Here is a 56,711-nt window from a genome sequence, read left to right as displayed (position 1 = left end):
CGGAAGGTGGCCGTCATCTCGGGCGGGGGTTCCGGGCACGAGCCGTTGCACGGCGGGTTCGTCGGGCGGGGGATGCTCGACGCGGCCTGTCCCGGCGCGGTGTTCACCTCGCCCACACCCGATCAGGTGGCGGCGGCCGTGGCGCGGACCGATGGTGGCGCGGGTGCGTTGTTGATCGTGAAGAACTACACGGGTGACGTGCTCAACTTCGAGACCGCCGGCGAGCTGGCGGCGGCTGACGGTGTGGACGTTCGCACGGTTGTCATCGACGACGACGTCGCGGTGAAGGACTCGCTGTACACGGCCGGGCGGCGTGGTGTCGGTGGGACGGTCCTGCTGGAGAAGATCGTCGGGGCCGCGGCGGAACGAGGGGTCGACCTGGACGGCTGCGAGGCGTTGGCGCGGCGGGTCGTCGGGCAGGTGCGGTCGATGGGGTTGGCGTTGACGGCCTGCACGGTGCCGCACGCGGGCGAGCCGTCGTTCACGCTGGCCGACGACGAGATGGAGCTGGGGATCGGGATCCACGGTGAGCCGGGGCGTCGTCGGGTGGCGGTGGGGTCGGCGGACGAGATGGTGCGGGCCCTGCTCGACCCGGTGCTGGAGGACCTGCCGTTCGAAGAGGGCGACCGGGTGCTGCTGTTCACGAACTCGATGGGCGGGACGCCGCTGATCGAGTTGTACTTGGCGCACGGGATCGCGGAGCGGTTGTTGGCGGAACGGGGGATCGTCGTGGCACGGCGGTTGGTCGGGCCGTACGTCACCAGTCTGGAGATGCAGGGGATGAGCTTGACGGTGTTGAAGCTGGACGACGAGATGGTCGAGTTGTGGGACGCGCCCGTGCACACCCCGGCGCTGCGGTGGGGCGTCTGATGGACTGCACGGCGGAGTCGGTCGCGGAGGCGATGCGGGCGGTGGCGGCGGTCGTGGTCGAGCACCGCGAGGAGTTGATCCGGTTGGACCGCGAGATCGGCGACGGCGACCACGGCGAGAACATGGCCCGGGGGTTCAGGGCGTTGGAGTCCAAACTGGACGACGTGCCGTCGTCGCCCGGCGGGGTGCTGAGGTTGGCGGCCACGACGTTGATCTCGACGGTGGGCGGTGCCGCGGGGCCGTTGTACGGGACGGCGTTCCTGCGCGCGGCGACGTCGGTGGGCGATGTCGCTTCGGTGGACGGTGCGGCGGTGGCGGCGGCGTTGCGGGCGGCGTTGGAGGGGGTGGTGGCGCGGGGGAAGGCGGAGTTGGGCGACAAGACGATGGTGGACGCGCTGACGCCCGCGGTGGCCGCCGCGGAGTCGGTGGCGGCGACCGGCGGCGGGGTGGCGGAGGTGTTGGAGGCGGCGGCCGGCGCGGCCGAGCTGGGCGCCGACTCCACGGTGCCGATGGTGGCGCGGAAGGGCCGTGCGTCGTACCTGGGTGAGCGCAGTGCCGGGCACCTGGACCCCGGCGCGCGGTCGACGGCGTTGTTGTTGCGGACGTTGGCGGGGAGGGCGCGGTGATCGGGCTCGTCGTGGTGTCGCACAGCCGGCAGTTGGCCGCGGGCGTGGCCGAGTTGGCCGGGCAGATGGCCCCGAGGGTGGCGATCGTGCCGTCCGGTGGTGACGGTGCGGGCGGCCTGGGCACGGATTACGTGGCCGTGGGGGAGGCCATCGCGCAGGCCGATTCCGGGTCTGGAGTGGTGGTCCTGTTCGATCTCGGCAGCGCGAAGATGGTGGCCGACATGGCCGCTGAGGAGGCGGAAGGGTCGGTCGTCGTGGTGGACGCGCCGTTGGTCGAGGGTGCGGTGGCGGCGGCGGTCCGGGCGCAGGGCGGGGCCGGGTTGGCGGAGGTGGCCGCGGCGGCGTCGAGTGCCGGGACCGTCTCGTCGGTGTCGGCGTCGGCGGCGTCGATGGCGTCGGTCGCGGACGGGGAGGTCGTGCGGGCGGACGTGGAGTTGACGAACTCGGTGGGGTTGCACGCGCGGCCGGCGGCGTTGGTGGTGCGGGCGTTGGACTCGTTGGACGCGTCGGTGGCGGTGCGGTTCGGGGCGGACTCGGCCGACGCCAAGAGCGTGCTGGCGTTGATGGGGTTGGGCGCGCCGGGCGGTGCGCGGGTGGAGGTGGTGGCTTCGGGCGTCGACGCGGCGGAAGCCGTGCGGAGGGTGGAGGAACTGGCCGCGCGGCGGTTCGACGAATGAGCTGTTGAGACGCGCCTGGACCGATTACTTGCTCGATACGGATGGTGAAGCTCACGCGAACGATGCGTGACGGCCGTGGGATAGTCGCGGTCAAGTTACCGTCCGGTAGCCACTCCGGTGAGTGGGAGGTCAACAGTGACGCGCCAGTTCAACACGGTCGGTGTCGTCGGTCTCGGCACGATGGGCGCCGGTATCGCCGAAGTCCTCGCCCGGACCGGCATCACCGTGGTGGCGGTCGACGTGGACGAGGCGGGTCTGGCTCGCGGTCGCGGCCACCTGGACCACTCGACGGACCGCGCGGTGGCGGGCGGCAAGTTGTCGTCGGACGAGCGTGACGCAACGTTGGCCCGCATCTCCTACGCCACGTCGTTGGACGCGCTGGCCGGTGTCGACCTGGTGATCGAAGCGGTGCCGGAGCGGATGGAGCTCAAGGCCGCCGTGTTCGAGGAGCTGGACCGGATCTGCGGTCCGGACGTGGTGTTCGCGTCGAACACCTCGTCGCTGTCGATCACCGAGATCGGTGTCCACACCGGACGGCCGGGCAAGGTCGTCGGCCTGCACTTCTTCAACCCCGCGCCGGTGTTGAAGCTGGTCGAGGTGATCCGCACGGTCGTCACCGAGCCGGACGTGGTGACCGACGTGGTCGCGTTCGCCGAAGGGCTGGGCAAGTCGCCTGTCGTCATCGGGGACCGGGCGGGGTTCATCGCCAACGCGCTGCTGTTCGGGTACCTCAACCACGCGGTGCGGATGTACGAATCCCGTTACGCGACAAGGGAAGACCTCGACGCGGCCATGCGGTACGGGTGCGGCTACCCCATGGGTCCCCTGGCCGTGCTCGACCTGATCGGGCTGGACACGGCGTACGAGATCCTGGACACGATGTACCACCAGTCGCGCAACCGGCTGCACGCGCCGGCGCCGTTGCTGAAGCAGATGATCACGGCGGGGTTGCTGGGGCGCAAGAGCGGGCGCGGCTTCTACACCTACGACGGGCCGGACTCACCGGTCGTCGTGCCGGACGTGCTCACGCCGGTCGCTTCGGCGGAGGGTGAGGCGACGCGTGAGGTGCAGCGGGTCGGTGTGATCGGCACCGGGACCATGGCCACGGGGATCGTCGAGGTGTTCGCCAAGCGCGGGTACGACGTGGTGCTGCGGGCGCGTTCGGAGGAGAAGGCCGACGCGGCGGTGGGCAAGGTGCGCAAGTCGTTGGAGAAGGCGGTCTCGCGGGGCAGGTTGTCGGCGGAGGACCGGGACGCCGCGCTGGGCAGGGTGACGCCGGTCGTCGACTTCGCGGGCTTGGCCGACTGCGACCTGGTGGTCGAAGCGGTGGCCGAGGAGTTGGCGATCAAGAAGGCGGTGTTCGAGGCGCTGGACGAGGTGTGCAAGCCGGGTGCGGTGCTGGCGACCACGACGTCCTCGCTGCCGGTGATCGAGTGCGCCGCGGCGACCGCCCGTCCCGGTGACGTCGTCGGGTTGCACTTCTTCAACCCGGCGCAGGTGATGAAGCTGGTGGAGGTCGTGGAGACGATCTCGACGTCGGCCGATGTCGTGGCCACGGCGCGCCGGGTGTGCCTCGACCTGGGCAAGGTGCCGGTGCACTGCGGCGACCGCGCCGGGTTCATCGTGAACGCGCTGCTGTTCCCGTACCTGAACGACGCGGTGAAGATGCTGGAGGCGCACTACGCGGTCGCCGACGACATCGACAACGCGATGAAGGTCGGCTGCTCGTTGCCGATGGGGCCGTTCGAGCTGCTGGACGTGGTCGGGCTGGACGTGTCGCTGGCCATCGAGCGGAGCCTGTACCTGGAGTTCCGCGAGGCCGGTTTCGCTCCCGCGCCGCTGTTGGAGCACCTGGTGAAGGCCGGGCGGCTGGGGCGCAAGACGGGCAAGGGTTTCCGCGACTACGTGTCCTGAGGGGCACGTTGTGCGGGCTGATGGCGTGTCGGGTTTCGGCGTTTGGCATCGTGGTCACCATGCGGCGTGTGGTGATCTCGCTCCTGGTGGCGGCGTTCGGTCTGACGAGCGCCTGCGCGTACACGGTCAACGGCACCCCGGTGGCGGAGCAGTTGCTCGACGTCGACCCGCCGTTCACGTCGGCCCCGCGCACGCCGACGGGGTCCGCGGACCCGTCCGGTGAGCCGAGCGGGGACGTCGGTGACATCTGCGCGTTGATCGGGTGGAAGGACCTGCCCTACGAGGTGCCGGACAAGGACGCCGAGCCGACGGAGACCGGTTACGACTCGGAGTTCGACCAGTCGTGCAAGTGGCAGACGTCGGTCGGCTCGCTGGACGTGGGCGTGACCTTGCGGTTCCGCGAGGGGCGGTCGATCACGTTGGAGCAGAACAACGGCGAGTTCGACCTGGGTGACCGGAAGGTGACCTACTTCGACCGGACGACGGACACGTCCGTGCAGCCGTCGTGCGTGCTGGTGATGGACTACGCTGGTGGTGGGCTCGGGATCATCGTGATCGACGGGTCGGCGCGGTTCGGTGCGATCTGCGACCAGGGCAAGAAGGTGGCCGAGGTGCTGCTGGAGAAGGAACCGACCCTCTGAGTCGCGTTCGGCGTGCTGCAGCGCGTGCTGCTTGCTCCGGTGACCGCTGGTTCGCTTGGTGCGGGTGCGGGCCCTTGCTCGGCTCGGCTCGGACCAGGACCTGGCTCGGCTCAGGACCTGGGCTTGAGCCCGCACCCGCGCCCGACCCGCACCTGGACTGGAGCCGGGCCTGGGCAACTGGCCGTGGGGCCGACCGGGTCAGCTGCAGCAGCCGCCGCCGCAGCACCCGCCCCCACCGCCACCGGCGGGCGCGTTGGCTTTGCCGCCCAGACCGGCCATGGAGAGCAGCTTCACGGTGTCGTCGTGGCCGTTCGGGCACGGCGCGGGCGCGGAGGCCTCGTCCATCGAGCGCTTCACGTCGAAGGTCGAGCCGCACGCCTTGCAACGGAATTCGTAGGTTGGCACGTCGCTCATTCTCCCTGGCGCGGCGGGGCGAGCACCAGCAAGGGCACCCCAACTGCTGACACCGCGGCGAGCAGGGTCAACAGCGGCAGGCCGTGCACCCAACCCAGGCCGACGGCGGCCAAGTGGGTGCCGGCGAACGTCGCCACCCACATCCGTGAACTGGACCGCAACCACACCGGTGCCAACGCCGACAGTGCCGTGACCAGCATCAACATCGTCGTGCCCAGCAGGACGCCCTGTCGGAGCCCGCGCGGCTGGCCGACCGGCACGTCCCCCTCCTGGAGGACCGGCCGGCCCCCGTCACCGGCGACGATGTCCGGCAAGGAGGGTTCGAAGAGCAGCCCGCGCACCACCGGCACGAGGGTCACGGCCACTTCGGTCATCAGGAGAAGGGTTAATACGACCCGTTGCCACTTGCTCACCCAGTGGACCGTAGGCGATCACCCAGGGCGAGCCCGGATACCCTCGCTTCTCGTGCCACGTCGTAACCGCCCGCAACGCCCTGACGAGCCCTCACCCATCGGTGGGCACGGTTGGGCACGCGCGGAAAGCGCCTCGGACGGCGAGTGGCTGGTGCGCACCGTCTCCGGCAACGCCACGACCAAGACCTACCGCTGCCCAGGTTGCGACTACGAGATCCGCCCGGGCACCCCGCACATCGTCGCCTGGCCCGCCGGCGACTACGGCTCGGTAGAAGACCGCCGCCACTGGCACCAGGGCTGCTGGACCTCCCGCCGCCGCCGAGGCCCCACCACCCGCCGCTGGTAACGCTCTGTGCTGACGGGCGGGCTGCGCTGATAGACGGCAGGACCGCCGGACGGACGGCGAACGGCCGGATGGACGGGGATGGGGGATGAGCGGCGACGGCGGGATGGACGGCGACGGCGGGATGGCCGGACGGCTGGGTGGGCCCGGCTGGCCGGCTGACTCGCGCCACAAGCCTGGCGACACAATCACCGCACCGCACCGCACCGCACCGCCGAGCCCAGCCGCGCGGGCTTAACCTCGCCGCGCGGGTCCCGCCGGCGCCGAGCCCTGCCCGGCCAGCTTCGCCCAGGCCAGCTGCGCTCAGCCGCGCGGGCTCAACCCAGCCGCGCCGGCCCTGTCCCGCCGAGCCCTGTCCCGCCGAGCCGCGCCCAGCGAGCCGGTCCCAGATCCGGCCGGTCCCAGATCCGGCCGGTCCCAGTCCCGCCGTGCCCAGCCCAGCCGTGCCCAGCCCAGCCGTGCCCAGCCCAGCCGAGGCGGGCGCGCGGGCTCAGCCCAGTCAGCGATGCCGCGTCTTGCCCCGCGGAGCCGCAGCCAGCCCCAGCGCGGCTGAACCCGGCCCGGCCCAGTGCAGCGCAGCGCAGCGCAGGCCGGCCGAGCCCGGCCAGACCGGACTGGCCCGGTCGCTGCCGGCCAAGCGATGGGTGAGGAGGCGGCGGGTGGGCGGGTTGGTGGCACGATGTCGCCGTGGGTGGTGACGTTCCCATCAGGGCCAACACCGTGCTCCCGGCACGCCGGGAAGCGGTGAGGTTGCGGACGGCGGATGGGCTCGCGTTGGTTGGCGAGTTGGCGTTGCCGGTCGACCGGGAGCCGTCGGCCACCGTGGTGTTGTTGCACCCGTTGCCGACGCACGGCGGGATGATGGACTCCCACCTCTACCGCAAGGCGGCGTGGCGGTTGCCCGCGCTGGCCGGCCTCGCGGTGCTGAGGTTCAACACGCGGGGCACGGCCAGTGCGGCCGGGTGCAGTGAGGGCGCGTTCGACCACGCCGTGGGCGAGCGGCTGGATGTGGCTGCTGCCCTGGCGTTCGCGGTCGGGCGCGGGTTGCCCTCGGTGTGGCTCGTCGGCTGGTCGTTCGGCACCGACCTCGCACTCATGCACGGGTGCGAGCCGGTGGTCGAGGGCGCCGTGTTGATCTCACCTCCTCTGCGGTGGAGCAAGGCCGAGCACTTGCGGACGTGGACGCGTGCGGGCAAGCCGGTGGTGTGCCTGGTGCCCGAGTTCGACACCTACCTGCCGCCGGCCGAGGCCAGGCGGCGGTTCGGCGCGGAGCTCCCGACCGCGGACGTCATCGACTTCCCCGGCGCCAAGCACCTCATGGTCGGGTACACCGAAGAGGTGCTGGACGCGATCGTGTCCGCGGCCGTACCCGAGGTGCCCACGCCGTTGCCGCGCACCTGGTCCGGCCCTCACGAGCAGCATCAGACGGCCATCGCGACCTCCTGACGCCGCCAGACCAGCACCGGACCCTCGGCGGTCCGGCTGTCGCCCACGTGCGCGAAGCCCAGCTTCTCCGCGACGCGCTGGGAGGGCGCGTTGCCGGGGTCGGTGATGATCGTGATCGGACGGTCCGGCCGCGCCCGGCCCGCCCAGTCGATGGCCGCGCGCGCCATCTCCGGTGCGTAGCCGCGCCCCCAGTGCCGGGGGCGGAACCGGTAGAACAGGTTCAACGTCCGCTCGCCGTCCAGCTCGTGGTGCCGCAGGCCGCCGAAGCCGATGACCTCGCCGGTCTCCGGCAGCTCCACGGCCCAGTACCCGATGCCGTCGTGCGCCCAGTGGAGCTGCCACTCGGCCAGCATCTTCGCCGCCCGCTCCGCCGACGGTGGCCCCGACGGGTTGAAGCGGTTCGTCGCCGGATCCGACAGCACCGCGATCGCCGCGCGCACGTCAGCGGGGCCGACGCGTCTGAGCACGAGGCGGTCGGTGCGCAGCTCGTCCGGTTCGGGCGTGGAGGTCATGCGACGAAGCTAGTTCGGGGGTCCGACAATTCCGGGTATGGAATCTGCTCCGCTCGTCCTCCTGCACGCCTTCCCGTTCGACTCACGGATGTGGGACGGGGTGCGTGACCTGCTGAAACCGATCACGCCGGACCAGCGGGGCGGCGATCGTTCACCCGATCTGGTGGCTGTTGCGGACGACGTGCTGCGGTTGCTCGACGACCGCGGGATCGAGCGGGCGGTGCTCGGAGGGTGCTCCATGGGCGGGTACGTGGCGATGGCCGTGCTGCGGCGCGACCCGTCCCGGGTGGCCGGGCTCGTGCTGGCCGACACGCGCGCCGGCGCCGACACGGAGGAGGCGCGGGCGAACCGGCTGACGATGGCCGCACGGGTCGAGGCGGAGGGCCTCGGCTGGGTGCCGGACACGGTCGTGAGCGGGCTGCTCGGTCCGGCGCCGGACGAGGCCGTGGTCGGGCGGGTGCGTGAGTTGATCCTCGACCAGGACCCGGCGGAGGTGGTGTGGGCGCAGCGGGCGATGGCGGTGCGGCCCGATTCGGGCGGAGTGCTGGCGGAGGTGGACGTGCCGGCGTTGGTGCTGGTGGGAGAGCACGACGCGCTCACTCCGCCCACGTTGGCCCGCCAGCTGGCCGGGGTGCTCCGGCAGGGCGAGTACGCCGAGCTGCCGGGCGTCGGCCACCTGACGCCGCTGGAGGCACCCGAGGCGTTCGCCGCCGCTGTTCTGGACTGGCGAGGGCGGGTCGGGGTCTGACCGCGCGTCCTGAGCGTTGAATTCAGGGGTCCCGAACGTAGGACACGCGCGTTCTGGACGTAGGACTCTCGCGCGGTGAGGGGTTAGCGCTTGCTGGCTTGGGCCTTCGGGTTCGGGCGCGCGATTTTTTGGGTCGGGCTGTCGGGGGGTGAGGCCGGGGCGGGGTTGGCGGTGGCGCCGGTGGTGGCCTCGGTGGGGGTGGAGGCCGACTCCGGTGAGGACGGTGGCTTGGCGGCGGTTGCACCGGTGGAAGGTGCGCCCGCGGGAGGTGCGCTGGGGGAGGGTGCGGGGGTGGCTTGCTGTGGTGGCGTTGGGCGCTCCTCCTCCAGCGGGTCCAAGAGGGGGGTCACGTCGTGCAGGGCCGAGCTCACGGCGTGCAGCTGCTGGGACAGCCGGTTGCGGAGCTGGCGGAGGGCGTCCACCTTCTGGGTCGCCTGGGTGACGCGGCGGTTCGCTTCCTCCGTCGCCTCGCGCACCCGGCGGTTCGCCTCGTCGGTCGCCTCCTGCACGCGGGCCGTGGCCTCGCTGACGGAGTCGTGCCGACGCCGGTTGGCCTCCTCGGTCGCCTCGCGCACCAGGCGCTGCGCCTCGGCGTTCGACGCGGCCTGCTCCTGCGCGATCTGGGCGCGCACGCGCGCGGCTTCCTCCGTCGCCTCGCGCACCCGCCGCTCGGCCTCACCCTTCGACGCCGCCTCCTGCTCGGCCAGCGTCTTCATCGACTCGACCCGCCGGGCCGCCATCGCGATCTCGAAGTCCTCCTCGACCGTGGTCCGGCGCTGGAGCGACTCCTCGTCCAACCGGGCGGCCTCGGCGCGGGCCTCGCCGACCACCCGGTCGGCCTCGGCGCGCGCCGTCTCCAGCACGCCCCGGTGCTCGGCCTCCATGTCGGCGCGCCGCTGGTCCAGCTCGGCGATCAGGTTCTCGTACCGGGTGCGCAGCACCCCCGCGTCGGCCTCGGCCTTGGCGCGGATGTGCCCGCCCTCGGCCTCGGCCCGCGCCTTGATCTCGTTCGCCTCGTCCTGCGCGAGCCGCAGCATCCGCTGCAACCGCTCGCTCAGCCCCTCCAACGTGGTCGGCGGCAGCGACAACCGCTCCACCTGACCGCGCAGCTCGGCGATCTCCGACCGGGCCGCCTCGAGCTGGCGGGCCAGGTCGTTGGTCTGCGAGACCGCCGCGTCCCGGTCGGCCGCGAGCAGGCGCAGGTCGGAGTCGAGGCGTTCCAGGTGGTCCTCGACCTGGGCGCGGTCGTACCCGCGCTTGACGATGTCGAAGCCGGATCCCAGGGGGACGAGGTCACGGTCGTCGGCGAGGCCCATGTCGCTCACGCTACCCGCTCCCGATGTGCGGCGGTCACCCGAGCGCCGCACATCGGGGGTGATTTCGCTTTAGACGCCCCGGAAACGGTTGATCGCGTCCAGGTGGGTGGCCCGCAGCTCGTGGTCGCGCACGCCCAGGCCCTCCTCCGGCGCCAGCGTCAGCACGCCCACCTTGCCCTGGTGGGCGTTGCGGTGCACGTCGTGCGCGGCCTGCCCGGTCTCCTCCATGGAGTACACCTTGGACAGTGTCGGGTGGATCTTCCCCTTGGCGACCAACCGGTTGGCCTCCCAGGCCTCCCGGTAGTTCGCGAAGTGGGAGCCGACGATCCGCTTGAGGTGCATCCACAGGTACCGGTTGTCGTACTGGTGCATGTACCCGCTGGTGGACGCGCACGTCACGATCGTGCCGCCCTTGCGCGTGACGTAGACCGACGCGCCGAACGTCTCCCGGCCGGGGTGCTCGAACACGATGTCCGGGTCGTCGCCGCCGGTCAGCTCGCGGATCTTCGCGCCGAGCCGCTTCCACTCGCGCGGGTCCTGCTCGTGCTCGTCCTTCCAGAACTTGTAGCCCTCGGCGCTGCGGTCGATGATCAGCTCCGCGCCCATCCGGCGGCAGATCTCGGCCTTCTCCGGCGACGACACCACGCACACCGGGGTGGCGCCGCCGTTGAGCGCGAACTGGGTCGCGTAGGAGCCGAGGCCGCCGGACGCGCCCCAGATCAGCACGGTGTCGCCTTGCTTCATGTTCGCGCCGTTGGCGGACACGAGCTGCCGGTACGCGGTGGAGTTCACCAGGCCGGGTGACGCCGCCTCCTCCCACGTCAGGTGGGCGGGCATCGGCATCAGCTGGTTGGCCTTGACCAGCGCGATCTCGGCGAGGCCGCCGTAGTTGGTCTCGAAGCCCCAGATGCGCTGCTCGGGGTCGAGCATGGTGTCGCTGTGCCCGTCGTGGTGCTCCAGCTGCACGTCGAGGCAGTGCGCGACGACCCGGTCGCCCGGCTTCCACGCGTTCACGCCCGGTCCGGTGCGCAGCACCACGCCCGCGAGGTCGGAGCCGACCACGTGGAACGGCTGGTCGTGCCTGCCGCCGTACTTCTTCAGGAACGCGAACGTGGACAGCGGCTCGAAGATCGAGGTCCACACGGTGTTGTAGTTGATGGCGCTCGCCATCACGGCCACCAGCGCCTCGCCGGGGCCGAGCTCCGGGGTGGCGACCTCGTCGACGTGCAGCGACTTGCGCGGGTCCTTGTCCTTGGTGGCCAAGCCGTCGAACATCTTGACCTCGTCGGCGTGCACCGTCACGCCCCGGTAGCTCTCCGGTACGTCCAGTGATCCGATCGCGTCCAGTTCGTCCGCGAGGATCGCGTCGAGGATCTTCTGCACGGCGTTCCCTCCCAATGGGGGCTTCGGGATGGTCGGGTGTGGCGGGCTCTAGAGGTCCACGCAGGTTGCCGGAGGTTACCCACGGGTAACCGATTCAGAACGCGCGCTGTGAGCCACTGCACTGGCATTTCCCCCGATCGGTCGGTCTTGACCGGGCGGCCAATCAAGCGGAGCATCGAAGTCGTCCGATTGATGAGGACGGAGGTACGAGTCATGGCAAAGGCGTGGACCAGGTGGCAGGACTGGGCCGAGGTCGTCATCGGCGCCTTGGTGCTGCTCTCGCCCCTGGTGGTGGAGACGACCACCGGGGCCATGTGGACGATGATCGTGCTCGGCGCGCTGATCGCCATCGACGGCCTCGCGTCGCTCGCGATGCCCGGGATGGTGTACGGCGAGTGGTTCCAGATGGTCCTCGGCGCGCTGCTGTTCATCTCGCCGTGGGTGATCGGCTACAGCGACCTGACGGCGGCGTCGTGGGTCTCGTGGGTCGGCGGTGTGCTGACCGTCGCGGCGGGCGCCATGGCGGTCCCGCTGGCGAACGCCGCGCACGGCGGCCGGATCGCCGGCACCGCCTGAGAGCGACCAGCGCACCGCGAGGTCGCGTCGTTCGCTCGCGGCTCGATCGTCCGCGATCACGTTCTTCGATCGTCGGTGATCCAGGCGCGAGCGGACGACTTCCAGGCGACCGAGCCGCCGTCTGCGGAGCGGCGGCAATCCAACACGGGAAAGGGCGCAGGCATTGGCAGAGGACTCGTCGGCCCGGGAACGGATCCTGCAAGCGGCCGAGGAGTTGTTCGCCGAGTCGGGTTTCGACGCGACGCCGACCTCGCGCATCGCCGAACGGGCCGCCGTGCCCAAAGGGCTCGTGCACTACTACTTCCGCCGCAAGACCGACCTGCTGGCGGCGCTCGTGCAGCGCCTGCCGGACGGCAACGTGGACGCGCACCGGGTGGTGGTCGTCGGCGACATCGCGGAGAGCCTGCGCAGGCTCGTCGCGGCGCTGGACGCCCGGCTCGACTCGTCGCCGCTGCTCAGCCACCTGCTGTGGCGCGAGGCGGACACGCACAAGGCGGTCCGCGACGCCCTGCACGAGCGCTACCAGTCGGTGGTGCGGCAGATCCGCCACGTCATCGTCGCCGCCGGTGGCGCGGCGGTGGCCGCGAAGGACGTCGACAGCGCCTCCGCGCTGCTCGGCCTCGCGGTCAGCTACCGGCACTCGGTGGCCCGCCACGCGCCGGACGACGACCGGATGGACCTGGAGCTGACGTTCGTGGCCGCCGCCCTGGAGCGCCCGTAGGCGACGACCTCGGAGCTAGTGGGTCGCCGCGGGCTCGACTAGTTCCACCAGCACGCCGCCCGCGTCCTTGGGGTGCACGAAGTTGACCCGGCTGTCGGACGTGCCGCGGCGCGCCGCCTCGTACAGCAGCCGCAGGCCCTTGCCGCGCAGCGCCTCCGCCGCCGCGTCCACATCGGACACCCGGTAGGCCAGCTGCTGCAGCCCCGGCCCGGACCGGCCGATGAACTTCGCGATGGTCGACTCCGGCGTCAGCGGCGCGAGCAGCTGCACGGCGGTGCCCGTGCCGTCGTCGCCCGGCGCGCGCAGCATCGCCTCGCGCACGCCCTGCTCCTCGTTGACCTCCTCGTGCGCGACCTCGAGGCCGAAGTGCTCGCGGTGGAACGCGATCGCGGCGTCGAGGTCGGGCACGGCGATGCCGACGTGGTCGATGGCTGTGACGAGACCGCGCAGTTCTTCCATGGCCGGATAGGCTAGTAGCCGAATCGGTGCAGGTCGCGCTGTGCGACGCCTCACAGGGCTACCCTGCGGTAACCGTGGGTATCGTGGCCAGTTAACAACCGCTTACACCCGCTGTGGAGGCCGCTGTGTCCGGTTCCGTCATCGTCGCCGGGGCCCGAACCCCGATGGGGCGACTGCTCGGATCGTTGAAGGACTTCTCCGGCGCCCAGCTCGGTGGCGTCGCGATCAAGGCGGCCCTGGAACGGGCCGGGGTCGCGCCCGAGCAGGTGCAGTACGTGATCATGGGACAGGTGCTGACCGGCGGCGCGGGCCAGATCCCGGCGCGCCAGGCCGCGGTGAACGCGGGCATCCCCATGACCGTGCCGGCGCTCACGATCAACAAGGTGTGCCTGTCCGGCATCGACGCGATCGCGCTGGCCGACCAGCTGATCCGCGCCGGCGAGTTCGACGTCGTGGTCGCGGGCGGTCAGGAGTCGATGACGCAGGCGCCGCACCTGCTGCCCAAGTCGCGCGGCGGGTTCAAGTACGGCGACGTCACGATGATCGACCACATGGCGCACGACGGCCTGTTCTGCGCGTTCGACCAGGTCGCGATGGGCGCCTCCACGGAGAAGTTCAACGCCCGCTACGGCCTGACCCGCGAGGAGCAGGACGCGTTCTCGGCCCGGTCGCACCAGCTGGCCGCCAAGGCCTCGGCGAACGGCGTCTTCGCCGAGGAGATCGCGCCCGTCTCCATCCCGCAGCGCAAGGGCGACCCGGTGCTGGTCGCCACCGACGAGGGCGTGCGCGGTGACACGACCGTGGAGACGCTGGCCAAGCTGCGCCCGGCGTTCGCCTCCGACGGCACGATCACCGCCGGCTCGGCGTCGCAGATCTCCGACGGCGCGGCGGCCGTGGTCGTGATGAGCAAGGCCAAGGCCGAGGAGCTGGGCCTGACCTGGCTGGCCGAGATCGGCGCGCACGGCGTCGTGGCCGGCCCCGACGCCAGCCTGCACGAGCAGCCCGCGAACGCGATCAAGGCCGCGTGCGCGAAGGAGGGCATCGACCCGGCCGACCTGGACCTGGTCGAGATCAACGAGGCGTTCGCCGCGGTCGGCGTGGTCTCCACCCGTGAGCTGGGCGTGCCCGAGGACAAGGTCAACGTCAACGGCGGCGCGATCGCCCTGGGCCACCCGATCGGCATGTCGGGCGCCCGCATCGCGCTGCACCTCGCGCTGGAGCTGAAGCGGCGCGGCGGCGGCGTCGGCGCGGCGGCCCTGTGCGGCGGCGGTGGTCAGGGCGACGCCCTGATCGTCCGCGTGCCCAAGGGCCCCGCTGCCTAGGGTCTTCCAGGAGTGGGCCGCACCGTTGACGTAGCCGAGCTGGTCGACCGCGCGGCTGCCCTTCCCGCGCGCGGTCGCCAGGCGGATCTCGCTCGTCGAGGACGCCGGCCCCCAGCTGCGCGAGGTGGCGTGCGCGCTGGCGCCGTTCTGCGGCAACGCGCAGGTCATCGGCTTGACGGGCGCGCCGGGCGTCGGCAAGTCCACGTCGACGTCCGCGCTCGTCGCCGCCTACCGCAGGCGTGGCAAGCGGGTCGGGGTGCTGGCCGTGGACCCGTCGTCGCCGTTCTCCGGCGGCGCGCTGCTCGGCGACCGGGTGCGGATGGGCGAGCACGCCACCGACCCCGGCGTGTTCATCCGGTCCATGGCCACCCGCGGCCACCTGGGCGGGCTGTCCTGGGCCACGCCGCAGGCGTTGCGCGTGCTCGACGCGGCGGGCTGCGACGTGGTGCTGGTCGAGACCGTCGGCGTCGGCCAGTCCGAGGTCGAGGTGGTGTCGCTGGCCGACACCACGGTGGTGCTGCTCGCGCCCGGCATGGGTGACGGCGTCCAGGCCGCGAAGGCGGGCATCCTGGAGATCGCCGACGTGTTCGTGGTCAACAAGGCCGACCGCGACGGCGCCGACCAGACCGCGCGCGACCTCAAGCACATGATCTCGCTGGGCCGCCGGGAGCGGGAAGGCGGCTTGTGGCGGCCCCCCGTGGTGAAGACGGTCGCGTCCCGCGCCGAAGGGCTGGACGAGGTGGTGGACGCGATCGACGCCCACCACGCGTGGCTCGTGGAACGCGGTGAGCTGGAACGACGTCGCGCGACGAGGGCCGCGGGCGAGATCGAGGCCATCGCGCTGGAGCGGTTGCGATCCCGGATCGGCGGATTGCGCGGCGCGTCCGCGCTCGAAACCCTGGCCAAACGGGTCGTGGCGGGTGAGCTGGACCCCTACGCTGCGGCTGACCGACTGGTCGAGGGGGTGGGGGCATGATGACGCCGGTGGTGATCGACATCGGTAGGCGGGACGTCCGCCGCGTGCTGATCGGGGGCGCGGTGGCCGGTGCGCTGGGCGTGGCGGCACTGGTGGGGGCCGTGACGGCGTACGCGGACGGTGAAGGGGTCGGCGGCACGATCGGGCTGGTCATCGGGCTGGCGTTCACCGGCATCACGTTCGGTGCGATCGTCAACTGGAAGAAGATCTCCCGGCCGCGCAAGCTCGTCCTGGAGCTGCCGGGCGTGCGGTGGGACGACCCGGCCGGCGCACCGTGGGCGGTCGCCTGGCCCGAGTTGGGCGGCGTGCGGATCTCGCGGACCCGGGAACGGGTGTTCCACCCGGCCGACTCGGTGGTGCGCAAGACCATGATCCGGCTGGACCTGCTGCCCGCCGACCACCAGGCTTTCCGGGACCGGCACGCCGACATGGCGCACCTGGCCCGCGAGGACGGCGCCTACCGGCTGCCGCTGGGCGACGCGGCGGCGTTGGTCCCGGTGGTCGAGCGCGCCGTGCTCGGGTTCGCACCGCACCTGTACCGAGGGGTGCAGGACGAGGGTTTCACTGTGGGGTTGTCGTGAGAGAGATCGAGATTCCCTTCGGCAACCGGGCCGAACGACGTGCCGGGCTGGCGGTCCAGCTCGGCTTCACGCTGTTCGGCGTGCTGCTGATGTTCCTGTCGTACGCCGACGGCCACCTCGCGGCCATGTTCGTCGGGCCGCTGGTCGCGCTCGGCGGCCTGATCGGCGGCGGCGTCTGGCGGCGGAAGGCCCGGCTGCGCCGGCTCGTGGTCGAGCCGCAAGGCCTGCGCTGGGAGGAGAAGGGCAAGACGTGGGCGGTGCCCTGGTACGAGCTGGCCGGGGTGTCGCTGTCCTACGACGCCAAGCCCAAGCCCGCGCTGTGGCTCCACCTCGTGCCGAACGACCCGAGGGCCTTCTCCCTCACGTACCGCAGCGTGCCGATGACCCCGTTCGGCCACTGGGTCCAGTTGGCCGACGACACCGGCAACGACCTGCTCGACCTGGCGTTGAAGCGGCACGCGCCGCAGCTCTACCGGGGGTACGTGACGCACTTCACCGCCGGTCGGGGCGCGACCGTGTGACCAGGTGTGCCTCGTGCTGGGACACCGCCTTGCGCCACAGCGGTTCGCGGTCGGGCTCAGGGAGGACCAGGCCGTAGACGTCGGCCAGGGCGGTGAACCAGTCGGCCCGGTCGTCCAGCACGGTCCTGGTGGTCGTCTCCTCGATCCGGGACAGGGTCAACGCGCGCAGCACGTCCCAGCCCCCGGCGTCGGTCCGCAGCACGCCGAAGGTGCGCACGAACCCCGACTCCGGCGACGTGGACAGGTCCACGTGCCGGTCCGCGAAGTGGTCGAGCCCGACCGCGTCCGGCGCGAAGTGCATGGCGTGGAAGCTCCCGCGCACGTCGTGCCCGAACCGCCACGCGCCCGGAGCCGCCGTGGACGGCCCCAGCTCGAACGTGAACGGGCCCTGGCGGTGGACGCCCGCGCGCAGCGGCAACGGCGAGTGCAGGCCGTCGCCCAGCCCGGCGTCCACCAGCCAGACGTCGTCGGAGTCCGGCAGGTCACGCACGGTGAGCGCGAGGTGGCTGCGGCTGATGCTCGGCTCGTCGTCCGCCGTCATCTGCACGCCGCCGGGATGCCTGGTCACGTGGTAGCCGAGCGCGTGCAGCAGCTCGGCGAACGCGCCGTTGAGCTGGAAGCAGTACCCGCCGCCACCGGCCAGCACGCGGGCCGCCGAGTCGAGCGGGTCGAGCGAGGCCACGCGGCCGAGCTGGATCTCCACCGTCTCGTACGGCACCCGTTCGGCGAACGCCCGGTGCAACCGGGTCAACGCCGCCACGCTCGGCGGCTCGGCCTCGTGCAGGCCGAGGCGGCGCAGCAGCGCGAGTACGTCGAGCGATGCCATCTGGAAATCCCCCATCCGGGTGGGATGCGTCGAAGCCGGGACTTCCGACTCTAGGCAACGACGATCACAGCGCCGAACGTTTATCCCAGCGACTGGGGCGTGACGAAGAGGTGCGATGTACGACTCCGCTGGACTTCAGGTCCTGTCCCGCGAGGAATGCCTGGAACTGCTCGGCACGGCCGCCATCGGCCGCCTCGTCTACACCCACATGGCCCTGCCGGTGGTGCACCCCGTCGTGTTCGTGCTCGACGGCGAGTGCGTCGTGCTGCGCGTGCCGGACGGCAGCGCCACCCTCGTCGCGCGGGACACCATCGTGGCGTTCCAGATCGACGACGTCGCCTCGGACCTGTCCCGCGGCTGGTCGGTGATGGCGGTCGGGCACGTCACCGAGGTCGAGGAGCAGGCGCGGCTGGCCCGGCTGCGGCAGCTGCCGCTGGCCTCGCGCGGGGTCGGCGGCGGCGACCACTTCCTGGTCGTCGACCTCGAGGTGCTGTCCGGGCGTCGCATCCCCTAGGCGGAGGCGTTAACCTCGGGATCTCCGACTCGGAGGTGGTCTCGGGTGGCCGGATCCCCGGACGCGAACGCCGCGACGCGGCTGGACGGCCTGCTGCGCGAGCTGACCGACCGCACCACCGAGGTGGTCGTCTCGCAGGAGCGGCTGCACCGGCTGCTGGCCGCGGTCGTCTCGCTGGCCAGCGACCTGTCGCTGCCCGACGTGCTGCGGCGCATCGTGGAGTCCTCGTGCGGCCTGGTCGGCGCCCGGTACGGCGCGCTGGCCGTGGTCGGGCCGAACCGGCAGCTGCTGGAGTTCACCTACGACGACGGCCACCACAACACCGACTTCGAGAAGACCGGGTCGGAGGCGGCGACGTTCGACCCGTCCGGTCCCGGCTTCCTCGGCGTGCCGGTGCACGTGCGCGGCGCGGTGTTCGGCAACCTCTACCTCAGCGACAAGGCCGACGGCTCCGACTTCACCCGCGCCGACCGCGAGCTCGTGGTGGCGCTGGCCGCGGCGGCGGGCATCGCGATCGAGAACGCCCGGCTCTACGCGCAGTCGCAGCAGCGGGAGGTGTGGCTGCGCGCGTCGAACGAGGTGACGAACGCGCTGCTCACCGGCACACCGGACCGGGACGCGCTGCGCCTGGTCGCAGTGCGCGCCCGCCTGGCCGCGGACGGCGTGAACGCACTGCTGGCGCTGCCCGACGTGCAGGGCGAGCTGACCGCGCGGGTGGTGGACGGCGACGTGCGCGGGTTCAGCGCGTCCGGCGAGGGCCGCCCGGCCCACGAGGTGTTCGAGACCGGCCGGGCCAAGGTGCTCGACGGGCTGCCCGGCCAGCGCCGGATCGGGCCGGTGGTGTTCGTGCCGCTGGCCGCCGGGCAACGGGTGCTCGGCGTGCTGATGGTGGCGCGTGCGCGTGGGCAGCGACCGTTCGACGCCTCCGACGTGGCCCTGGTCGAGTCCTTCGCCCGGCAGGCCGCGCTGATCCTGGAGTTCACCAGGGCGACCGGCGCCGGGCGGCGGCTGGCCGTGCTGGAGGACCGCGACCGGATCGCCCGCGACCTGCACGACCTGGTCGTGCAGCGGCTGTTCGGGCTCGGCCTGGGGTTGCAGAGCCTGAACGGGCTGGTGGAGCAGCCGCTGGTGGCCCAGCGGCTGGCGGACTTCGTCACCGAGGTCGACCAGACCATCCGGGAGATCCGGCGCACCATCTTCTCGCTCCAGGAGCCGCCCGCCGGCGCCGCCGACCTGCGCGCCCAGCTGATGAAGGTGGTGCAGGAGTCGGCCCGGCTGCTCGGCTTCGAGCCGGCGCTGGTGCTGGACGGCCCGATCGACTCGGTGGTGCCCGACCCCGTGCGGCCGGACCTGCTGGCCACGTTGCGCGAGGCGCTGGCCAACGCGGCGCGGCACGCGTCGGCGACGAACGTGCAGGTCGAGGTGGTGGTGGACCGCGCGGCGACGAGCCTGCGGCTGGTCGTGCGCGACGACGGCGGAGGCCTGCCGTCCGGTCGGGGCAGGCACACCGGCGGCCTGGTGAACATGGCGGCGCGCGCGGCGAGGTGGGACGGTTCGTGCGAGGTCGAGTCGGCCGAGGGCCTGGGTGTAACGCTGACGTGGTCCGTCCCGTTGGTATCGGTGTAGGGAGGGCCCATGTCCATCTCGGTGCTTTTGGTGGACGACCACGAGATCGTCCGGCGGGGACTGCAGCAGTTGCTGGCGGTCGAGTCGGACATCGAGGTGGTCGGTGAGGCGGAGAGCGCCGCCGCGGCCGTGGCCGCCGCCGCGTTCCACCGGCCCGACGTGGCCGTGATCGACGTGCGGCTGCCCGACGGCGACGGCGTGACCGTGTGCCGGGAGATCCGTTCGACGGTCCAGCCGCCGCCCGCGTGCCTGATGCTGACCTCGTACTCCGACGACGAGGCGCTGTTCGGCGCGATCATGGCGGGCGCGGCCGGGTACATGCTCAAGCAGGTCTCCGGCAACGACCTGGTGTCCGCGATCCGCACGCTGGCCGGGGGCGGCTCGCTGCTGCACTCGGGCGTGACCGCGACCGTGCTGCAACGGCTGCGCGGCGGACCGGTCGAGGACCCGCGCTACGCGGCGCTGAGCCCGCAGGAGCGGCGGATCCTCGACCTGATCGCCGAGGGCCTGACCAACCGGCAGATCGCGAACCGGCTGTTCCTGGCCGAGAAGACGGTCAAGAACTACGTCTCCTCGCTGCTGCACAAGCTCGGCTTCGACCGCCGGACCGAGGCCGGTGTCTACGCCGCGCGCCGGCGGCAGGCGGGCGGGATCTAGCCCCTACAGCGGCCAGCCGACCAGGGGGCGCGTGCTCGCGGCGGCGGGCGCGGTCGGGTCCGGCAGGGGCGTTCCCGCGCAGGTCAGGTCACGTGGCGGCAGCTCGCCGTCCACGATGAACGCCTCCACGATGTCGTCCACGCAGGGGTTGCCGAAGGCGTAGATGCCGTGGTCGCCCTCGTCGGTCACGGTGAGCATCCGTGAGCCCGCGAAGTGGCGGTGGGCCCGCTCGGCGCCTTCCACCGGCGTCGCCGGGTCGCGCACCGACTGCACCATGAGCACCGGCGGCACGCCCTTGCCGGTCGGCTTCTTCAGCTCCAGCGGCGGGCGGTCCCAGAACGCGCACGGGGCGAGCCGCTGGTAGAAGCCGTTGAGCGGGTACAGCTCGCCCAGCCGTTCCGCCTCCCGCGCCAACGTGGTGCGGTTGTGCCGGAACTTCGTGTCGTTGCACGTGACGGCGTACAGCGTGGCACTGGGCGCGTCCGGGTACCGGGCCACCAGCGCCGTCGCGCCGGTCCGCGCGGCCTGCCGGAGCGTCGCCAGGGTCTGCGCCCCGTCCTGGAACAGCAGCTTGCTGTACTGCGCCCGGGTCAGCACCATGTCGAGCGCGAAGCCGTCGACCGCGGTGCCGTCCGGCAGCGTGAGCGGGTTCGCGGCGAGCTGCGCGCGGGTCGTCTCGTAGGCCTGGCGGACCTGCTCGGCGGTCGTGCCCAGGTGGTAGACGCCGTCGTACCGGGCCACCCAGGGCAGGAAGTCGGTCCGGAACCGGCGTTCGACGGCGTAGCCGAAGTTGTCGAAGATGTCCTGGAACGTCGAGGTGAAGTCGGGGTTGGAGTCGAGCACGACCTTGTCGACCCGGTCGGGGAAGTAGGTGGCGTAGTACGCGCCCATCCAGCTGCCGCCCGAGTAGCCGATCCAGTTGACCTTCTCCCGGCCCAGCAGGCGGCGCAGCAGGTCGAGGTCGTGGACGGTCTGCTCGGTGTTGACCACCTCGCCGAACTCGCCGGAACGGGTCTGGCACGCGGTGGCCTGGAGCCGGGCGGCGTCGTAGAGCAGGTCGGTGTTGGCCCGGCTGCGGTCGCGCGGGTCGGCGATGCCCAGCCAGCTGTACCCGCCGCAGGTGGCGTTCGTGCTCGCGCCCGTGCCGCGCGGGTCGATGCCGATGACGTCGAGGTCGGTCACCAGCTTGGCGCGGTCGGCGTAGAGCAGCGGCAGGCCCCGGCCGGGGGCGCCCGGACCGCCCGGGTTGGTCAGCACGACGCCCTTGGCCTGGCCGGAGCGCGCCTTGAGCCTGCTCACCGCGATGGTGATCGTGCGGCCGTCGTCCGGCGTGCGCCAGTCGAACGGCGCCTGGAACGTGCCGCACTCCAACCCCGGGAGCTCGGCGCACGGCGACCAGGTGATGGTCCGGTGCGGCCGTGGCTCGGCCTGCGCGTACGTCGGCAGGGCCGCGCCGATCAGCGCCGCGGTCACGGCGATCGCGGTCCTCGCTCGCATGGATGTCCCCCTCCGTCGAGGCCCCCACTCCATCGCGCACGTAGGCTGGGGGACAACCGCAGAAAGGCCCTGTTCGGCTCTACGAAAGACTTAGGCCACTCGGGCTCGGAGGAAAGTAAGGTCGCTGGAGTGGGGATTTTCCGGAGGAAGCGGCCTGCCGCGATCGCCCGTGAAGTGGTGCGGGACCACACCTACGACGACGCGATCCTGGACATCGCGGCGGAGGAGATGGACGCGGGGCACCTGAGGGCGGCGACCACGGTGCTCGCGGAGTGCCGTGACGACCCCGAGGTGAGGGCGTTGCGGGCAGAGGTCCTCGGCGAGCACGCCATCGGCCACGCCGACGAGCTGCTGGAGCTGGCGAAGAACAACACCGACCCCGACCTGTGGCTGCTGGCCGGCACGGCGTTCATCCGGGAGGCGTGGGCGATCCGCGGCTCCGGGCGGGCCGACAGCGTCGGCAAGGACCGGTTCAAGGTCTTCTTCGGGACCCTCCGCAAGGCCGTCGGCCCGCTGCACGAGGCCGCGAAGCTCCTGCCGCGCGACGCCGTGCCGTGGGCGCAGTTGCAGACCGCGGGCCTCGGGTTGCAGGTCGACCGGGACCAGAAGGACGAGGTGTGGCGGGAGGTCGTGGCGCGGTGCGCGTCGCTGTACCCGGCGCACTGGACCCGGCTGCAGATCCTGGCGTCGAAGTGGGGCGGGTCGGCCGAGGAGATGATGGCGTTCGCGCAGGGCAGCGTCGACGCCGCGCCGCCCGGCGACCCGGTGGTCGCCATGCTGCCGCTGGCGCACTTCGAGATCTTCCTGGAGCAGTTCGAGGACGCCGTGCAGGCGCGGTCGGCGTTGAAGATCGCGACGCTGAAGATGCGCTACTTCACCCGGCACCGCGAAGAGATCGCCACGGCGGCGGACAAGTGGGACTCGACCCCGACCAAGCCCCACCCGCGCGCGTTGCAGGCCCACAACCTGTTCGCGGCGGCGTTCGCCCTGGCCGACGACGCGCCGCGGGCGAAGCGCCACCTGCTCGGCATGCGCGACCACGTGCACGACGTGCCCTGGGCCTACGTCGCCTACCTGGCCGACGACCTGGAGAAGGAGTACTCGGAGCTGGCCAACAAGTACCTCTGACCGCGCGAGAGTCCTACCTCCAGCCCGCGTGAGTCCTACGTTCGCACCGCACGTGTCCTACGTTCAGCGCACCCGAGTTGAACGCTCAGGCGCGCCACGGGACGCGTGAGCGTTCAACTCGGGGGACGCGAATGTAGGACACGCGCGTTCTGGACGTAGGACTCACGGGCGCTGGACGTAGGACTCTCGGGTGGTCCAGCAGCGCTGCCAGTCCACCTCTCAGCTCCGCGGCGCCGATGGCGGCCGGCACCGGATGGCGACCACGTCGCCCGTCACCACGACCTCGCCCGCCGCGTGCGGCACGACCACCGTGCTGCCCCGGTGCACCGCGACGGGACCCAGCGTGCCGGCGCCCTCCAGCACCACGAACACGCCGAACGAGGGCTCCAGCGCCGCCGTGCCGGACACGTGCAGCCGGTCGGCGCGGAAGAACGGGTCGGCCTGCGCGTCGAACAGGTCCACCGACGGCCCGGTGAGCGCCTGCGTGCGGCGCACGAGGTCGCCGGGCGACTGGGCTCGGCGCTCCAGGCAGTCCAACGCCTTGTCGTAGCCCAGACCGAGGTGCCCGGCCTCGGCGTCGGCCAGGAAACCCCGCCACTCCAACGTGACCGAGAAGTCCGTCGGCTGCTGGAGCTCGACGATGAACACTCCCTCGCCGATCGCGTGCGGCACGCCGGCGGGCACGAACACCGTGTCGCCGGGCGAGACCTTGACCGGGTTCAACGCGGCCAGCATCGCCGCGGAGTCCTGAGTGGACACCCAGTCGGCGGCGACGGCGGCGGGCACGTCGTCGCGGAACCCGATGTACACCGTCGGGTCGGGCCCGGACGTGCCGATCACGATCCACGCCTCGGTCTTGCCGTGCCGGCAGCCCAGGTGGGTGGACGCGAACGCGTCGGACGGGTGGCAGTGCACCGGCAGCCGCTGCCCGGCGTCGAGCAGCTTGACCAGCAGCGCGGTGTCCGCCCCGAACTCCGCCGCGTGCTCCGGGCCCAACCACCCCGCCGGGTCCGCCGCCACCGCGTCGCGCAACCACCGCCCGTCCGGCAGGCGGGTCAACCCGGCCTCGTCCTTGCCGAACTGCGTGGTGGTCGACGCGACCCAGTCCTCGGGCCCGCGGTCGGCCACGTCCCGGTTCCGGAACGCCGCGATGGCCGCACCGCCCCGGTAGAACTGCCGCGGCTGGTTGGCCTCCAGCGCGACGGGCTGGGTGTCGGAACTCATGCGCGCACCTCTCCTGATCCACGGGCCACCAACCGGACCGGCAGGACGACGCGGCGCGGTGGGGAGCCGTCGCCGTCCAGTCGGGCGAAGAGCAGGTCCGCGGCTGCCTTGCCGAGCGCGCTCGCGTCGTGCGCGATCACGGTCACCGGCGGCGAGAGCAGGTCGGCCAGCTCGAAGTCGTCGAAGCCCACGAGGGCGGGCCGCACGGCGCTGCCCGCCAACGCGCGCACCGCGTGCACGGTGATCCGGTTGTTGCCGGTCACCACGGCGGTGGCCGGGTCGGCGGCGTTCTGCAGGCCCTGCAACGCCTTGCGCACCGACTCCTCGTCGTGCGGGCCCATGACGACCAGCGACTCGTGGTAGCCGATGCCGGTCCGCAGGCAGCCCTCGCGGTAGCCGCGCAGGCGTTCGTTGGCGGTGAAGATGTCCGGCGCGTCGCCGAGGAACGCGATCCGCCGGTGCCCGAACGACGCCAGGTGCGTGACGGCCTCGGCGGTGCCGCCGATGTTGTCCACCAGCACGGTGTCGGCGACCACGTCACCGGCCGGCCGGTCGAGGAACACCACCGGCGTGCCCGCCCGCATCTCCGGCACCAGGTACCCGTGCTGCAACCCGGCGGGCACGATCAGCAGGCCGTCCACCCGCCGTGAGCAGAACTCCAGCGACAGCTCGCGCTCCCGCGCCGGGTCCTCGTCGGACGACCCCGTGATCACCTGACGGCCGCGCAGCCTGGCGATCTCCTCGACCGCGCGCGTGACGCCCGAGTAGAACGGGTTGCCGACGTCCTCCAGCACCAGGCCGACCGTGCCCGTGGACGAACCACGGCGCAGGTTGCGCGCGCTGAGGTTGCGCCGGAAGCCGAGCTGGTCGATCGCCGCGAGCACCCGTTCGGCCGTGGCCGGGTGCACGCCTGCCTCGTCGTTCACCACGCGTGAGACGGTCTTGATGCTGACGCCCGCCAGCCGCGCCACGTCGTTCATCGTGGCACGCCGCACCTTGCGGGCGCCTGCCGCGCCGTTCGGGGACAACGTTGTCATAGTGGGCGAATCACACACCGCCCGTTCACAGATGTCAACGTGCCGACCTGTCTCGAACCGGACAACCCCTGGTCTCGGGAATCCCGGCAGCTCGATTACGGAGAGTGCGTGGACAGCGTTGTCATCGAACGGCGGAGCCGCTCGGCGCGTCGTGACCTTATGGTGGATCGGTGACGGCTGACCCGGTGGAGTCGGTGAACACGTTCATCGGCACGAAGGACGACGGGAACACGTTCCCGGGCGCGTCGATGCCGTTCGGCATGGCGCACTCGAGCCCGATCGGCTCGCACTACGCCGGTTACCGCTACGACGACCCGGTGATCCGCGGGTTCGGGCACTTCTTCCTGTCCGGCGCGGGGTGCTCCGAGCAGGGCGGCCTGGTGTCGATCCTGCCGACCACCGGCCTGCCGCGCACCTTCGACCACCGGGCGTACGGCGCCGCCTACACGCACGAGGGCGAGGTCGGCAAGCCCGGTTACTACCGCGTGCGGCTGGCGTCCGGCATCACGGTCGAGACGACGGCGACGACCCGAGCCGGGGTGGAGCGGTTCACCTTCCCGGCCGGTGTGACGCCGCACGTGCTGGTGAACGTGGGCCAGGCGAACGACGGCGAACCGGTCTTCGCCAGCGGCGTGCGGGTGGTGGACGACCGGACGTTGGCCGGAACCGTGGTGGCGCAGGCGTTCTGCGGCGGGAAGCCGTACACCACGTACTTCACCACGACGTTCGACCGGCCGTTCCGCCGGACCGGCAACTGGGGCGGCGCGGAGGGTGGCGCGGGGCTGCGCGGGCAGTGGGTGACGTTCGACGACGGCCCGGTGACCGCGGCGACCGCGATCTCGCACGTGGACGCGGACGGCGCCACGAAGAACCTCGCCGAGGCCCGGGGGAAGACGTTCGACGAGTTGCGCGCGGCGGCTCAGGAGGCCTGGCGGCGTGAGCTGTCGAGCGTCGAGACGTCGTCGACCGGGACCGACCGCACCGTCTTCTACACCGCGCTCTACCACGTGCTGTTGCAGCCGTTGACGGGCAACGACGTGGACGGCCGGTACCGCGGGTTCGACGGGCGGGTGCACACGGCCGACGGCTGGACCTACCACGAGTTCTTCTCGCTCTGGGACACCTACCGGGCGCACAACCAGCTGCTGGCGCTGCTGCGGCCGGCGCGGGCGAAGGACATCGCGCGGTCGGTGCTGGCGATCCACGAGCAGGGCGGCTGGCTGCCCCGCTGGGCCTACGCCAACCAGGAGACGAACACCATGACCGGCGACCCGGTCACGCCGTTCCTCGTCGACCTGTGGCGGTTCGGCGCGTTGGCGGGCTTGGAGGAGCGGGCCTACGAGGCGTTGTGGCAGAACGCGACCGGTGTGCCGCCCACGTCCTCGCCGTTCGAGGGCAGGGCGGGCAACCCGTCCTACCTCCGGAACGGATTCGTGCAGTACGACAAGGACTTCCGCAAGAAGGGGCAGGACGTCGACCCGCACCACGGCGCTTCGGCGACGTTGGAGTACGCGCTGGCGGACTGCTCGCTGTGGATCATGGCGCTCGCCCTGGGGCACGAGGACGACGCCGAGATCCTGCGCCGTCGCGGGCTGAACTACCGCGTGCTGTGGGACTCCGCGGTGTCCGACCGGGGGTTCACCGGCTTCCCCCGGCCGAAGCTGCGCGACGGCAAGTGGCTCGCGCCCTTCACCCCGCAGGGACCGGACGGCTTCCACGAGGGCACGGCGTGGCAGTACCAGTGGCTGGCGCAGCAGGACGTGCCGGGCCTGGTGGAACTGCTCGGCGGACGTGACGCGGCGCTCGCCCGCCTGGACGACTTCTTCGCCTACCCGGACCTGGTGGCGGACCCGGCGGGGACGGTGCGCTCGAAGTGGGTCGTCGGGCCGTACAACTACTACAACCAGTTCCGCTACAACCCGAACAACGAGCCGGACCTGCACGTGCCGTGGATGTACGCGCTGGTGGGGCAGCCGTGGAAGACCTCGGCCGTGGTGCGGGCGGCGCAGACGTTGTTCGTCGACGCGCCGAACGGCGTGACCGGCAACGACGACCTGGGGCAGATGTCGGCCTGGTACGTGCTCAGCGCCCTCGGCCTGTACCCGGTCACGCCGGGCACGGGCGACTTCGTGCTCAACGCGCCGCGGTTCGACCGGGCGGTGATCCACCTGGAGAACGGCCGTGACATCACCATCACGGCGCCCGGCGCCGACCCGTCCGGGCTGCAGTACGTGCGATCGCTGCACGTCGACTCGGAGCCGTGGGACCACGCGTACCTGAACGTCGACCGGCTCGCCGGCGCGCACCTGGACTTTGCCCTCACCCCGGACCCGGCGGAGGCGACGTGGGCGACTCGTCCGGCGTCGGCACCGCCCTCTCCCTGCACGGGTGAGCACGTCTCGTAATCGGGTTCGCGCGCACAGCTACCACGGGATGCGTCGAAAGTCTCGATCGTCGTCTACTTCGGTCGCGAACGGATCGAAGTGCCGCCGGCGGGTCCCGGTACCGCTTACCGTCCAGCCATGACAGGGGCACGCATACCGGCCGTCGTGGTTGCCGACATCAGAAAGAGCTACGGCGAGCTGAAGGCGGTGGACGGCGTCTCGTTCACCGTCGCCGAGGGGGAGTTCTTCGGCATCCTGGGGCCGAACGGCGCGGGCAAGACGACCACGCTGGAGATCGTCGAGGGCCTGCGCAAGCCCGACGGCGGCCAGGTGACGCTGCTCGGCGAGCAGCCGTGGCCGCGCAACCCCAAGCTGCTGCCGCGCATCGGCGTGCAGCTGCAGGCGTCGAGCTTCTTCGAGAAGCTGACCGCCCGTGAGCAGCTCCAGACGTTCGGCTCGCTGTACGGCGTGAGCCGGCGCAAGGCCGACGAGATGCTGGAGCTCGTCGGCTTGACGGACAAGGCGGACGTGCAGGAGAACAAGCTCTCCGGCGGCCAGCGCCAGCGCCTGTCGATCGCGTGCGCCCTCGTGCACGACCCGGACCTGGTCTTCCTGGACGAGCCGACGGCCGCGCTGGACCCGCAGGCCAGGCGCAACCTGTGGGACGTGCTGCGCGCGATCCAGGCCAGGGGCAAGACCATCGTCTACACGACGCACTACCTCGACGAGGCCGAGATCCTGTGCGACCGCGTGGCGATCATGGACCGGGGCCGGATCCTCGCGATGGACGCGCCCGCGACGTTGGTGCGCGGCCTCGACGCGCCCACGCACGTGGTGCTGCAGAAGGGGTTGCTGACGCGTGAGGCGGCGCGTGGCATCAGCGGGGTCGACGACGCGCACGAGGACGAGGTGTCGTTGACCATCTCCACCCGCAAGCCCGCGCCGGTGCTGTCGGCGCTCGCCGAGCGCGGCACGTTGGACGGGTTGCAGGTGCGCACCGCCACGTTGGAGGACGTCTTCCTCGACCTGACCGGACGGGAGTACCGCGCATGACCGCGTTCCGGAGCCTGTCGGCCGCGATGATCAAGGGCTTCCTGCGGGACAAGATGACGTTGTTCTTCGTCTTCCTGTTCCCGCTGATGTTCCTCGTCGTGTTCGGCCTGCTGCTCGGTGACTCCGGCAGCGACAAGACCAAGATCGCGGCGGTGGGCGAGGGGCCCGTGCTGACGACGTTGGAGCAGACCGGTGCGATCGAGCTGGAGAAGTACGAGGACACGGCCGCCGCACGGCAGAAGGTGGACGACGGCGACCTGCCCGCCGCCGTGGTGGTGTCCGGCGACCGCGTGGAGCTGATCTACGCGGCGAGCGACCAGGTCGCGGCGGGCACCGTGCTGGGGATCGTGTCCGGGGTGGTCGACAAGATCAACCTGGGTGCGGCGGACGTGGCGCCGCGGTTCACGTTGGAGACGAAGTCGGTCGAGGACGCGTCGCTCAAGCCGATCCAGTACCTGACGCCGGGCATCCTGTCGTGGGCGATCTCGTTCTCGGGCGTGTTCGGCTCGGCGCTGACCATGGTGGCGTGGCGGAAGAAGCAGGTGCTGCGGCGGATCCGGCTGGCGCCGGTGAGCACGACGACCGTGCTGACGTCGCGGGTGGTGGTGAGCGTCGGCACGGCGGCCGTGCAGGGCGTCGTGTTCGTGGCGGTGGCGTCGCTGCCGTTGTTCGGGTTGAAGTTGACCGGTCAGTGGTACCTGGCGCTGCCGTTGCTGGTGCTGGGCACGATCGCGTTCTTCGCGATCGGGATGCTGGTGGGCGCGTTCTGCAAGACGGAGGAGTCGGCGTCGGGGGCGGCGAACATCATCATCATGCCGATGGCGTTCCTGTCGGGCACGTTCTTCCCGGTGGAGAACGCCCCGGCGTGGCTGCAGACCGTGTCGAACGTCTTCCCGTTGCGCCACATGAACGACGGCATGCTGGACGTCCTGGTGCGCGGCAAGGGCGTGGAGGCCCTCGTCGTCCCCTCCGCCGTCCTGATCGCCTTCACCCTCGTCGTGGGCTTCATCGCCGCCCGCATCTTCCGCTGGGAAGACTGACCGGCGTGTCGAACCTCCAGCGCCCGCGTGTCGAACGCTCGGCGCCCGCGTGTCGAACGTTCAGCGCTCGCGTGTCGAACCTCCAGGACCCCCGAATTCAACGCTCAGGTTCGCGTGGACGGCAGGGTCTGCCGTCCTGAACGTTGAACTCGGGGGTCCCGAGTGTTCGACACGCGGGACCTGGAGGTTCGACACGCGGGACCTGAGTGTTCGACACGCGGGGGTGGGGTCGGGGTGAGGGGGGTCACTGGCCACAATGGGGGCATGCTTAGCAGCGCTGTTGGTCGGTTCCGGTTGCTCGCCATGGCCGAGGCGGTGTCGTGGGCCGGTCTGTTGATCGGCATGTTCTTCAAGTACGTCGTGGTGGAGAACGAGATCGGCGTCAAGATCTTCGGGCCCGTGCACGGCGCGATCTTCGTCGGCTACGTCCTGGTGACGCTGATGCTGGCGCACCGCTGGGACCGCAAGACGCTCGTCCTCGGCCTGGTCGCGAGCATCCCGCCGTTCGGCACCGTGGTGTTCGAGCGCTGGGCCAACCGGACCGGTCGACTCGACGAAGCCCAGGACCAGGCTCAGACCGCCGAGGACTGAGCGTTCAGACGGCCAACGACCGGGCGCGCGCCAACTCCGCCTCCGGATCACCGAGGTGGTACACGCGTTCGCTCGGCTCGATGTTGTCCAGGAACTCCTGGTACACCACCGCGCCCACGAGATGTGACGCCGGTCGGGCGTGCCGCAGCGCGCTCGCCGGATCGCTCGACGGGTAGTGGCGCAACCACGCGTCGACCCACACGCGTTCGATCACCGCCCGGAACTCCGGCGCGACGAACCCGATCAGCCGCGCCGCGTCCAACGCCGGGTGACCCCAGTGCGCGTCACCCCAGTCGAGCACGACACCGCCGGAACGCCAGTTGCCCGGGTGGAAGTCGCCGTGCAGCAACGTCTCGGGCAACCCGAAGTCCGGCACCCGCACGCCGCGCACCCGCAACCGCGGCTCACCGGCCAACGCCGCCTGCACCGCCACCCACCGCGGCACGATCCGCTCGACCACGTCCGCACCCGGCTGCCAGCAGTCCACCCCCGGCGCCTCCGCCAGCAGCACCCGCCCTGGCTCGGCCGCGATCACCGACGGCGCCAACGACGGGTCGACCGACGCCACCAGCCCGATCACCGCGGCCTCGTCCGCCATGAACGGCGGCGTGGCCTTCGCCCACACGTTCCCACCCGCCGTCGGCAGCCGGTACAGGCACGACAGGTTCCACGTCTTCACCTGCACGGCCGGCCCGGTCACCTCGACGTGCCGCCGCGCCCACGCGACCAGCGCCGCCGGCCCGCCCGGACGCGCCCACGCCTGCCGCAACGGGTGATCCGCGAACGAGTGCCGCCCACCGCCCGACAGACCGCGGTCCGGCACGCGGTCGGCCTCCACCTGGTACGTCACCACGCCGTCACGCGTCCCCGGCGCACTGGTCCCGACGAGCCGCAACACGCTCGTCGTCACGCCGAGCACCCGGTCCAGGTGCGCGGTCACGGGCTCGACGTCGTTCCACCACGGGCTGTCGACGGTGAACGGCTCCGCCGCACCGACGAACCGGCCGCCGACCGTCACCAGAGCCCTGATCTCCCGCACGACGTGCAGCGTGGCCGGGCAGGCGCCGCCGTGTCGACCGAATTCAGCCCGAACGTCAGTCCTCGAAGTCGCCGACCGCGCGGCGGACCTTCGCCAGCAGGTCGGTCAGCTGCTCGGTCTGCCGGTCGGTCAGCCCGCGCAACCCGAACTCGACCCCCGTCACGGCTTCCGTGGCCGCCTCACGCCGGGCGTGCCCCGCCTCGGTGATCTCCACGAGCGTGGTGCGCCGGTCGGTGGGGTGGGGGTTGCGGCGCACGAGTCCGTCGGCTTCCAGCCGGTCCACGATGTTCGTGACGCTCGTCGGGTGCAGCTGGAGCCGTTCGCCCATGACCCGCATCGGCAGGCTGCCCGTGCGGGCGAACGTCAACAGCACCAGCGCCTCGAACCGCGCGAACGTCAACCCGTGCGGCTTGAGGGCGGCGTCCACGGCGGACTGGATGATCTGCTGTACTCGCATGACGCTGGTGACCGCCGCCATCGCCGTCGACGGTCCGATCCGCTTCTCCCACAGCTCGGCGGCGCGCGCGATGGGGTCGAACGGCAGCGGCTGGGACGTCATGCGCCGAAGCTACCAGTGGGTACCCCGACCAGGAGGCAGTAGTGCTCGTCGCGTTCAGTGTCAGCCCGCTCGGCGGGGAGTCCGACGGCGTGGCGGAGGCCGTCGCCCAGGCCGTGCGGGTGGTCCGCGAGTCCGGCCTGCCCAACGAGACCAACGCCATGTTCACGCTGGTCGAGGGCGAGTGGGACGAGGTGATGGCGGTGGTGAAGAAGGCGACGGAGGTCGTGCAGGCCACCGCGCCGCGGGTCAGCCTCGTGCTCAAGGCGGACATCAGGCCCGGCTGGACGGGCCAGCTCACGGCCAAGGTGGAGCGGGTCGAGCAACACCTGGCAGCTGACGAGTAGTCGGACGTCCGACTAACTTGACGACATGGAGCCGAGAGACCTGTGGGTCCGCTTCGAGACCTACCACGACGTCACGTACTTCTCGCCGGAGTCACGGGCGGTCACCGACGCGCTGGGCTGCAAGGGCGGCTGGATGGGCTACTTCGGCCAGCGCGCGGCGCCGTTGGGCCCGGCGTCGCCGGAGGTCGTGACCGCCGCGTTCTACAGCTTCCACCCGCGCATGGTGGCCCGTGCGCTGCCCGACGCGTGGGACGTGGCCAGTCCCGCCCGCTTCCTGGAGGCACGGCTGGAGGGCGTCGACCGGGCGCTGCGGCGGATGCTGGAGACGCTGGACGTCGCCGAAGCCGCCGACCTGGCCGGGCAGGCGGCGGAGGCCGCGCCGACGGCCGGGCGGGTGCTGGCCGCGGCGAACGGCGTGCTGCCGGTGCCGGACGAGCCGCACCTGGCGCTGTGGCAGGCGTGCACGACGTTGCGCGAGTCGCGTGGTGACGGCCACATCGCCGCGCTGGTGGCCGCCGACCTCGCACCGTGCGAGACGTTGGTGCTGTTCAGCGCCGACAAGGGCCTCGACCCGGCCTACATGCGTGCCGCTCGTGGCTGGTCGGAGCAGGAGTGGCGGGAAGCCGAAGCGACGCTCACCGAGCGCGGTCTGCTCGACGGCGGCCTCACGCCGGCCGGTCGCGCGTTGCGGGAGGACGTCGAACGGCGCACCGACGAGGCCGCCACCCGTCCGTGGGAAGTTCTCGGCCCGGCGGGCACCGCTCGCTTCGCCGAGTTGACGACCCCGATCGCGCTCCGCCTGGGGCGGCTGAACGAGGCGATGCGGACGAACCCGATGGCGATCGACCCGGTCGCGCAACTCCCCGGCTAGCCGCGCGTGGCCGGCCGCCGGACTCGTGCCAGGATGGAAGGCGTGACAAGGCCAGACCCCCGAAAGACCGCCGCACTGTCCGCCGCGTTGTCCGGGGCGGTCGACCTCGGCGCGCTGAAGGCCCGGGCCGACGCCGCGAGGCAGCGCGCCACCACCCCACCCCCGTCCTCCGGCTCCGGCGGAGCCGTCGGCGGTTCGGACGCCGGTCCGAGCCCGTGGGTGCTGGACGTCACCGAGGCGACGTTCCAGTCGGTTGTCGAACGCTCCCTGGAGATCCCGGTCGTCGTCGAGCTGACGGCGTCGTGGAGCCCCGAGGCGGGCCAGCTCTCGCCGGTGCTGGAACGCGCCGCCAGGGCGGGCGGCGGCACCTGGCTGCTGGCCAGGGTCGACCTCGACGCCAACCCGCGCATCGGCCAGGTGTTCGGCGTGCAGTCCGTGCCGACCGTGGTCGCGATCGCCGGCGGCCAACCCCTGGACGCCTTCGCCGGACCGCTGCCGGAAGCCGAGTTCGGCCAGTGGATCACCCGCCTGCTGGACGCCCTGCGCGACCGCCTGCCGGGCATCAAGGCGGCCGAGGCCAACCGCGCGGCGGGGCCGGGCGCGGAGCCCGTCGCCGAGCCGGAGGACCCCCGCTTCACCGCCGCCGAAGACGCCTTCGAGCAGGGCGACTTCGCCGCCGCCGAGGCCGCTTACGAGGCGATCCTGGCCGCCGAACCGGCCAACGCCGAGGCCAAGGCGGCACTGGCCCAGGTCCGGTTCACGGCTCGGGCCGAAGCGGTGCCCGGCGACGCCATCGCGAAGGCCGACGCCAATCCCGACGACGTGGACGCCCAACTGGCCGCCGCGGACCTGGAGCTGGCGACGAACGACGTGGACCAGGCGTTCAAGCGACTGGTCGACACGGTCCGCCGGGTCTTCGGCGAGGATCGCGACAAGGTCCGCGAGCACCTGGTGGGCCTGTTCGAACTCTTCCCGCCGGACGACGACCGGGTCGCCAAGGCCCGTCGCAACCTGGCCAGCGCCCTGTTCTGACCTACTCCACTTCCATTCCCACGCCCGCTCCTGCCACTCTCGTCACGCCTGACAGGGGTCCATTCGCCGGACCCCTGTCAGGCGTGATCAAAGCTTGAAAAGCATGTCCGGCGAGGACGCTTTCAGTCTTTTGATCTTTTCGTGCTCTTCGTACTGCTCGAACTTCGAACCTGCTCAGCCCGCGTACTTCCGGGTGCACAACCCGGCGCCCTGGTAAAACCCGTCCCGGAACGCCTCGACGCGGGCGAAGCCCGACGGCACCACGGTCCCGTTCACGTCCGCCGCGATCAAGCTCTTGTCGGCCAGCAGCTCGGCCACCGCCTCGTCCAGATCACCGGACGACAGGCGCAGCCGCGCGCTGCTCTGGGTCGTCGTCCCGGCCCACGCCCCGGTCAGGCAAGCCGTCCGCAACCCCGCCGCCGGACCCTCCAGCCCGTACCCGGTCGCCTTCTGGATCGACAGCGCGAACCGCGACGCGATCTCGGCGAACGCGGCGAAGTCGCCGATCCCGCCCTTCTGCCCGCGCTTCGGCGGCGTGCCGATCTTCACCAGGTCGGGCAGGTCGATGGAGATCGAGTTCGTCGCCGGGCAGTACGCCGCCGGCGAGGTGTCGCCGCCATCGGGGCACTCCGCGGACGACGAGGTGGACAACGCGGGCGGCGTGGCGGCGGCATCCTTGAACGCCGCGTGCAGCGACTCCTCCAGCAGGTCGAGCGACCGCTTGTCGTCCACCTTCAGGTTGCCCTTGCCCTGCCCGGTGTCCTGGTCCTGCGAGTCGAACTTCTGCTGCGTGATCCGGGCCTTGATCTCGGCCTCGTCGATCTCCGCGCACCGCGACGGATCACCCGCGAACCCGAACTGGAACGCCGACACCCGGTCGAACGCGCTGCCGTGCGCGCCCTGCTTCTCGGCCGACGTGCCGGCCGCGTCCCGGATGAAGAACATCGTCGCCAGCACCTGGTTCAACCCGGGCCCGGTCGAGATGCGGAAGTGCTTGGCCTTGCCCTCGGCCACCCACCGGAAGAAGTTGCCCGCGTAGCAGTCGGCCTGCTGCTCCTTGATGATCGACGGCGTGGCCTGGTTGATCCCGCCGATGTCGCCGAGCTTGTACTGGATCGCGTGGCCCATCTCGTGCGCCAGCACGGTCACCACCGACATCGGCCCGAACGCGTCGTCCAGCATCGGCAGCAGCTCACCGCGGTCCCACGCGATCGAGTCGTCCAGCGAGCAGTAGAACGCGTTGGCCACGCCGGCCGTGTTGGTGCGGCAGATCTCGACGCCCTTGCCGTTGGAGTCGTAGGACACCAACCGCTTCACCGGCTCGAACTCCTTGCCGAACCGCGCGGGCAGCTGCTCGGCCCAGTACTCCTCGACGTCGGCCAGCGCGTTGATCGCGAGCCGGTCCATCTCGCCGCCGTCGGCGTTCTCCACCTGAAGGTCGGCGTCCGGCACGCCCGGCTTCGCGCCGCTCTCCCCGGTGGTGATGTCCAACCCGGCCACCTTGGTGACGTCGGGCCGTTCGGACCGCCCTTGGCCGCTCACCGTCTGGGTGCACCCCGTCAACGCCAACGCGGTGACGAGCGTCGCCGCGACCCAACCCCGTCGAGCCATGCCCAAGCCCCATCCCCGGTCCGTGCCGATCCAAGCCCGAACCCTACTTGGCCGGCTCGCGGAGTCAGGCCAAACCGCAGGCTTTGACGCCCTCGAACACGCCGCCGCGGAACACCTCGACCCGCTTGAACCCCGGACCGAGCGTCGCCGAGCCGGTCGCGTCACGGGCCGCGTAGTCGTAGGCGAGCAGCACCTGCACCGCCTCGTCGAGGTCGCCGGGCGACAGCCCGAAGCCCTTCTGCCGGGTGAACACCTCCCGCGTGTACGCGCCGGCCAGGCACAACGCGCTGGTCGCCGCACGTTCGCCTTCGAGGTCCACGTCCACCGCCGCCATCGCGGCCATCGCGTAACGGCTCGCCAGCAGCACGCCCGTGGCGTAGTCGCCGATCTCGGCGTGCAGCTCGGGCAGGTCGGACTCGACCTCGAACTCCACCGACTTGTCCGCCGGGCAGTACGCCACCGGGCCCTGGTCGCCGGAGCAGTCCGGCTCCTCCTCGGTCGGCGTGGACTTCGGCTCGGTCCACTTCTTGCCCGCCTGCTCGACCAGGGCCTTGTAGTACAGGTTCAGGTCGGGCGTGACGTTCTCCAGCATCTCGTCGAACGGCAGGTTGCCGCCGCGGTCGCGGTCGTCGGCGGAGGTGAACGCCTGCTGCGTGAACACCCGGTTCTCCGTCGACATGGCCGCGCAGAACCCGGTGCCCTGCTGGTAGCCGTCCTGGAACGCGGACACCCGGTCGAACGCGTTGCCGTGCGCGGACCGGTCGCTCGCCGAGGTGCCGACCGGGTCGCGGAACGTGATCAGCGCGCCCAGCGCCGAGTCCAGCGTGTCGGAGCCGATGTCGAGGTGCTCGGACTTGCCGTCGTTGACCCACTTGATGAACGCGCCCGCGAAGCAGTCGGCCATCGCCTCGGTGAGGATCGTGGGGAACCGCTGCGGCTCGCGCCGCTCGGCCTCCGGCGTGATGCCCATCCGGTTCTGCACGGCGTGGCCCATCTCGTGCGCCAGCACGATCACCACGGCCGCGTCGCCGAACCGGTCCTTGAGCACGGGCAGCAGCGCGGCCCGGTCCCACGCGATGGCGTCGGCGCTCGGGCAGTAGAACGCGTTGCCCTCCACGTCGGCGGCCTTCTCGGTGCACGGCGGCGGCTTGGCGGAGGGGTCGGCGGTGTCGACCGAGTAGATGCCGCCCTCGATCGGCTCCCACGGCTTGTCGAACGTGTCCGGGAACGCCTCTTCCCAGAACGCGTCGATGTCGGTGACGGCGGTGGCCGCCAACTGGTCGATCGGGCCGCCGTCGGTGCCCCGGATGAAGCCCGGGTCGACGGTGCCCTTGGTGACGGCCTCGCCCGCCACCGGTTTGCCCGGGATCGCCTGGGCACAGGCGCTAGCCGTGAGCAGGACCGTCGCCAGCAGGACCAGCCGAGCCGATACGAGCCGCATTGGCCCATTGTGCCCGCGCCGAACCCCTACGGGGTCGTGTTCGACGTCGTCGCCGGATCACGGGTGCGTGTCGCCCACCTGGTCAACACCGGCACGGGCGCGACCGCGACCAGGAAGATCACGGCCACGGCGAGCCAACCGCCCGCGCCGAAGCCGCCGAGCGCGAACGTCAGGACCGCGGGCCCGAAGAGCTGCACGGTGGCGGTGGCGGCCTCGTTCACCCCTTGGTAGGCGCCACGCGCGTCGTCACGCATGAGGCTCACCGACAAACCCCAGTTCGCGGCCACGTAACCGAGTTCACCGACCAGGTGCAGCACCGCCGCGATCACCACGACGGCCACGGCCGCCGCACCCGAGCCGCCCGCGGTCGTGGCGAGCAGGGCGCAGCTCGCGGCGAGGACGACCCCGGACCGGACCGCCGTGCGCGCCGCCTGGTCCGGGGTGCGGGCGAAGCGCGCGAACGGCACCTGGAACACGGCGATGCCCACCGAGCTGACGACCACCACCACACCGCTGAGCGCGAGCGGCAGGTCGGTCGACCGGGACAGCCACAGCGGCAACCCGGTCGACAGCACCGCCCAGCACAGCGACAGGACCGAGGTGGCCGCGACGACGGCGAGGTAGGGGCGGTCTCGCAGCACGACTCGCGCTCGGGGCGTCGCACCGACCGACGACGGCTTGCGCACCGCGAGCGTCGTCACCGCCAGGACCCCGAACGTGACCGCGTTGCCGGTGATCGCCAGGGCGTAGGCGGAGTGGCTGTCGGCCGTCAGCACCAGCGCGCCGAGCCCGGCCCCGAGCGCGTACCCGACGTGCTGCGCCACGCGCTGCTGCGCCAACGCACGCACCCTGGCCGCGTTGTCCGTCACCAGACCGGCGATCAACGCCGTCCGCACGGCGTTGCCACCGTTGGCCGGCGCGGTGAACGCGACCGTCGCCGCGAGGAACGACCACGTGCCGTCCACGACCAGGTAGGACGCCATGGCGCAGGCCCGCACGACGGTGATCACCACCAGCACCGACCTCGGGTCGAACCGGTCCGCCAACGCGCCGAGCGGCACCGCCGCGAGCAACCCCGCCGCGCCGGCGACGGCCATCCCGACACCGACCGTCACCAGCGGCAACCCGAGTACGCGGGTGAAGAACAACGCCCAGGTGGTGAACCACAGGCCGTCGCCGAGAGCCGAGACCCCGCGGCCCCACAACAGCACGCCCAGTCCCATCGGCACTCACCCTTCACGATCCTATGAACGGTGCGTGCGACCGTATCCCGACCCACTCGTGGTCGCAACCACCATTCAGAACGTCGTGAACAGTGCTAGGGTGCTCCCATGGCGGGATGGATCGACTCCGGCAACGCCGTGCAGGCGTCCGTCGTCGCGCTGGCCCGCGAGCTGTCCGACCCGGTCCGCCTCACCGCGCTGCAACTGCTCGCCGCCGAGGGCCCGCACGCGATGGTGCAACTGGCCGACGCCATGGGCATCTCACCGCCGAGACTGGCCAACCACCTGGCCCGCCTGCGCGCCGCCGGCCTGGTCACGGTCGAGCACACCGGCCGGCACGCCGTCTACCGGGTCGCCCGCGCCGACATCGCCGACGTCCTCACCGCACTGGCCCGCTACGCCCACCACGACGACCTCACCACGCCGCAGCGCGCCTCATCACCGGTGGACGTCGCCCACACCTGCTACGACCACGCGGCCGGCCGCCTGGGGATCGCGGTGTTCACCACCCTGGTCGACGGCGGCGCGCTCGTCCCACCCGACGGCCGCACCGGCGAACTGGCGCTCGGCGAGGACCTGACCGCGTTGCACCGCCTCGGCGTCGACCCGCACGCCGTCGCGCCACGCCGCCGCCTGGCGCTGGCCTGCCTGGACCGCACGCACCGCGTCCCGCACCTGGGCGGCGACCTCGGCCGGCTCGTGCTCGACGCGTTCGTGGCCGACGACCTGGTCCGCCGTCAGGACGGCACCAGGGAACTCCTCGTCACGTCACGAGGTCACGCGCGACTGCCCGAACTGCTGCCGACCTTCACGCCCGCGCCATGACGCCGCGCACCACCCACGCCCGAGCGGTGAGCCGGATCGAGCCGTCCGGGTGCGTGGGCAGGCGGGTGCGGAGCAGGTCGCGCAGGGCGCGGCGCCGGTCCTCGGGCAGGGACGCGGTGTAGCCGGGCCCCGGTCCCTGCCCACCGAGGAACGGCCGCCAGTAGTCGTCGAAGTCGTTGAACACCGTCGGCACCTCCAGCGCCTCGACGCGCACCCCGTTCAGCCCGGCGTCGGTCCACAGCGCGCGGAGCGGTTCGGGTCGGCAGAGGGGGAAGCGCCTGCCCTCGTGCAGGGCGGCGGCGGCCGGGTCGAGGTCGGTGGCGGCGTCCCAGAAGAAGCGGGTGATCGCCATGCCCTCGGCGTAGTCCCAGACGTAGGCGGCGACCACGCCGCCGGGCGCGGCGACCCTGGTGCACTCGACGAGCGCCCGCACCGGGTCGGGCACGAAGTTGAGGGCGAGGCCGCTGACCACGGCGTCGAAGGCGCGATCGGGCAGCGGGAGGGAGCGCGCGTCGCCGACGTGGAAGGCGGCCCGGGGGTCGGCGACCCGGTGCCGAGCGGTGGCCAGGAAGCCCTCGGACGGGTCGACGCCGACGACCTCGGCCGGGTCGGCGATCTTGAGGATCGCGGTGGTCAACGCGCCCGTGCCGCAGCCGACGTCCAGCCACCGGCGGGCCGGCGGCACGTCCAGCAGTCGGAGGAACCGCCGCGCGACGGGCGCGCTCCAACGCCCGACGTAAGCCTCGTACGCCTCGCCGACCGCCCACACCTCGTCCGCCATGGGGCTCAGCATGGCAGGCCCCGCGCCCCGCGGACGGCGTTCCGCAGCACGCGGTTCGGTCACGGTCCGCCCGCGTCCCGGCCGGGTCCCGAGGACCCGGCCGGGCACGGCGGTCCGGTCAGGTGTTGTCGAGGTCGTCCAGGTCGATCGGGCCCTCGACGCCGGCCCGGTCCTCCGCCGTGACGGTCGCCGTGACCGCGGGTGCTTCCGGCGCGAGCCAGAGCACGCCCGCCGGCGGCAGCTGGAGCACCGCGGACGCGGGCCGCCCGTGCCACGGGTGCTCCTCCGCCTGCACCACGCCGAAGTTCCCGACGCCGGACCCGCCGTAGACCTCCGAGTCCGTGTTCACCACCTCGCGCCACCGACCCGCCACCGGCAGCCCGACCCGGTAGTCGTGGTGCGGCATGCCGGCGAAGTTCGCCACGCAGGCGAGCACCGAGCCGTCCTCGCCGATCCGCAGGAAGCTCAGCACGTTGCCCGCCGAGTCGTTCGCGTCGATCCACGAGAAGCCCTCGGGCCTGTTGTCCGCGCTGTACAACGCGGGCGAGCCCCGGTAGACCCGGTTCAGGTCCGAGATCAGCCGGTGCAGGCCGCCGTGCAGCGGCGACTCCAGCAGGTGCCAGTCCAGCGAACGGCCTTCCGACCACTCGTCGCGCTGCCCGAACTCACCGCCCATGAACAGCAGCTGCTTGCCGGGGTGCGCCCACATGAACGCCAGCAGCGACCGCAGCCCCGCCGCCTTGTTCCAGTCGTCGCCGGGCATCCGCTGCCACAACGACCCCTTGCCGTGCACGACCTCGTCGTGCGACAGCGGCAGCACGAAGTTCTCGCTCCACGCGTACACCAGCGAGAACGTGATCTCGTTGTGGTGGAACGACCGGTGGATGGGCTCGCGCGACAGGTAGTGCAGCGTGTCGTGCATCCAGCCCATGTTCCACTTGAAGCCGAACCCGAGGCCGCCCAGGTGCGTCGGCCGCGTCACGCCCGGCCACGCCGTCGACTCCTCGGCCACCATCACCACGCCGGGGTGGCGCTTGTAGACGGTCGCGTTCAGCTCCTGCAGGAACCGCACCGCGTCCAGGTTCTCCCGCCCGCCGTACTGGTTGGGCAGCCACTGCCCTTCCTGCCGCGAGTAGTCCAGGTACAGCATCGAGGCCACCGCGTCGACCCGCAGGCCGTCGATGTGGAACTCCTCGATCCAGTACAGGGCGTTGGCGACCAGGAAGTTGCGCACCTCGTTGCGCCCGAAGTCGAACACCAGCGTGCCCCAGTCCGGGTGCTCGCCCCGGCGCGGGTCCTCGTGCTCGTACAACGCGCTGCCGTCGAACCTCGCCAACGCCCAGGAGTCGCGCGGGAAGTGCGCGGGCACCCAGTCCATGATCACGCCGACGCCGCGCTGGTGCAGCACGTCCACGAAGTGCCGGAAGTCGTCCGGCGAGCCGAACCTCGACGTCGGCGCGTAGTACGACGTCACCTGGTAGCCCCACGACCCGCCGAACGGGTGCTCGGCCACCGGCATCAGCTCCACGTGCGTGAAACCGGCGCCCACCACGTAGTCCGCCAGCTCCGCGGCCAGCTCCCGGTAACCCAGGCCGGGCTTCCACGAGCCGAGGTGCACCTCGTACACGCTCATCGGCGCGTTGATCCACTGGGTGGCGTCGCGCTTGGCCCGCCACTCGTCGTCACCCCACTCGTGCGCGGTCCGGGTGACGACCGACGCCGTCTGCGGCGGTGTCTCGGTGGCGAACGCCATCGGGTCGGCCTTCTCGTGCCACCCGCCGTCCCGGCCGAGGATCCGGAACTTGTACCGGGTGCCCTCCGGGATGCCGGGGATGAAGATCTCCCACACGCCGGACGAGCCGAGCGACCTCATCGGGTTCGCGCGGCCGTCCCAGCCGTCGAAGTCGCCGCACACCCGCACACCGCGCGCGGTCGGCGCCCACACGGCGAACGAGACGCCCGAGACGGTGCCGTTGGGCGTGTCGTAGGTGCGCACCCGCGCGCCCAGCACGTCCCACAGGCGCTCGTGCCGCCCCTCGCCGATCAGGTGCAGGTCCAGCTCGCCGACGGTCGGCAGCCAGCGGTACGGGTCGTCCACCTCGACGGCCTGGTCGCCGTACTCGACCTCCAGCCGGTAGTCGCCGGGGTGCTCGGGCAGGTCGCCCGCGAACAGCCCGTCGGCGACCCGGTCCAGGTCGAAGCGCTTGTCGGCGGCCATCACCGCCACCGCGGTCGCGCCCGGCCGCAGCGCCCGCGCGACCACGCCCTCCGGGACGTGGTGCACGCCGAGCACCGAGTGCGGGTCGTGGTGCGCCCCGGCCAGCAGCCGGTCGACGTCCTCGGGCGAGATCATGACTGCACCGCTCCCTCTCCAGTGATCCGCGCGATCGACGACAACGGGACCGTCAACCACTCCGGCCTGTTCGCGTGCTCGTACGCGACCTCGTAGACGGCCTTGTCCAGCTCGAACGCCCGCAGCAGGTAGCCCCGCTTGCGCGGGTCGCCGACCGACTCCGACGCCGCCTCCGCGTAGCCCTCGGTGAACGCCGCGCGGTTGCGGCGCGCCCACTCCAGCGCCCGCACGGTCAGCTGGTGGTCCTCCGGCTGGCCGACGAGCAGCTGGTGCGCCGCGTAGTCGAAGGATCGCAGCATCCCCGCCACGTCGCGCAGCGGCGAGCGCAGCTCGATCCGCTCGGCCATCGGCGAACCCGGCTCGCCCTCGAAGTCGATCAGCAGCCAGCCCTGCACGGTCCGCAGCACCTGACCGAGGTGCAGGTCGCCGTGGATGTGCTGCACGGCGACCGCGTCCGGCGTCTCCCTGGCCTGCTCGAACGCCTCCCGCAACGCGGGCACGTACGGCCGCAGCTCCGGCACCGAGGCGACCACCGCGTCCAGCCGGGCGACCATCGCCCGCACGGTCCGGTCGATGTTCTCGGCGTCCGCGGACTGGGTGCCCAGCGCGCGCTCCAGGTCCGCGTGCACGGTGGCCACGGCCTGTCCCAGCCGCTGCGCCTCGCCGGCGAAGTCGCCGCCCACCTCGTCGGCGTGCAGGTCGGCCTCGGCCATCAGGTCGCGCACGCTCGTGGTGGCCATCGCCCAGCCGTCCACCGCGTCCGGCATGAACTGCTGGAGCATGCCGACGGTCGTGGTCCGGCCGTCGAGCCGACCGGTGATCGACCCGAGCGGCTGGGCGATGTGCTCGCACCCGACCTGCCGCAACGCCCGGTGCAGCACCAGGTCCGGGTTCTCGCCGTAGCTGAGCTTGCGGAACAGCTTGAGGATGTACTGGCTGCCGAACACGATCGAGGTGTTGGACTGCTCGGACGTGATCGGCCGGCCGCGCAGCCCGGTCTGCAGCTCGACGTCCGGCTCGTGCGCGAACCTCAGGCCCTCGACCTCGACGCCCTCGGCGATCAGGTCGAGCAGCACGCCGGTCAGCTCCGGCACGGAGGTGGCGTCGTAGTTGTCCACGTGGTCGGTGACCAGCAGCTGGTAGGGCTCACGCCGGTCCGGCTGCGCCACCTCCACCACGAGGTGCACCAGCACCGGGTCCTCGGACCGCAGCACCGCCGTTCGCAGCGGGCGGATCGAGGTGACCGGGCGATCCTTCCCTCCGAACCACCGCTGTGCGGGCAGCCACCCGGGCAGCTCGGCCAGCACCCTGTCCACCAGGTCGTGCGGCTGGGTCACGTCCATCACCTCGGCTCGCTGTCGTCGCCGGCTTCCACGAGTTGGAACCAGTAGAAGCCGTGACCGGGCAGGGTCAGCAGGTAGGGCAGGTCGCCGACGGTCGGGAAGACGACCCCGCCGGTCAGCTCGACCGGCCTGCTGCCGTGGTGCTCCGACAGGTCGAGCTCGACCGGCTGCGGGAACCGCGACAGGTTGTTCACGCACAGCACGACGTCCTCGTGGCCGTCGGGCCGAAGCCACCGCCGCCGGTAGGCCAGCACGCTCGGGTTCGACCCGCCGAGGTCGGTGAAGTCGCCCTCCGCGAACGCGTGGTGCTGCTTGCGCACCTCGATCATCCGCCGCGTCCAGTGCAGCAGCGAGGACTGGTTGTTCAGCTGCGCCTCGACGTTGAGCGCCTGGTAGCCGTACACCGGGTCCATGATCACGGGCAGGTAGATCCGGCCGGGGTCGCAGCTGGAGAACCCCGCGTTGCGGTCCGGTGTCCACTGCATCGGCGTGCGGACCGCGTCGCGGTCGCCAAGCCAGATGTTGTCGCCCATGCCGATCTCGTCACCGTAGTAGAGGACGGGCGAGCCCGGTAGCGACAGCAGCATCGCGGTGAACAGCTCCTGCTGGTTGCGGTCGTTCTCCAGCAGCGGGGCCAGGCGCCGTCTGATGCCGATGTTCGCCTTCATCCGCGGGTCCTTGGCGTACTCCGCGTACATGTAGTCGCGCTCTTCGTCGGTGACCATCTCGAGCGTCAGCTCGTCGTGGTTGCGCAGGAAGATGCCCCACTGCGCGCCCGACGGGATCTCCGGCGTCTGCGCCAGGATCTCCGAGATCGGGAACCGCGACTCCCGCCGCACGGCCATGAAGATGCGCGGCATCAGCGGGAAGTGGAACGCCATGTGGCACTCGTCGCCGCCGACCTCGGGGTCGCCGAAGTACTCCACCACGTCCGACGGCCACTGGTTGGCCTCCGCCAGCAGCACCCGGCCGGGGTACTCGTCGTCGACGACCTTGCGGCAGCGCTTGAGGAAGTCGTGCGTGCGCGGCAGGTTCTCGCAGTTCGTGCCCTCCGCCTCGAACAGGTACGGCACGGCGTCGAGCCGGAACCCGTCGATGCCCAGGTCGAGCCAGAACCGCAGGGTGTCCAGCATGGCTTCCTGGACGTGCGGGTTCTCGAAGTTCAGGTCGGGTTGGTGGGAGAAGAACCGGTGCCAGTAGAACTGGCCGCGCACCGGGTCGTAGGTCCAGTTGGACGACTCCGTGTCGACGAAGATGATCCGCGCGTCCGCGTAGCGCTGGTCGTCGTCGCTCCACACGTAGTAGTCGCCGTAGGGGCCGTCCGGGTCGGTCCGCGACTGCTGGAACCACGGGTGCGCGTCGCTGGTGTGGTTGAGCACCAGGTCGGTGATCACCCGGATGCCGCGCCGGTGCGCCTCGTCCAGCAGGTACACGAAGTCCTCGACCGAGCCGAACTCCGGCAGCACCGCGCGGAAGTCCGAGATGTCGTAGCCGCCGTCGCGCAGCGGCGAGGCGTAGAACGGCGGCAGCCACAGGCAGTCGACGCCGAGCCACTCCAAGTAGTCCAACCGGGACGCGAGGCCCCGCAGATCTCCGGTGCCGTCGCCGTTGGAGTCGCTGAACGCGCGCACCAGCACCTCGTAGAACACCGCGCCCTTGAACCAGTCTCGCTCGCGCGGCACGAGCTTGGCCGACCGGAAGTCCTCGGCCTGCGGTTCGACCAGCAGGCCGTCCGCGCCGATGGCCTCGCCGGTGTGCGGCACGTTCTCCAGGCCTACCAGCGCGGCGTCGGGTCGGACCTCTTCCTGCATGTGTGCTCCACCTCGTCCCACCTCATTGGGGGTGCGTTCGATCGTCCCTCGTGCTCTTCGGCGGGCACGGGGACTCAGGTTTTCGGGGACCGGGCTGGGTTTTGTGCTAGTGGCTGAACCTGCGCTGGACGCCGACGATGTGCGCCGGGGCGCGCCAGGGTTCCAGGCGGACGTAGTTGGCCTGACCCCAGTCCCAGGTCTCCCCGGACACCTCGTCGTGCGCGATCAGCCGCTCGTGCCAGTCGACGCCGAGCGCGGGCAGGTCCAGCCAGACGGTGCCGTCCTGCGCGTTGTGCGGGTCCAGGTTGACCACGACGACGACCGTGTCGCCGGTGCCGGGGTCCTGCTTGGAGTAGGCGATCAACGCGGGGTTGTCGACGTGGTGGAACCGGAGTGTTCGCATCTGCTGCAACGCCGGGTGCGCCCGGCGGATCGCGTTCAGCTTGCGCAACCACGGTTCCAGCGACCGTCCCTCGGCCACCGCCGCCGCGTAGTCACGGGGGCGGAGCTGGTACTTCTCCGAGTTCAGGTACTCCTCGCTGCCCGGCCGGACGGCCTCGTGCTCGAACAGCTCGTAGCCCGAGTACACACCCCAGGTCGGCGCCATCGTCGCCGCCAGCGCCGCGCGCAGCGCGAACATGCCCGGACCGCCGTGCTGCAGCGACTCGTGCAGGATGTCCGGGGTGTTGACGAACAGGTTGGGCCGCGCTTCGTCCCAGTGCTCGACCAGTTCGGCGCCGAACTCGGTCAGCTCCTCCTTGGTCGTGCGCCAGGTGAAGTAGGTGTAGCTCTGCGTGAAGCCGAGCTTGGCCAGGCCGTACAGCCGGGCCGGGCGGGTGAACGCCTCGGACAGGAACAGCACGTCCGGGTGCCGGTCCTTGACCGCCCAGATCAGCCACGCCCAGAAGTCCGGCGGCTTGGTGTGCGGGTTGTCGACCCGGAAGATCCGCACCCCGTGGTCGACCCAGTGCAGCACGACGCGCAGCACCTCGTTGTAGATGCCCTGCGGGTCGTTGTCGAAGTTGACCGGGTAGATGTCCTGGTACTTCTTCGGCGGGTTCTCGGCGTAGGCGATCGAGCCGTCCGGCCGGGTGGTGAACCACTCGGGGTTCTTCAGCACCCAGGGGTGGTCGGGGGCGCACTGGAGCGCCAGGTCGAGCGCCACCTCGATGTTCAGCTCGCGGGCCCGGTCGACGAACGCGTCGAAGTCCTCGATCGTGCCGAGCTCGGGGTGGATCGCGTCGTGCCCGCCCTCGTCCGCGCCGATGGCCCAGGTCGAGCCGGGGTCGTCCTCGGTGGCGGTGAGCGTGTTGTTCGGTCCCTTGCGGTTCACCCGCCCGATCGGGTGGATCGGGGGCAGGTAGGCGACGTCGAAGCCCATGGCCGCGATGCGGTCCAGCTCCTTGGCGGCGGTGACGAACGTGCCGTGCACCGGGACGCCCGACTCGTCGACGCCGCCCGTGCTGCGGGGGAAGAACTCGTACCAGGACCCGAACGCCGCCCGCTTGCGGTCGACCCACACCTTCCGCGGCTTGCCCCTGGTGACCAGCTCGCGGACGGGGTGGTCGTGCATGATCCGGCGGACGTCGCTCGCGAGGGCGGGCGCGACCCGCTCGGCGAGGGGGCGGTGCTCGTCGCGCAGCGCGGTGGCCGCGTTGACCAGCAGCGGCTTGTCCTTGCGGCGGTCCGGGCGGCGGCTGACGCGGTCGAGCAGGAGCGCGCCGGTCTCCAGGTCGTTCGCCAGCTCGTCCGCGCTCTGGCCCGCGGCGATCTTGACCTCGACGGCGTGCTCCCAGGTGGCCCACGGGTCGCTCCAGGCGTCCACGCGGAACGTCCACGCGCCCGGCGCGTCCGGCACGATCGTGGCGGCCCAGCGGTCCAGGCCGACTCCGAGCGGCACCATCCGAGTCTGTCTGGCAACCCGGTCGTCGGGTCCCCGCCACGCCACCGTGGCGGCCACGGCGTCGTGGCCCTCGCGCCACACCGTGGCCTCGACCGGAACGTGTTCGCCGACCACGGCCTTCGCCGGGTAGCGACCGTTGCTCACGGTCGGGGAGACATCGTCGATACCGAGTCGTCCACTCATCGGCAGCGCCCCTCTCACCTGGTGTGACGCTTGCACGGTCAAGTCTGCCCGCAGCGGTGGGACGGCCCACCACCGGGACACCTGTACCCGATGTTCCTACCCGTTCTGATCGGATTGCACACTTGGCGGTGGCGTCCGTCTCGCGATGCGAGCAGAGTCGCAGTGCGTGATCGATTCGGGCCGCGAGCCACGCCGGTACCGATCGAGCGAACACGGGTCACACGATCAGGCTAGTGATCACGCCGCCCGGCTCCACTTGACTGGCGCGGTGAACCTCGGCTGGACGCGTGCCAAGCGGTTCGAGCGGCAGTACCGCGAGCACGTCCTGGCGAGCCTGCGCTACATCGACCTCAAAGGACTCGTCGTCGTCGGGTTCCACACGCCGGAGTTCGAGGACGTCTTCGTCGACGTCGGCGTCGCCCACCAGACACCGCACAACGCGCCCGCCGGCGTGCTGTCCCGCCCGCCGGCCGACGAGCGGCACGCCGTCACCGAGTTCCTGGGCGGGCCGACACCCGCGGTGCTGGCGCTCATCGGCGTGCCGGGCAGCGGCAAGACCACCCTGCTGCGCCACCTCGCCCTGACGATCAGCCGCTCGAAGGGCCGCCGCCCCGTGCCGATCCTGCTCTACCTGCGCGACCACGTCGACGCGATCACCGCCGACCCGGACGTGCCGCTGACCGAGCTGCTCCGCGCCAAGCTCGGCCGCTACGGCGAGGGCGAGCCACCAGGCTGGTTCGAGCGGCGGCTGGCCGAGGGAGCCTGCACGATCCTGCTCGACGGCCTGGACGAGGTCGCCCGCCCGGACGACCGCCGCCTCGTCGCCGACTGGGTCGAGCGCCAGACCCGCCAGTACCCCGGCGACGACCTCGTCGTCACCTCGCGCCCGCACGGCTACCGCGCCGCGCCCGTCGCCGGCGCCCGCGTCCTGCAGGTCCGCAGCTTCACCGACGAGCAGGTCACCCGGTTCGTCCGCGGCTGGTACCTGGCGATCGAGGAGCTGAGCACCCGGTCCACCGGCGACGCCGTGCGGCTGCGGGCCGAGCGGTCCGCCGACGAACTGCTCGACCGGCTGCACGCCAACCCGAACCTCTACGACCTCACCGCCAACCCGCTGCTGCTCACGATGGTCGCCAACGTCCACCGGTTCGGGAGCAAGCTCCCGGACAGCCGCGCCGAGCTGTACCGGGAGATCTGCGAGGTCATGCTGTGGCGCAGGCACGAGGCCAAGCGCCTGCCCGTCCAGCTCGACGGCGACAAGAAGGAAGTGCTGCTCAGGGGGCTCGCGCTGGCCATGATGCGGCGCGGCGTGCGCGACGCGTCCCGCGACGCCGTGCTGGCCGAGTTCCGGCCCGCCCTCAGCCGGATGGCGACCACGCTCACCGAGCAGGCCCTGCTGGAGGACGTCACCTCCAGCGGCCTGCTGGTGGAACGCGAGAGCGGCCTGCACTCGTTCGCCCACTTCACGTTCCAGGAGTACCTGGCCGCCGCCCACATCCGCGAGAAGGGCCTGGCCCACCTCCTGACCGACGAGGTCGACAACGACTGGTGGCGGGAGACCACGCTGCTCTACGTCGCCCGCGCCGACGCCGACCCGGTCGTCGCGGTCTGCCTGGCCTCCGGCACCGTCACGGCGCTGTCCCTGGCCTTCGACTGCGCCGAGCGCGCCGCCGAACTCGCGCCGAGGCTGCGCAATCGCTTGGACGACGTGCTCGACCCCACCACCGACGACCCGGAACGCCGGTCGCTCATCGCGGGCGTCATGCTCGCCCGCCACCAGCAGGGCGCGATCAAGGTGCGCGACGGCGTCTTCGTCAGCCCGAAGCCGATCACCAACGCCCTCTACGCGCTGCACGACGACCACGAGTCGAACGACGAGCCGGTGCTGGGCGTGGACGGGGCGGACGCCCTCAGGTTCGCCGAGTGGGCCAACGCCCTCGCCGGCACGTACCGCCTGCCCCGCCGCTCGGAACTCGACCACCCCGCGGTCGCGCGCGTGCTGGCCAAGCCGCCGCTGCGCTCGGTGTGGCTGGACGAGCTGGAGCTGTGGGTGCCACCGGGCGCGCCCCACCCGCACCTGATCACCGCCGCCACGCTGGCCGAGCACGTCCTCGACGACCTGAAGCGGGAGCCCAGGACGCCGCTCATGGCCATGCACCAACTGGACCCGTACCGATTGCCGAACCAGGACTACACGTTGTCGCCCTACGAGGTGTTCGATCTCATGCGGTCCCTCGAGGGGAACTACCCGATCGCGATTCGCGGCGAGCGAGCGATCGGATGGGCCGACGAGCTGTGGCGGCTCGGCAAGCCCGCGGTCGCCGGCGCCACGCCCATGACCGCCGAACTGGCCAAAACCCTCCGCCTCGACGCGCTGCTCTGCGCGGCCGAGGCCGAGGAAGCGGGCATCGTCGAGATCGCCGAGGAGTTCCGGGCCATCGCGGCGGGCGTGACCTTGCTCGAACGGCGGGCCGACGGCCGTGCGCCGGTCAACGAGGCGATCCTCCTGACCGCCGATCGGCGGAACGGGTGATCCGGCCCTCCCGACCCCGCGTCCACGCTTGCGCGCTGTGGGCGAAATAACTTGCAAAGCGCCGTTTGCGCTGGTGAGGCTGTATCGGTCACGGCATCGGTTCGGGTGACCGTTGTTCCGCACCGCTGGATGGGGGATAAGGTCCGACGCCATGCGAGCACTTCGCCGGTTCACCGTCCGAGCCAGTCTGCCCGAGCCGTTGACTGCACTGGGCACCCTCGCCACGAACCTGCGCTGGACGTGGCACCAGCCCACCCAGGACCTGTTCGCTTCGGTCGACCCGGAGCTGTGGGCCGAGAGCGGCGACCCGTTGCGGCTGCTGTCGGTGGTCGCGCCCGAACGCCTCGAAGCCCTCTCCCGTGACGAGCAGTTCCTCGCGCACGCCCGCGCCCTCGCCGACGACCTGCACCGCTACACCACCGGACCGCGCTGGTTCCAGCGGCGCCAGGACGAGATCGCGCAGCGCCGCGAGCACGGCAACCACGACCTGAACCCCCTGCCCACCGCGATCGCCTACTTCTCGATGGAGTTCGGCGTCACCGAGGCCCTGCCGAACTACTCCGGCGGCCTCGGCGTGCTGGCGGGCGACCACCTCAAGGCGGCCTCCGACCTGGGCGTGCCGCTGATCGCGGTCGGCCTGCTCTACCGGTCCGGCTACTTCCGCCAGGCGCTGTCCCTGGACGGCTGGCAGATCGAGCACTACCCGGTGCTCGACCCGCGCGGCCTGCCGCTGGAGCTGCTCACCGAGCCGTCCGGCGCGCCGATCCTGGTGCACGTCGCCATGCCCGGTGACCGCGTGCTGCGCGCCAAGGTGTGGAAGGCGCAGGTCGGCCGCATCCCGCTGCTGCTGCTCGACTCCGACGTCGAGGAGAACGACGACGACCTGCGCGGCGTCACCGACCGCCTCTACGGCGGCGACCAGGACCACCGCATCCGGCAGGAGATCCTGGCCGGCGTCGACGGCGTCCGCGCCGTGCGCACGTACTGCGACCTGACCGGGCACCCGTCGCCCGAGGTGTTCCACACCAACGAGGGCCACGCGGGCTTCCTCGGCCTGGAACGCATCCGCGAGCTGGTCACGACCGAGGGCCTCGACTTCGACCAGGCGTTGGCGGCGGTCCGCGCGGGCACGGTGTTCACCACGCACACGCCGGTGCCGGCGGGCATCGACCGGTTCCCCGTCGACCTGGTGCAGCACTACTTCGGCTCCGAGACCCTGCTGCCGGGCGTGAACACCCAGCGCCTCCTCGCCCTCGGCGCGGAGGACAACCCCGGCCTGTTCAACATGGCGCACATGGGCCTGCGGCTCGCGCAGCGCGCCAACGGCGTCTCCAAGCTGCACGGCACCGTCAGCCGCGACATGTTCCGCGCCCTGTGGCCGGGCTTCGACGCCGCCGAGGTGCCGATCGGCTCGGTCACCAACGGCGTGCACGGCCCGACGTGGGCGGCGACCGAGATGAGCAGGCTCGTCGGCGACACGGAGGAGGCGGGCGTCGGCCTGCACGGGTTCGAGCCGGTCACCGACCAGCGGCTGTGGGAGCTGCGCAACGACCTGCGCGGCAAGCTCGTCGACGAGGTCCGCCGCCGCACGCGCGCGTCGTGGCTGCAGCGCGGCGCGTCGGCGTTGGAGCTGGGCTGGACCGACTCGGTGTTCGACCCGGACGTGCTGACCGTCGGCTTCGCCCGCCGCGTGCCGACCTACAAGCGGCTGACGCTGATGCTGCGCGACGCGGACCGGTTGCGCGCGCTGCTGCTGCACCCCGAACGGCCGGTGCAGCTGGTCGTCGCGGGCAAGTCGCACCCCGCCGACGACGGCGGCAAGGCGTTGATCCAGCAGATCGTGCGGTTCGCCGACGACGCGGGCGTGCGGCACCGGATCGTGTTCCTGCCCGACTACGACATGTCCATGGCCCGGTACCTGTACTGGGGCTGCGACGTGTGGCTGAACAACCCGATGCGCCCGCTGGAGGCGTGCGGCACGTCCGGCATGAAGTCGGCGCTCAACGGCGGGCTGAACCTGTCGATCCGCGACGGCTGGTGGGACGAGCTGTACGACGGCAGCAACGGCTGGGCCATCCCGACCGCCGACGGCATCACCGACCCGACCCGGCGTGACGACCTGGAGGCCGCCGCGCTGTACGACCTGCTCGGCAACCAGGTCGCGCCGCTGTTCTACGACCGCGGCGAGGACGGCGTGCCGACGCGGTGGCTGGCGATGGTGCGGCACACGCTGGCCTCGCTCGGCCCGGCGGTGCAGGCGTCGCGGATGGTGCGCGAGTACGTGGAGAACCTGTACGCGCCGGCCGCGTCGTCGGCCGCGTCGGTGGTCGGCGACGGGTTCCGTGGCGCGAAGGAGCTGGCCGCGTACCGGCAGCGGCTGCGGGCGTCGTGGACGCGGGTGCGGGTGCTGGACTCGGAGATGTCGCTGAACGGGTCCGTGACGCCGAACCTCGGCTCGCCGGTCGGCGTGCGGGCGCGGATCGAGCTGGCGGGCCTCGAACCGTCCGAAGTGGACGTCCAGGTGGCGTTGGGCCGGGTCGGCGACTCCGACGAGCTGTACGACGTGGTCACGCACGGCATGGACTACGCGGGCAACGGCAACTACGAGGTCGAGGTGCCGCTGCCGCACGCGGGCGCCGTCGGCTACACGGTGCGCGTGCTGCCGAGGCACGACCTGCTCGCGTCACCGGCGGAACTCGGTCGGGTCGTGCTGGCCGGCTGAGATCGCTCGACCAGATGACCGTCGGCGTGACCGGCGGTCATCTGGTCCACGCTGGTGCGCCGGGGTTTTCTTCGGTCGGGTGAACTCGTCGTTTTCACCGGCAGGTGGCCGCGCGTCCGCGCTTACGCTTCCGGCGTGAGGACATTCGCGACGATCGGCACGGTGCTCGCCGTCGTGCTCGCCGTGGCCGTCATCCCGGCCGCGTCGGCGCAACGGCAGTCGGCGGAACCTCCCGCCGCGTGCGCGGGACTGGTGACGCAGCTCGCGGACACGCTGAAGAAGGTGGTCGAGCCGCTGGCCGCGAACCCGCCGGCGCCGGACAAGGCCGCCCCGCCGCTGGGCGAGGTGCTCCACGTGCTGGTGGCGATGACGGCGGCCAAGTGCCTGCCGACCCCACCGACGACCGCGCCCGCCGAGGTCCGGTTCCACGGGCCGGAGCTGTGCCTGTCGCAGGACCTGGCCATGTTCGCCGGCGCGTTCAGCGTGTTGAGCAAGATCGTGCCCGGTGCCGTGGCGCCGGACCCGGGGAAGCTGCGCGCCGAAGTGCAGACGTGGTTGAAGCTGGTGAACGAGGCCCTGAAGACCTGCGGCCTGCCCGTGCCGGAGGGCGGCATGCCGACCATGCCGGCTCCCGCCCAGTCCGTCAGGTGATGTTGAGCCGGGCGGTGGTCTCCGCGACCCGGGGCATCCAGCCGGCGAGTTGTTCGGCCTCGACCAGGCTCGCGCGGGCCGCCGCGTTGTCACCGGCGGCCATGTGGGCGCGGGCGATCGTGGCCAGGGCGTCGGCGCGGGCGAGACCGGTCTCGCTGGTCGCCTTGGCCTGGGTGGCGAGGGCCAGTGCGGTGGCGTGGTCGCGCTCGATCAGGGCGAGTTGGGCCAGCGTGCCCGTGCAGCGGTGGCGCGGGTAGCCGAACTTCATCGCGCCGTCCGCCGCGCGTTTCGCCGCGGGCACGCCGACGTCCGCGGGCAGTTGGCCGCCCTCGACCGCGTTCGCCGTGGAACCGGCCATCGCGGCGAGCACGAACGCCATGTCGCGCGGCTCCAGGTCGGTGCGCCCGACCAGGCCGCTGACCAGGTGCAACGCCTCGCCGTACCGAGCGCGTAGCGTCAGCACGGATGACCGCGCGCCGATCGCGACCAGCAACGTGGGGTGGCGTTCGACCAGTTCGTCGGCGAGCGCCTCGGCCCGGTCGAGGTCGCCGGCTTCGAGCGCGTCGGTGACCTCGTTGACCAGGGGTGTCGCCTCGAACTCGGCCGCCGTGCGGCCGGACAGGCGGGGCAGGGCGAACAGGAACCAGCCCGGTGAGGTGGTGCCCGCGCCGCGTCGTGGCCACAGGCCGTTGAGCAGCACGGCCGTGCCCGCCACCGCGAAGCCGCGCAGGAACGGCTGGTCCGCGTCCGACCAGACGAGCGCGCCGAGCCAGGTCACCGCCACGACGGCCGCGGCCACCACGGCCGACGTGAGCCCGGTCAGCCACAACCGTCGGCGGACCGGCGCCTTGATCGACGTGAGGCCGACCGACATCAGCAACGGGATCGTCCGCCAGACCACCCGCAGGTGCGGCTTCGTCCACGTGCGGATCTCGCCGCCGACGCCGATCTCGACCAACGGCACCCGCACGTGGAACAGCAGTGCGCCGGCGAGCAAGCCGAGCTGCAACGCCGCGTTGACCGCCCACGTCCCCGCCGCGGCCCCACCGAACGTCGCGACACCCGGCCGCCAGACCACGAGGACGACCAGGGCCAACCCGGTCAGCGCTTTCCACACGGACCTGGAGACGCTACCGCCCGCCTCCCGGTTCCCGAATGCGGAACTCGGGGTACGCGAACGTAGGACACGCCGGACCTGAACGTAGGACTCTCGCGCGTGTCGAACACTCAGGTACGGCGTGTCGAACGTTCGGGTACCCCGAGTTCGACGTTCGGGACGGTCAGGTGACGGCTTGGGTCGCGCCCGGCCGCACGGGGAGCCCGGCGGCGGCGTAGCCGCGGAAGCCGCCGATCAGGTCGGTGGCGCGGGGCAGGCCCACCCGTTGCAGGTCGCGGGCGGCCAGGCTGGAGGCGTAGCCCTCGTTGCACAGCACGACCACGGTGGTGTCGGCGGTGAAGCCGGGGATCCGGTGCTCGCCGTCCGGGTCCAGCCGCCACTCCAGCACGATGCGCTCCACCGGGATCGAGCCGGGGATCTCACCCTCCGCCGCACGGTTGTGGTGCGGTCGGATGTCGACCACCAGCACGTCGGACAGCCCGGCCAGCTCCTCCGGCGACACGCGGCTCAACGACCGCCGCGCTTCTTCCAGCAACTCCTCGGCACTCACGGACCCTCCTGGTCGGCCAGAACGCGCAGCTGCTCCAACGGCAGCCGCAGGGCGGGCAACGGCGGGATCTCCTGCGGTATGTCGGCGAGGCTCGGGTACTCCCGGGTCGGCACCAGCGGCGGCGAGTAGGCGTGCACGCTCGCCGCACCGGTGCTGCCCTGGTTCAGCACCCGGTGCGCACGCCCCGCGCCGAACCCCAACGCGCTCCCCACCGGCCGCCGCGCGCTGCGGATCGGCCCACCGGGGTAGCGGTAGTCCTCCGCCAGCTCACCGGTGAGCACGGTGAACGAGCCCGCCGCGCCGCCGTGGTCGTGCGGCTCGGTGCCCTGACCGGGCAGCCAGCTCAGCAGCCACAGCTCCACGCCCTCGGTCAGCCCGAGCCGCGCCCACCAGCGCCGATCGGGGTCGAACCGGAGGACGTCCAGCAACGGGGTGGTCAGTTCGGCGGCGACGGTGGACGTCAGCTCGCGCAGCTCGCGCGGCGTCCACAGGTCGCGTTCCGGGTGGATGATGTCGCGCAGGAACCGCACGTCCAGCTTCGGGTGCAGGTCGGCGCGCGCGATCGTCGCGGTCACGTGGGTCGCTCCTGATGGCTACGGGTCGGGCGGGGTAGCGATCAAGACGCGACGCGGCGTCAACCCGATGGGCGGGCCCGGCCGCGTCGCGTCCGGCTACACCCGCACGACGCCACCAGCAGGAGGTCGATCGTGCGGTCGCACCAGGTCAGCAACGGACGGGCCACGCCGGCATCGTGCCACGGAACCGCGCACCGCGCGCACGGCTCTCACCAGGCAGGATCGTGTCGGTGACGGAGGCAGTCGGTCACCGACACAACTCAGTTCGGCACCCTCAGCAGCACCAGGGACCGGCCCTCCAGCACGACGGTCGCGCCGGCCGCCAGGCCCTCCTCGGCCGCGGGCGAGCCGTCGGGCGTGGTGGAGTCGATCGTCGGCTCGTAGCGCCCGCCGTACTCGGGCCCCGGCAGGGTGACCTCGATCGGGTCCGCGCCCGCGTGCACGAGCAGCAGCCACGAGTCGTCCGACACCAGTTCGCCGTCACGCGAGCGGGACAGGCTGTTCGACCCGTCGATCCACATGCCGAGGAACCGGCGGCCGTCGTCGAACCAGTCGGTCTCGGCCATCTCCTCGCCGTCCGGCCGGAACCACACCAGGTCGGGCGCCCCGGACGACGTGGTCCGGCCGTCGAAGAACTGCGGCTGCCGCAACGCGGGCGACGCGCGGCGCACCGCGATCACCCGCCGCGCGAACGCCAGCATCGCCTCGCCCTCGCCGCCGAGCTCCCAGTCCACCCACGAGGTCTCGTCGTCCAGGCAGTACGCGTTGTTGTTGCCGCCCTGGGTGCGCCACTGCTCGTCACCGGCGGTGAGCATCGGCGTGCCGGTGGACAGCATCAGCGTGGCGAACAGGTTGCGCGCCTGCCGGGCGCGCAGGGCCAGCACCTCCGGGTCGTCGGTCTCGCCCTCGACGCCGCAGTTCCACGACCGGTTGTCGTTGGTGCCGTCGCGGTTGTCCTCGCCGTTGGCCAGGTTGTGCTTCTCGTTGTACGACACGAGGTCGCGCAGGGTGAACCCGTCGTGCGCGGTGATGAAGTTGATCGACTGCCACGGTCGCCGCAGGTCGTCGGCGTACAGGTCGGACGAGCCCGACAGCCGGTAGGCCAGGTCGCGCACGCTGGTCATGCCCCGCCAGAAGTCGCGCACGGTGTCGCGGTACCGGCCGTTCCACTCGGCCCACTGCACGCCGAAGTCGCCGACCCGGTAGCC

Annotated in this window: 53 protein-coding genes (2 of these 53 running past the window's edge); 29 read left to right on the top strand and 24 right to left on the bottom strand. The window is 71.7% G+C overall.

Translation table 11 applies throughout. The annotated features are described in order from the left end of the window. The 5 genes from dhaK to LNK82_RS16565 form a co-directional block, all read left to right on the top strand. Positions 1-870 carry the 3' portion of a dihydroxyacetone kinase subunit DhaK gene (gene dhaK / locus LNK82_RS16585; RefSeq protein ID WP_230567877.1) on the top strand. 132 nt of this gene lie to the left of the window's left edge, so only the last 870 of its 1,002 coding nucleotides appear in the window; its start codon lies off the left edge, out of view; its stop codon occupies positions 868-870. Beyond that, positions 870-1,496 carry a dihydroxyacetone kinase subunit DhaL gene (gene dhaL, locus LNK82_RS16580; RefSeq protein WP_230567876.1) on the top strand — a complete coding sequence of 209 codons (627 nt, stop codon included), beginning with the start codon at positions 870-872 and terminating at the stop codon, positions 1,494-1,496. The genes dhaK and dhaL overlap by 1 nt, the downstream gene beginning before the upstream one ends. After that, positions 1,493-2,173 carry a dihydroxyacetone kinase phosphoryl donor subunit DhaM gene (dhaM, locus tag LNK82_RS16575; protein ID WP_230567875.1) on the top strand — a complete coding sequence of 227 codons (681 nt, stop codon included), beginning with the start codon at positions 1,493-1,495 and terminating at the stop codon, positions 2,171-2,173. Before dhaL ends, dhaM begins: the two co-directional genes overlap by 4 nt. A 135-nt stretch (positions 2,174-2,308) precedes the next feature. After that, positions 2,309-4,087 carry a 3-hydroxyacyl-CoA dehydrogenase family protein gene (locus LNK82_RS16570; protein ID WP_230567874.1) on the top strand — a complete coding sequence of 593 codons (1,779 nt, stop codon included), beginning with the start codon at positions 2,309-2,311 and terminating at the stop codon, positions 4,085-4,087. A gap of 59 nt (positions 4,088-4,146) precedes the next feature. Beyond that, positions 4,147-4,728, top strand: coding sequence for a DUF3558 family protein (locus tag LNK82_RS16565; protein ID WP_230567873.1), 582 nt, complete (start codon positions 4,147-4,149; stop codon positions 4,726-4,728). A gap of 198 nt (positions 4,729-4,926) precedes the next feature. Here the strand turns inward: LNK82_RS16565 and LNK82_RS16560 are convergent, their stop codons facing one another. Beyond that, positions 4,927-5,133 (bottom strand): FmdB family zinc ribbon protein, encoded by a 207-nt coding sequence (locus tag LNK82_RS16560; protein ID WP_230567872.1) that lies wholly within the window; start codon positions 5,131-5,133, stop codon positions 4,927-4,929. Positions 5,134-5,138: 5 nt separating this feature from the next. Next, complete coding sequence (locus LNK82_RS16555; protein ID WP_230567871.1) at positions 5,139-5,516, bottom strand: hypothetical protein; 378 nt, start codon at positions 5,514-5,516, stop codon at positions 5,139-5,141. Between the two features lie 91 nt (positions 5,517-5,607). Between LNK82_RS16555 and LNK82_RS16550 the strand changes: the two genes are divergently transcribed. Both LNK82_RS16550 and LNK82_RS16545 read left to right on the top strand, forming a co-directional pair. Beyond that, complete coding sequence (locus LNK82_RS16550) at positions 5,608-5,901, top strand: Rv1322 family protein (protein ID WP_230567870.1); 294 nt, start codon at positions 5,608-5,610, stop codon at positions 5,899-5,901. 684 nt (positions 5,902-6,585) lie between these two features. Next, on the top strand, positions 6,586-7,344 hold the full coding sequence (locus tag LNK82_RS16545; protein ID WP_230567869.1) for an alpha/beta hydrolase: 759 nt from the start codon (positions 6,586-6,588) through the stop codon (positions 7,342-7,344). On the opposite strand, the gene LNK82_RS16540 is transcribed toward LNK82_RS16545, so the two are convergent. After that, the gene (locus LNK82_RS16540; protein WP_230567868.1) at positions 7,320-7,856 is read right to left on the bottom strand and encodes a GNAT family N-acetyltransferase; all 537 of its coding nucleotides are present in this window, start codon (positions 7,854-7,856) and stop codon (positions 7,320-7,322) included. The genes LNK82_RS16545 and LNK82_RS16540 overlap by 25 nt on opposite strands. 37 nt (positions 7,857-7,893) lie before the next feature. Here LNK82_RS16540 and LNK82_RS16535 point away from each other — a divergent pair, with 37 nt between their 5' ends. Next, complete coding sequence (locus tag LNK82_RS16535; protein ID WP_230567867.1) at positions 7,894-8,604, top strand: alpha/beta fold hydrolase; 711 nt, start codon at positions 7,894-7,896, stop codon at positions 8,602-8,604. Between the two features lie 83 nt (positions 8,605-8,687). On the opposite strand, the gene LNK82_RS16530 is transcribed toward LNK82_RS16535, so the two are convergent. Together LNK82_RS16530 and ccrA are read right to left on the bottom strand one after the other, a co-directional pair. Next, positions 8,688-9,920: a coiled-coil domain-containing protein gene (locus tag LNK82_RS16530; RefSeq protein ID WP_230567887.1), complete on the bottom strand. Its 1,233-nt coding sequence runs from the start codon at positions 9,918-9,920 to the stop codon at positions 8,688-8,690. Between the two features lie 69 nt (positions 9,921-9,989). Then, on the bottom strand, positions 9,990-11,303 hold the full coding sequence (ccrA, locus tag LNK82_RS16525) for a crotonyl-CoA carboxylase/reductase (protein WP_230567866.1): 1,314 nt from the start codon (positions 11,301-11,303) through the stop codon (positions 9,990-9,992). A 213-nt stretch (positions 11,304-11,516) separates the two neighbouring features. Between ccrA and LNK82_RS16520 the strand changes: the two genes are divergently transcribed. Then, positions 11,517-11,879 (top strand): SPW repeat protein, encoded by a 363-nt coding sequence (locus LNK82_RS16520; protein WP_230567865.1) that lies wholly within the window; start codon positions 11,517-11,519, stop codon positions 11,877-11,879. A 163-nt stretch (positions 11,880-12,042) separates the two neighbouring features. Then, entirely contained in the window at positions 12,043-12,600 is a 558-nt protein-coding gene (locus LNK82_RS16515) for a TetR/AcrR family transcriptional regulator (protein WP_230567864.1), read from the top strand. 15 nt (positions 12,601-12,615) lie between these two features. Here LNK82_RS16515 and mce read toward each other — a convergent pair whose 3' ends face one another. After that, entirely contained in the window at positions 12,616-13,059 is a 444-nt protein-coding gene (gene mce / locus LNK82_RS16510; RefSeq protein WP_230567863.1) for a methylmalonyl-CoA epimerase, read from the bottom strand. 125 nt (positions 13,060-13,184) lie between these two features. Between mce and LNK82_RS16505 the strand changes: the two genes are divergently transcribed. Genes LNK82_RS16505 through LNK82_RS16490 form a run of 4 tightly spaced genes read left to right on the top strand, consistent with a single transcriptional unit; the run spans position 13,185 to position 16,459 of the window. Beyond that, positions 13,185-14,381 (top strand): acetyl-CoA C-acetyltransferase, encoded by a 1,197-nt coding sequence (locus tag LNK82_RS16505; protein WP_230567862.1) that lies wholly within the window; start codon positions 13,185-13,187, stop codon positions 14,379-14,381. A 55-nt stretch (positions 14,382-14,436) separates the two neighbouring features. Next, on the top strand, positions 14,437-15,357 hold the full coding sequence (gene meaB, locus LNK82_RS16500) for a methylmalonyl Co-A mutase-associated GTPase MeaB (protein ID WP_372470503.1): 921 nt from the start codon (positions 14,437-14,439) through the stop codon (positions 15,355-15,357). After that, positions 15,354-15,938, top strand: coding sequence for a hypothetical protein (locus LNK82_RS16495; RefSeq protein WP_230567861.1), 585 nt, complete (start codon positions 15,354-15,356; stop codon positions 15,936-15,938). Before meaB ends, LNK82_RS16495 begins: the two co-directional genes overlap by 4 nt. Beyond that, on the top strand, positions 15,935-16,459 hold the full coding sequence (locus tag LNK82_RS16490) for a hypothetical protein (protein ID WP_230567860.1): 525 nt from the start codon (positions 15,935-15,937) through the stop codon (positions 16,457-16,459). The genes LNK82_RS16495 and LNK82_RS16490 overlap by 4 nt, the downstream gene beginning before the upstream one ends. Here LNK82_RS16490 and LNK82_RS16485 read toward each other — a convergent pair. Then, positions 16,431-17,285: an arylamine N-acetyltransferase family protein gene (locus LNK82_RS16485; protein WP_230567859.1), complete on the bottom strand. Its 855-nt coding sequence runs from the start codon at positions 17,283-17,285 to the stop codon at positions 16,431-16,433. The genes LNK82_RS16490 and LNK82_RS16485 overlap by 29 nt on opposite strands. A gap of 115 nt (positions 17,286-17,400) precedes the next feature. Between LNK82_RS16485 and LNK82_RS16480 the strand changes: the two genes are divergently transcribed. From LNK82_RS16480 to LNK82_RS16470, 3 genes are read left to right on the top strand one after another with little or no spacing between them, the layout of a single operon-like run. Further along, positions 17,401-17,799: a pyridoxamine 5'-phosphate oxidase family protein gene (locus LNK82_RS16480; protein ID WP_230567858.1), complete on the top strand. Its 399-nt coding sequence runs from the start codon at positions 17,401-17,403 to the stop codon at positions 17,797-17,799. A gap of 45 nt (positions 17,800-17,844) precedes the next feature. Next, positions 17,845-19,425 carry a GAF domain-containing sensor histidine kinase gene (locus LNK82_RS16475; RefSeq protein WP_230567857.1) on the top strand — a complete coding sequence of 527 codons (1,581 nt, stop codon included), beginning with the start codon at positions 17,845-17,847 and terminating at the stop codon, positions 19,423-19,425. Positions 19,426-19,434: 9 nt separating this feature from the next. Then, the gene (locus LNK82_RS16470) at positions 19,435-20,082 is read left to right on the top strand and encodes a response regulator (protein ID WP_230567856.1); all 648 of its coding nucleotides are present in this window, start codon (positions 19,435-19,437) and stop codon (positions 20,080-20,082) included. Between the two features lie 3 nt (positions 20,083-20,085). Here LNK82_RS16470 and LNK82_RS16465 read toward each other — a convergent pair whose 3' ends face one another. Beyond that, complete coding sequence (locus tag LNK82_RS16465) at positions 20,086-21,579, bottom strand: alpha/beta hydrolase (RefSeq protein ID WP_230567855.1); 1,494 nt, start codon at positions 21,577-21,579, stop codon at positions 20,086-20,088. Between the two features lie 129 nt (positions 21,580-21,708). On the opposite strand from LNK82_RS16465, the gene LNK82_RS16460 reads away from it, so the two are divergent. Continuing rightward, positions 21,709-22,707: a hypothetical protein gene (locus LNK82_RS16460; protein WP_230567854.1), complete on the top strand. Its 999-nt coding sequence runs from the start codon at positions 21,709-21,711 to the stop codon at positions 22,705-22,707. Between the two features lie 219 nt (positions 22,708-22,926). On the opposite strand, the gene LNK82_RS16455 is transcribed toward LNK82_RS16460, so the two are convergent. Together LNK82_RS16455 and LNK82_RS16450 are read right to left on the bottom strand one after the other, a co-directional pair. Continuing rightward, positions 22,927-23,931: a class I mannose-6-phosphate isomerase gene (locus tag LNK82_RS16455; RefSeq protein WP_230567853.1), complete on the bottom strand. Its 1,005-nt coding sequence runs from the start codon at positions 23,929-23,931 to the stop codon at positions 22,927-22,929. Further along, positions 23,928-24,911, bottom strand: a complete 984-nt coding sequence (locus LNK82_RS16450; RefSeq protein ID WP_230567886.1) for a LacI family DNA-binding transcriptional regulator — start codon at positions 24,909-24,911, stop codon at positions 23,928-23,930. Before LNK82_RS16450 ends, LNK82_RS16455 begins: the two co-directional genes overlap by 4 nt. A 227-nt stretch (positions 24,912-25,138) precedes the next feature. On the opposite strand from LNK82_RS16450, the gene LNK82_RS16445 reads away from it, so the two are divergent. From LNK82_RS16445 to LNK82_RS16430, 4 genes are all read left to right on the top strand, one after another. Then, complete coding sequence (locus LNK82_RS16445; RefSeq protein ID WP_230567852.1) at positions 25,139-27,373, top strand: GH92 family glycosyl hydrolase; 2,235 nt, start codon at positions 25,139-25,141, stop codon at positions 27,371-27,373. Between the two features lie 117 nt (positions 27,374-27,490). Further along, positions 27,491-28,405, top strand: coding sequence for an ABC transporter ATP-binding protein (locus LNK82_RS16440; protein WP_230567851.1), 915 nt, complete (start codon positions 27,491-27,493; stop codon positions 28,403-28,405). After that, on the top strand, positions 28,402-29,445 hold the full coding sequence (locus LNK82_RS16435; RefSeq protein ID WP_230567850.1) for an ABC transporter permease: 1,044 nt from the start codon (positions 28,402-28,404) through the stop codon (positions 29,443-29,445). Before LNK82_RS16440 ends, LNK82_RS16435 begins: the two co-directional genes overlap by 4 nt. A gap of 264 nt (positions 29,446-29,709) precedes the next feature. Further along, positions 29,710-30,036, top strand: a complete 327-nt coding sequence (locus LNK82_RS16430) for a DUF3817 domain-containing protein (protein ID WP_230567849.1) — start codon at positions 29,710-29,712, stop codon at positions 30,034-30,036. Positions 30,037-30,040: 4 nt separating this feature from the next. On the opposite strand, the gene LNK82_RS47700 is transcribed toward LNK82_RS16430, so the two are convergent. Further along, the gene (locus tag LNK82_RS47700; protein ID WP_230567848.1) at positions 30,041-31,075 is read right to left on the bottom strand and encodes a phosphotransferase; all 1,035 of its coding nucleotides are present in this window, start codon (positions 31,073-31,075) and stop codon (positions 30,041-30,043) included. Positions 31,076-31,130: 55 nt separating this feature from the next. Then, positions 31,131-31,634 carry a MarR family winged helix-turn-helix transcriptional regulator gene (locus tag LNK82_RS16420; RefSeq protein WP_053721863.1) on the bottom strand — a complete coding sequence of 168 codons (504 nt, stop codon included), beginning with the start codon at positions 31,632-31,634 and terminating at the stop codon, positions 31,131-31,133. 41 nt (positions 31,635-31,675) lie between these two features. Here LNK82_RS16420 and LNK82_RS16415 point away from each other — a divergent pair, with 41 nt between their 5' ends. From LNK82_RS16415 to LNK82_RS16405, 3 genes are read left to right on the top strand one after another with little or no spacing between them, the layout of a single operon-like run. After that, positions 31,676-31,978, top strand: a complete 303-nt coding sequence (locus LNK82_RS16415) for an MTH1187 family thiamine-binding protein (RefSeq protein ID WP_230567847.1) — start codon at positions 31,676-31,678, stop codon at positions 31,976-31,978. 25 nt (positions 31,979-32,003) lie between these two features. After that, positions 32,004-32,849 (top strand): SCO6745 family protein, encoded by an 846-nt coding sequence (locus tag LNK82_RS16410; RefSeq protein WP_230567846.1) that lies wholly within the window; start codon positions 32,004-32,006, stop codon positions 32,847-32,849. Positions 32,850-32,891: 42 nt separating this feature from the next. Continuing rightward, positions 32,892-33,881, top strand: a complete 990-nt coding sequence (locus LNK82_RS16405) for a tetratricopeptide repeat protein (protein ID WP_372470501.1) — start codon at positions 32,892-32,894, stop codon at positions 33,879-33,881. A 174-nt stretch (positions 33,882-34,055) separates the two neighbouring features. On the opposite strand, the gene LNK82_RS16400 is transcribed toward LNK82_RS16405, so the two are convergent. The 3 genes from LNK82_RS16400 to LNK82_RS16390 all read right to left on the bottom strand — a co-directional run bounded on the left by LNK82_RS16400 (position 34,056) and on the right by LNK82_RS16390 (position 38,156). Continuing rightward, complete coding sequence (locus tag LNK82_RS16400) at positions 34,056-35,492, bottom strand: neutral zinc metallopeptidase (protein ID WP_230567844.1); 1,437 nt, start codon at positions 35,490-35,492, stop codon at positions 34,056-34,058. Between the two features lie 64 nt (positions 35,493-35,556). After that, positions 35,557-36,933: a neutral zinc metallopeptidase gene (locus tag LNK82_RS16395; protein WP_230567843.1), complete on the bottom strand. Its 1,377-nt coding sequence runs from the start codon at positions 36,931-36,933 to the stop codon at positions 35,557-35,559. 26 nt (positions 36,934-36,959) lie between these two features. Further along, on the bottom strand, positions 36,960-38,156 hold the full coding sequence (locus LNK82_RS16390; RefSeq protein ID WP_230567842.1) for an MFS transporter: 1,197 nt from the start codon (positions 38,154-38,156) through the stop codon (positions 36,960-36,962). Positions 38,157-38,264: 108 nt separating this feature from the next. On the opposite strand from LNK82_RS16390, the gene LNK82_RS16385 reads away from it, so the two are divergent. Next, entirely contained in the window at positions 38,265-38,981 is a 717-nt protein-coding gene (locus LNK82_RS16385; protein ID WP_230567841.1) for an ArsR/SmtB family transcription factor, read from the top strand. Here LNK82_RS16385 and LNK82_RS16380 read toward each other — a convergent pair. The 5 genes from LNK82_RS16380 to LNK82_RS16360 all read right to left on the bottom strand — a co-directional run bounded on the left by LNK82_RS16380 (position 38,965) and on the right by LNK82_RS16360 (position 47,355). Beyond that, complete coding sequence (locus LNK82_RS16380; protein WP_230567840.1) at positions 38,965-39,762, bottom strand: class I SAM-dependent methyltransferase; 798 nt, start codon at positions 39,760-39,762, stop codon at positions 38,965-38,967. The two genes, LNK82_RS16385 and LNK82_RS16380, sit on opposite strands and share 17 nt — an antisense overlap. 118 nt (positions 39,763-39,880) lie before the next feature. Then, complete coding sequence (glgB, locus tag LNK82_RS16375) at positions 39,881-42,115, bottom strand: 1,4-alpha-glucan branching protein GlgB (RefSeq protein ID WP_230567839.1); 2,235 nt, start codon at positions 42,113-42,115, stop codon at positions 39,881-39,883. Beyond that, positions 42,112-43,452, bottom strand: coding sequence for a maltokinase N-terminal cap-like domain-containing protein (locus tag LNK82_RS16370; protein ID WP_308257223.1), 1,341 nt, complete (start codon positions 43,450-43,452; stop codon positions 42,112-42,114). The genes glgB and LNK82_RS16370 overlap by 4 nt, the downstream gene beginning before the upstream one ends. A 5-nt stretch (positions 43,453-43,457) precedes the next feature. Continuing rightward, complete coding sequence (treS, locus tag LNK82_RS16365) at positions 43,458-45,269, bottom strand: maltose alpha-D-glucosyltransferase (protein ID WP_230567837.1); 1,812 nt, start codon at positions 45,267-45,269, stop codon at positions 43,458-43,460. A 106-nt stretch (positions 45,270-45,375) separates the two neighbouring features. Continuing rightward, positions 45,376-47,355: an alpha-1,4-glucan--maltose-1-phosphate maltosyltransferase gene (locus tag LNK82_RS16360; RefSeq protein WP_230567836.1), complete on the bottom strand. Its 1,980-nt coding sequence runs from the start codon at positions 47,353-47,355 to the stop codon at positions 45,376-45,378. 268 nt (positions 47,356-47,623) lie between these two features. Between LNK82_RS16360 and LNK82_RS16355 the strand changes: the two genes are divergently transcribed. The 3 genes from LNK82_RS16355 (at position 47,624) to LNK82_RS16345 (ending at position 53,261) form a co-directional block, all read left to right on the top strand. Continuing rightward, positions 47,624-49,888 carry an NACHT domain-containing protein gene (locus tag LNK82_RS16355; protein ID WP_230567835.1) on the top strand — a complete coding sequence of 755 codons (2,265 nt, stop codon included), beginning with the start codon at positions 47,624-47,626 and terminating at the stop codon, positions 49,886-49,888. Positions 49,889-50,039: 151 nt separating this feature from the next. Then, complete coding sequence (gene glgP / locus LNK82_RS16350) at positions 50,040-52,610, top strand: alpha-glucan family phosphorylase (RefSeq protein WP_230567834.1); 2,571 nt, start codon at positions 50,040-50,042, stop codon at positions 52,608-52,610. Positions 52,611-52,745: 135 nt separating this feature from the next. Continuing rightward, complete coding sequence (locus LNK82_RS16345) at positions 52,746-53,261, top strand: hypothetical protein (RefSeq protein ID WP_230567833.1); 516 nt, start codon at positions 52,746-52,748, stop codon at positions 53,259-53,261. Here the strand turns inward: LNK82_RS16345 and LNK82_RS16340 are convergent. The 4 genes from LNK82_RS16340 to glgX form a co-directional block, all read right to left on the bottom strand. After that, complete coding sequence (locus tag LNK82_RS16340) at positions 53,254-54,378, bottom strand: hypothetical protein (protein ID WP_230567832.1); 1,125 nt, start codon at positions 54,376-54,378, stop codon at positions 53,254-53,256. The genes LNK82_RS16345 and LNK82_RS16340 overlap by 8 nt on opposite strands. A 163-nt stretch (positions 54,379-54,541) precedes the next feature. Continuing rightward, positions 54,542-54,928 carry a rhodanese-like domain-containing protein gene (locus LNK82_RS16335; RefSeq protein ID WP_230567831.1) on the bottom strand — a complete coding sequence of 129 codons (387 nt, stop codon included), beginning with the start codon at positions 54,926-54,928 and terminating at the stop codon, positions 54,542-54,544. Continuing rightward, the gene (locus tag LNK82_RS16330) at positions 54,925-55,503 is read right to left on the bottom strand and encodes a cysteine dioxygenase (RefSeq protein WP_230567830.1); all 579 of its coding nucleotides are present in this window, start codon (positions 55,501-55,503) and stop codon (positions 54,925-54,927) included. Before LNK82_RS16330 ends, LNK82_RS16335 begins: the two co-directional genes overlap by 4 nt. Positions 55,504-55,763: 260 nt before the next feature. After that, positions 55,764-56,711: the 3' portion of a glycogen debranching protein GlgX gene (gene glgX / locus LNK82_RS16325; RefSeq protein WP_230567829.1), read on the bottom strand. 1,161 nt of this gene lie beyond the right edge of the window; only the last 948 of its 2,109 coding nucleotides appear in the window; its start codon lies beyond the right edge, outside the window; the stop codon is at positions 55,764-55,766.

Origin of the sequence: Saccharothrix luteola, assembly GCF_020859565.1 — a bacterium.
Taxonomy (GTDB): domain Bacteria; phylum Actinomycetota; class Actinomycetes; order Mycobacteriales; family Pseudonocardiaceae; genus Actinosynnema; species Actinosynnema luteola.
The sequence above is the reverse complement of the archived record's forward strand: the minus strand, read 5'-3'. Positions and strand labels throughout refer to the sequence as shown.

Excerpts from the sequence above, each read along its gene's own strand:
- LNK82_RS16440 (WP_230567851.1), top strand. The coding sequence starts at position 27,491 with ATGACAGGGGCACGCATACCGGCCGTCGTGGTTGCCGACATCAGAAAG.
- LNK82_RS16430 (WP_230567849.1), top strand. The coding sequence starts at position 29,710 with ATGCTTAGCAGCGCTGTTGGTCGGTTCCGGTTGCTCGCCATGGCCGAG.
- LNK82_RS16410 (WP_230567846.1), top strand. The coding sequence starts at position 32,004 with ATGGAGCCGAGAGACCTGTGGGTCCGCTTCGAGACCTACCACGACGTC.
- LNK82_RS16400 (WP_230567844.1), bottom strand. The coding sequence starts at position 35,492 with ATGGCTCGACGGGGTTGGGTCGCGGCGACGCTCGTCACCGCGTTGGCG.
- LNK82_RS16395 (WP_230567843.1), bottom strand. The coding sequence starts at position 36,933 with ATGCGGCTCGTATCGGCTCGGCTGGTCCTGCTGGCGACGGTCCTGCTC.
- LNK82_RS16385 (WP_230567841.1), top strand. The coding sequence starts at position 38,265 with ATGGCGGGATGGATCGACTCCGGCAACGCCGTGCAGGCGTCCGTCGTC.
- glgP (WP_230567834.1), top strand. The coding sequence starts at position 50,040 with ATGCGAGCACTTCGCCGGTTCACCGTCCGAGCCAGTCTGCCCGAGCCG.
- treS (WP_230567837.1), bottom strand. The coding sequence starts at position 45,269 with ATGCAGGAAGAGGTCCGACCCGACGCCGCGCTGGTAGGCCTGGAGAAC.
- LNK82_RS16535 (WP_230567867.1), top strand. The coding sequence starts at position 7,894 with ATGGAATCTGCTCCGCTCGTCCTCCTGCACGCCTTCCCGTTCGACTCA.
- LNK82_RS16465 (WP_230567855.1), bottom strand. The coding sequence starts at position 21,579 with ATGCGAGCGAGGACCGCGATCGCCGTGACCGCGGCGCTGATCGGCGCG.
- LNK82_RS16435 (WP_230567850.1), top strand. The coding sequence starts at position 28,402 with ATGACCGCGTTCCGGAGCCTGTCGGCCGCGATGATCAAGGGCTTCCTG.
- LNK82_RS16420 (WP_053721863.1), bottom strand. The coding sequence starts at position 31,634 with ATGACGTCCCAGCCGCTGCCGTTCGACCCCATCGCGCGCGCCGCCGAG.
- glgB (WP_230567839.1), bottom strand. The coding sequence starts at position 42,115 with ATGATCTCGCCCGAGGACGTCGACCGGCTGCTGGCCGGGGCGCACCAC.
- LNK82_RS16480 (WP_230567858.1), top strand. The coding sequence starts at position 17,401 with ATGTACGACTCCGCTGGACTTCAGGTCCTGTCCCGCGAGGAATGCCTG.
- dhaL (WP_230567876.1), top strand. The coding sequence starts at position 870 with ATGGACTGCACGGCGGAGTCGGTCGCGGAGGCGATGCGGGCGGTGGCG.
- LNK82_RS16455 (WP_230567853.1), bottom strand. The coding sequence starts at position 23,931 with ATGAGTTCCGACACCCAGCCCGTCGCGCTGGAGGCCAACCAGCCGCGG.
- LNK82_RS16565 (WP_230567873.1), top strand. The coding sequence starts at position 4,147 with ATGCGGCGTGTGGTGATCTCGCTCCTGGTGGCGGCGTTCGGTCTGACG.
- LNK82_RS16380 (WP_230567840.1), bottom strand. The coding sequence starts at position 39,762 with ATGGCGGACGAGGTGTGGGCGGTCGGCGAGGCGTACGAGGCTTACGTC.
- LNK82_RS16470 (WP_230567856.1), top strand. The coding sequence starts at position 19,435 with ATGTCCATCTCGGTGCTTTTGGTGGACGACCACGAGATCGTCCGGCGG.
- LNK82_RS16520 (WP_230567865.1), top strand. The coding sequence starts at position 11,517 with ATGGCAAAGGCGTGGACCAGGTGGCAGGACTGGGCCGAGGTCGTCATC.
- LNK82_RS16485 (WP_230567859.1), bottom strand. The coding sequence starts at position 17,285 with ATGGCATCGCTCGACGTACTCGCGCTGCTGCGCCGCCTCGGCCTGCAC.
- mce (WP_230567863.1), bottom strand. The coding sequence starts at position 13,059 with ATGGAAGAACTGCGCGGTCTCGTCACAGCCATCGACCACGTCGGCATC.
- LNK82_RS16495 (WP_230567861.1), top strand. The coding sequence starts at position 15,354 with ATGATGACGCCGGTGGTGATCGACATCGGTAGGCGGGACGTCCGCCGC.
- LNK82_RS16540 (WP_230567868.1), bottom strand. The coding sequence starts at position 7,856 with ATGACCTCCACGCCCGAACCGGACGAGCTGCGCACCGACCGCCTCGTG.
- LNK82_RS16555 (WP_230567871.1), bottom strand. The coding sequence starts at position 5,516 with ATGACCGAAGTGGCCGTGACCCTCGTGCCGGTGGTGCGCGGGCTGCTC.
- LNK82_RS16390 (WP_230567842.1), bottom strand. The coding sequence starts at position 38,156 with ATGGGACTGGGCGTGCTGTTGTGGGGCCGCGGGGTCTCGGCTCTCGGC.
- LNK82_RS16530 (WP_230567887.1), bottom strand. The coding sequence starts at position 9,920 with ATGGGCCTCGCCGACGACCGTGACCTCGTCCCCCTGGGATCCGGCTTC.
- LNK82_RS16450 (WP_230567886.1), bottom strand. The coding sequence starts at position 24,911 with ATGAACGACGTGGCGCGGCTGGCGGGCGTCAGCATCAAGACCGTCTCA.
- LNK82_RS16360 (WP_230567836.1), bottom strand. The coding sequence starts at position 47,355 with ATGAGTGGACGACTCGGTATCGACGATGTCTCCCCGACCGTGAGCAAC.